Annotated in this window: 45 protein-coding genes, 11 pseudogenes and 1 riboswitch (1 of these 57 cut by a window edge); of the genes and pseudogenes, 33 read left to right on the top strand and 23 right to left on the bottom strand. The window is 72.5% G+C overall.

Annotated elements, in window-relative coordinates:
* Positions 1–443: pseudogene (locus ABZV31_RS22200) on the top strand (NAD-dependent epimerase/dehydratase family protein); it begins 566 nt to the left of the window's first position.
* Between the two features lie 51 nt (positions 444–494).
* Here ABZV31_RS22200 and ABZV31_RS22195 read toward each other — a convergent pair.
* From ABZV31_RS22195 to ABZV31_RS22155, 9 genes and pseudogenes are all read right to left on the bottom strand, one after another.
* Positions 495–2,060: an alpha/beta hydrolase gene (locus ABZV31_RS22195; RefSeq protein WP_355896579.1), complete on the bottom strand. Its 1,566-nt coding sequence runs from the start codon at positions 2,058–2,060 to the stop codon at positions 495–497.
* A gap of 161 nt (positions 2,061–2,221) precedes the next feature.
* A complete protein-coding gene (locus ABZV31_RS22190) occupies positions 2,222–2,989 on the bottom strand; it encodes an urease accessory protein UreD (protein WP_355896577.1) in 768 nt (255 codons plus the stop codon).
* Positions 2,977–3,654: an urease accessory protein UreG gene (ureG, locus tag ABZV31_RS22185; protein WP_355896448.1), complete on the bottom strand. Its 678-nt coding sequence runs from the start codon at positions 3,652–3,654 to the stop codon at positions 2,977–2,979. The genes ABZV31_RS22190 and ureG overlap by 13 nt, the downstream gene beginning before the upstream one ends.
* A gap of 169 nt (positions 3,655–3,823) precedes the next feature.
* The gene (locus tag ABZV31_RS22180; RefSeq protein ID WP_355896445.1) at positions 3,824–4,498 is read right to left on the bottom strand and encodes an urease accessory UreF family protein; all 675 of its coding nucleotides are present in this window, start codon (positions 4,496–4,498) and stop codon (positions 3,824–3,826) included.
* Positions 4,498–6,218, bottom strand: a pseudogene (locus ABZV31_RS22175) (urease subunit alpha). Before ABZV31_RS22175 ends, ABZV31_RS22180 begins: the two are co-directional and overlap by 1 nt.
* Entirely contained in the window at positions 6,211–6,522 is a 312-nt protein-coding gene (locus tag ABZV31_RS22170; RefSeq protein WP_355896442.1) for an urease subunit beta, read from the bottom strand. The pseudogene ABZV31_RS22175 and the gene ABZV31_RS22170 overlap by 8 nt, the downstream one beginning before the upstream one ends.
* A gap of 10 nt (positions 6,523–6,532) precedes the next feature.
* Positions 6,533–6,835 (bottom strand): urease subunit gamma, encoded by a 303-nt coding sequence (locus ABZV31_RS22165; RefSeq protein WP_313746622.1) that lies wholly within the window; start codon positions 6,833–6,835, stop codon positions 6,533–6,535.
* Between the two features lie 254 nt (positions 6,836–7,089).
* Positions 7,090–7,368, bottom strand: a complete 279-nt coding sequence (locus ABZV31_RS22160; protein WP_355896438.1) for a type II toxin-antitoxin system Phd/YefM family antitoxin — start codon at positions 7,366–7,368, stop codon at positions 7,090–7,092.
* Positions 7,369–7,398: 30 nt separating this feature from the next.
* Positions 7,399–7,758, bottom strand: a complete 360-nt coding sequence (locus tag ABZV31_RS22155; protein ID WP_355896435.1) for an ANTAR domain-containing protein — start codon at positions 7,756–7,758, stop codon at positions 7,399–7,401.
* A 178-nt stretch (positions 7,759–7,936) separates the two neighbouring features.
* Here ABZV31_RS22155 and ABZV31_RS22150 point away from each other — a divergent pair, with 178 nt between their 5' ends.
* From ABZV31_RS22150 to ABZV31_RS22140, 3 genes are all read left to right on the top strand, one after another.
* Entirely contained in the window at positions 7,937–8,572 is a 636-nt protein-coding gene (locus tag ABZV31_RS22150) for an ATP-dependent Clp protease proteolytic subunit (protein ID WP_355896432.1), read from the top strand.
* A 7-nt stretch (positions 8,573–8,579) separates the two neighbouring features.
* A complete protein-coding gene (locus ABZV31_RS22145; RefSeq protein WP_355896429.1) occupies positions 8,580–8,888 on the top strand; it encodes a hypothetical protein in 309 nt (102 codons plus the stop codon).
* A gap of 326 nt (positions 8,889–9,214) precedes the next feature.
* A riboswitch (cyclic di-AMP (ydaO/yuaA leader) is annotated at positions 9,215–9,429 on the top strand.
* A gap of 2 nt (positions 9,430–9,431) precedes the next feature.
* Entirely contained in the window at positions 9,432–9,905 is a 474-nt protein-coding gene (locus ABZV31_RS22140) for a C40 family peptidase (protein ID WP_355896426.1), read from the top strand.
* A 63-nt stretch (positions 9,906–9,968) separates the two neighbouring features.
* Here the strand turns inward: ABZV31_RS22140 and ABZV31_RS22135 are convergent, their stop codons facing one another.
* Positions 9,969–10,430, bottom strand: a complete 462-nt coding sequence (locus ABZV31_RS22135; RefSeq protein ID WP_355896423.1) for an ATP-binding protein — start codon at positions 10,428–10,430, stop codon at positions 9,969–9,971.
* A 214-nt stretch (positions 10,431–10,644) separates the two neighbouring features.
* Here ABZV31_RS22135 and ABZV31_RS22130 point away from each other — a divergent pair, with 214 nt between their 5' ends.
* Entirely contained in the window at positions 10,645–11,505 is an 861-nt protein-coding gene (locus ABZV31_RS22130) for a helix-turn-helix transcriptional regulator (protein WP_355896420.1), read from the top strand.
* 9 nt (positions 11,506–11,514) lie between these two features.
* Positions 11,515–11,739, top strand: a complete 225-nt coding sequence (locus ABZV31_RS22125) for a DUF397 domain-containing protein (RefSeq protein ID WP_355896418.1) — start codon at positions 11,515–11,517, stop codon at positions 11,737–11,739.
* Positions 11,740–11,809: 70 nt separating this feature from the next.
* Here ABZV31_RS22125 and ABZV31_RS22120 read toward each other — a convergent pair whose 3' ends face one another.
* Positions 11,810–12,937: an 8-amino-7-oxononanoate synthase gene (locus ABZV31_RS22120; RefSeq protein ID WP_355896416.1), complete on the bottom strand. Its 1,128-nt coding sequence runs from the start codon at positions 12,935–12,937 to the stop codon at positions 11,810–11,812.
* Positions 12,938–13,084: 147 nt separating this feature from the next.
* Between ABZV31_RS22120 and bioB the strand changes: the two genes are divergently transcribed.
* From bioB to ABZV31_RS22100, 4 genes are all read left to right on the top strand, one after another.
* Positions 13,085–14,275 carry a biotin synthase BioB gene (gene bioB, locus ABZV31_RS22115; RefSeq protein WP_355896413.1) on the top strand — a complete coding sequence of 397 codons (1,191 nt, stop codon included), beginning with the start codon at positions 13,085–13,087 and terminating at the stop codon, positions 14,273–14,275.
* Complete coding sequence (locus ABZV31_RS22110; RefSeq protein ID WP_355896411.1) at positions 14,268–15,557, top strand: adenosylmethionine--8-amino-7-oxononanoate transaminase; 1,290 nt, start codon at positions 14,268–14,270, stop codon at positions 15,555–15,557. The genes bioB and ABZV31_RS22110 overlap by 8 nt, the downstream gene beginning before the upstream one ends.
* Before the next feature lies 1 nt (position 15,558).
* Positions 15,559–16,287 carry a dethiobiotin synthase gene (bioD, locus tag ABZV31_RS22105; RefSeq protein ID WP_355896408.1) on the top strand — a complete coding sequence of 243 codons (729 nt, stop codon included), beginning with the start codon at positions 15,559–15,561 and terminating at the stop codon, positions 16,285–16,287.
* A 67-nt stretch (positions 16,288–16,354) separates the two neighbouring features.
* Positions 16,355–17,056 carry a class I SAM-dependent methyltransferase gene (locus ABZV31_RS22100; RefSeq protein ID WP_355896405.1) on the top strand — a complete coding sequence of 234 codons (702 nt, stop codon included), beginning with the start codon at positions 16,355–16,357 and terminating at the stop codon, positions 17,054–17,056.
* Here ABZV31_RS22100 and ABZV31_RS22095 read toward each other — a convergent pair whose 3' ends face one another.
* Together ABZV31_RS22095 and ABZV31_RS22090 are read right to left on the bottom strand one after the other, a co-directional pair.
* The gene (locus tag ABZV31_RS22095) at positions 17,057–17,431 is read right to left on the bottom strand and encodes a fic family toxin-antitoxin system, toxin component (RefSeq protein WP_355896402.1); all 375 of its coding nucleotides are present in this window, start codon (positions 17,429–17,431) and stop codon (positions 17,057–17,059) included.
* A 4-nt stretch (positions 17,432–17,435) separates the two neighbouring features.
* On the bottom strand, positions 17,436–17,687 hold the full coding sequence (locus tag ABZV31_RS22090; RefSeq protein WP_355896399.1) for an antitoxin: 252 nt from the start codon (positions 17,685–17,687) through the stop codon (positions 17,436–17,438).
* A 210-nt stretch (positions 17,688–17,897) separates the two neighbouring features.
* Here ABZV31_RS22090 and ABZV31_RS22085 point away from each other — a divergent pair, with 210 nt between their 5' ends.
* The 10 genes and pseudogenes from ABZV31_RS22085 to mug all read left to right on the top strand — a co-directional run bounded on the left by ABZV31_RS22085 (position 17,898) and on the right by mug (position 28,618).
* Positions 17,898–18,755 (top strand): ABC transporter ATP-binding protein, encoded by an 858-nt coding sequence (locus ABZV31_RS22085; RefSeq protein ID WP_355896396.1) that lies wholly within the window; start codon positions 17,898–17,900, stop codon positions 18,753–18,755.
* A gap of 4 nt (positions 18,756–18,759) precedes the next feature.
* The gene (locus tag ABZV31_RS22080) at positions 18,760–21,327 is read left to right on the top strand and encodes an ABC transporter permease (protein ID WP_355896393.1); all 2,568 of its coding nucleotides are present in this window, start codon (positions 18,760–18,762) and stop codon (positions 21,325–21,327) included.
* A gap of 46 nt (positions 21,328–21,373) precedes the next feature.
* On the top strand, positions 21,374–22,264 hold the full coding sequence (locus tag ABZV31_RS22075; RefSeq protein WP_355896390.1) for an LLM class F420-dependent oxidoreductase: 891 nt from the start codon (positions 21,374–21,376) through the stop codon (positions 22,262–22,264).
* A gap of 56 nt (positions 22,265–22,320) precedes the next feature.
* Positions 22,321–22,746, top strand: coding sequence for a GNAT family N-acetyltransferase (locus ABZV31_RS22070; RefSeq protein ID WP_355896387.1), 426 nt, complete (start codon positions 22,321–22,323; stop codon positions 22,744–22,746).
* Between the two features lie 151 nt (positions 22,747–22,897).
* Positions 22,898–24,328 (top strand): hemolysin family protein, encoded by a 1,431-nt coding sequence (locus ABZV31_RS22065; RefSeq protein ID WP_355896384.1) that lies wholly within the window; start codon positions 22,898–22,900, stop codon positions 24,326–24,328.
* Positions 24,325–25,338: a hemolysin family protein gene (locus ABZV31_RS22060; protein WP_355896381.1), complete on the top strand. Its 1,014-nt coding sequence runs from the start codon at positions 24,325–24,327 to the stop codon at positions 25,336–25,338. The genes ABZV31_RS22065 and ABZV31_RS22060 overlap by 4 nt, the downstream gene beginning before the upstream one ends.
* A gap of 105 nt (positions 25,339–25,443) precedes the next feature.
* Positions 25,444–26,226: pseudogene (locus ABZV31_RS22055) on the top strand (SGNH/GDSL hydrolase family protein).
* 6 nt (positions 26,227–26,232) lie between these two features.
* A complete protein-coding gene (locus tag ABZV31_RS22050; protein ID WP_355896378.1) occupies positions 26,233–26,574 on the top strand; it encodes a DUF4326 domain-containing protein in 342 nt (113 codons plus the stop codon).
* A gap of 59 nt (positions 26,575–26,633) precedes the next feature.
* Entirely contained in the window at positions 26,634–28,076 is a 1,443-nt protein-coding gene (gene purB / locus ABZV31_RS22045) for an adenylosuccinate lyase (RefSeq protein WP_355896375.1), read from the top strand.
* On the top strand, positions 28,073–28,618 hold the full coding sequence (mug, locus tag ABZV31_RS22040; RefSeq protein ID WP_355896574.1) for a G/U mismatch-specific DNA glycosylase: 546 nt from the start codon (positions 28,073–28,075) through the stop codon (positions 28,616–28,618). The genes purB and mug overlap by 4 nt, the downstream gene beginning before the upstream one ends.
* Before the next feature lie 7 nt (positions 28,619–28,625).
* On the opposite strand, the gene ABZV31_RS22035 is transcribed toward mug, so the two are convergent.
* The 3 genes and pseudogenes from ABZV31_RS22035 to ABZV31_RS22025 all read right to left on the bottom strand — a co-directional run.
* Positions 28,626–29,090, bottom strand: a complete 465-nt coding sequence (locus ABZV31_RS22035) for a hypothetical protein (protein ID WP_355896374.1) — start codon at positions 29,088–29,090, stop codon at positions 28,626–28,628.
* Positions 29,091–29,148: 58 nt separating this feature from the next.
* Positions 29,149–29,864 (bottom strand): annotated as a pseudogene (locus tag ABZV31_RS22030) (ABC transporter permease).
* A gap of 2 nt (positions 29,865–29,866) precedes the next feature.
* Positions 29,867–30,103, bottom strand: a pseudogene (locus ABZV31_RS22025) (ABC transporter ATP-binding protein); the annotation flags it as partial.
* Here ABZV31_RS22025 and ABZV31_RS22020 point away from each other — a divergent pair.
* Together ABZV31_RS22020 and ABZV31_RS22015 are read left to right on the top strand one after the other, a co-directional pair.
* Positions 30,104–30,199 (top strand): annotated as a pseudogene (locus ABZV31_RS22020) (DNA-binding response regulator); the annotation flags it as partial. It abuts the pseudogene before it with no gap.
* A gap of 122 nt (positions 30,200–30,321) precedes the next feature.
* Entirely contained in the window at positions 30,322–31,479 is a 1,158-nt protein-coding gene (locus ABZV31_RS22015; protein ID WP_355896371.1) for an ROK family transcriptional regulator, read from the top strand.
* Between the two features lie 99 nt (positions 31,480–31,578).
* Here the strand turns inward: ABZV31_RS22015 and ABZV31_RS22010 are convergent, their stop codons facing one another.
* Together ABZV31_RS22010 and sigJ are read right to left on the bottom strand one after the other, a co-directional pair.
* Positions 31,579–32,340 (bottom strand): GntR family transcriptional regulator, encoded by a 762-nt coding sequence (locus ABZV31_RS22010; protein ID WP_355896369.1) that lies wholly within the window; start codon positions 32,338–32,340, stop codon positions 31,579–31,581.
* Between the two features lie 260 nt (positions 32,341–32,600).
* Positions 32,601–33,485 (bottom strand): RNA polymerase sigma factor SigJ, encoded by an 885-nt coding sequence (sigJ, locus tag ABZV31_RS22005; RefSeq protein WP_355896366.1) that lies wholly within the window; start codon positions 33,483–33,485, stop codon positions 32,601–32,603.
* Positions 33,486–33,594: 109 nt separating this feature from the next.
* Between sigJ and ABZV31_RS22000 the strand changes: the two genes are divergently transcribed.
* Both ABZV31_RS22000 and ABZV31_RS21995 read left to right on the top strand, forming a co-directional pair.
* On the top strand, positions 33,595–34,248 hold the full coding sequence (locus tag ABZV31_RS22000) for an NAD(P)-binding domain-containing protein (RefSeq protein WP_355896571.1): 654 nt from the start codon (positions 33,595–33,597) through the stop codon (positions 34,246–34,248).
* A 121-nt stretch (positions 34,249–34,369) separates the two neighbouring features.
* Positions 34,370–35,200: an alpha/beta fold hydrolase gene (locus ABZV31_RS21995; RefSeq protein ID WP_355896364.1), complete on the top strand. Its 831-nt coding sequence runs from the start codon at positions 34,370–34,372 to the stop codon at positions 35,198–35,200.
* Positions 35,201–35,221: 21 nt separating this feature from the next.
* Here ABZV31_RS21995 and ABZV31_RS21990 read toward each other — a convergent pair.
* Positions 35,222–36,082: pseudogene (locus ABZV31_RS21990) on the bottom strand (EamA family transporter); the annotation flags it as partial.
* A 47-nt stretch (positions 36,083–36,129) separates the two neighbouring features.
* Between ABZV31_RS21990 and ABZV31_RS21985 the strand changes: the two are divergent.
* The 5 genes and pseudogenes from ABZV31_RS21985 (at position 36,130) to ABZV31_RS21965 (ending at position 45,281) form a co-directional block, all read left to right on the top strand.
* Positions 36,130–37,718, top strand: a pseudogene (locus ABZV31_RS21985) (PLP-dependent aminotransferase family protein).
* A gap of 135 nt (positions 37,719–37,853) precedes the next feature.
* Complete coding sequence (locus ABZV31_RS21980) at positions 37,854–39,437, top strand: alkaline phosphatase D family protein (protein WP_355896362.1); 1,584 nt, start codon at positions 37,854–37,856, stop codon at positions 39,435–39,437.
* Between the two features lie 179 nt (positions 39,438–39,616).
* A pseudogene (locus tag ABZV31_RS21975) lies at positions 39,617–41,019 on the top strand (SWIM zinc finger family protein).
* Positions 41,016–43,678 (top strand): annotated as a pseudogene (locus ABZV31_RS21970) (DUF6493 family protein). Before ABZV31_RS21975 ends, ABZV31_RS21970 begins: the two co-directional pseudogenes overlap by 4 nt.
* A gap of 151 nt (positions 43,679–43,829) precedes the next feature.
* The gene (locus tag ABZV31_RS21965; protein WP_355896359.1) at positions 43,830–45,281 is read left to right on the top strand and encodes a GNAT family N-acetyltransferase; all 1,452 of its coding nucleotides are present in this window, start codon (positions 43,830–43,832) and stop codon (positions 45,279–45,281) included.
* Between the two features lie 79 nt (positions 45,282–45,360).
* Here ABZV31_RS21965 and ABZV31_RS21960 read toward each other — a convergent pair whose 3' ends face one another.
* On the bottom strand, positions 45,361–46,566 hold the full coding sequence (locus ABZV31_RS21960) for a PLP-dependent transferase (RefSeq protein WP_355896356.1): 1,206 nt from the start codon (positions 46,564–46,566) through the stop codon (positions 45,361–45,363).
* Between the two features lie 59 nt (positions 46,567–46,625).
* On the opposite strand from ABZV31_RS21960, the gene ABZV31_RS21955 reads away from it, so the two are divergent.
* From ABZV31_RS21955 to ABZV31_RS21945, 3 genes and pseudogenes are all read left to right on the top strand, one after another.
* Positions 46,626–47,132 carry an Lrp/AsnC family transcriptional regulator gene (locus ABZV31_RS21955; protein WP_355896353.1) on the top strand — a complete coding sequence of 169 codons (507 nt, stop codon included), beginning with the start codon at positions 46,626–46,628 and terminating at the stop codon, positions 47,130–47,132.
* Positions 47,133–47,165: 33 nt separating this feature from the next.
* Positions 47,166–48,857 carry a DUF885 domain-containing protein gene (locus ABZV31_RS21950; protein WP_355896350.1) on the top strand — a complete coding sequence of 564 codons (1,692 nt, stop codon included), beginning with the start codon at positions 47,166–47,168 and terminating at the stop codon, positions 48,855–48,857.
* A gap of 99 nt (positions 48,858–48,956) precedes the next feature.
* Positions 48,957–49,236, top strand: a pseudogene (locus tag ABZV31_RS21945) (Lrp/AsnC ligand binding domain-containing protein); the annotation flags it as partial.
* A 2-nt stretch (positions 49,237–49,238) separates the two neighbouring features.
* Here ABZV31_RS21945 and ABZV31_RS21940 read toward each other — a convergent pair.
* The 3 genes from ABZV31_RS21940 to ABZV31_RS21930 form a co-directional block, all read right to left on the bottom strand.
* Entirely contained in the window at positions 49,239–52,232 is a 2,994-nt protein-coding gene (locus ABZV31_RS21940; RefSeq protein ID WP_355896347.1) for an SMC family ATPase, read from the bottom strand.
* A complete protein-coding gene (locus ABZV31_RS21935; protein ID WP_355896344.1) occupies positions 52,229–53,392 on the bottom strand; it encodes an exonuclease SbcCD subunit D in 1,164 nt (387 codons plus the stop codon). The genes ABZV31_RS21940 and ABZV31_RS21935 overlap by 4 nt, the downstream gene beginning before the upstream one ends.
* A 107-nt stretch (positions 53,393–53,499) precedes the next feature.
* Positions 53,500–54,126 carry a YigZ family protein gene (locus ABZV31_RS21930; RefSeq protein ID WP_355896342.1) on the bottom strand — a complete coding sequence of 209 codons (627 nt, stop codon included), beginning with the start codon at positions 54,124–54,126 and terminating at the stop codon, positions 53,500–53,502.
* A gap of 148 nt (positions 54,127–54,274) precedes the next feature.
* Between ABZV31_RS21930 and ABZV31_RS21925 the strand changes: the two genes are divergently transcribed.
* The gene (locus ABZV31_RS21925; protein ID WP_355896339.1) at positions 54,275–56,266 is read left to right on the top strand and encodes an amino acid transporter; all 1,992 of its coding nucleotides are present in this window, start codon (positions 54,275–54,277) and stop codon (positions 56,264–56,266) included.
* The last annotated feature ends 163 nt before the right edge of the window (positions 56,267–56,429 follow it).

The following is a 56,429-nucleotide window of genomic DNA, read 5'->3' as shown; positions in this document are numbered from 1 at the left end:
GCTCGCCTTCCGCGGCGAGAGCCGGTTCCACCCGGCGAGCGCCCGCACCGTCGCCGAACTGGTCCGGCTGGCCGCGGCCCGGCCGGGTTCCCGGATGCTGAACGCCTGTGATCCGCAGGCGCCGACGGTCGCCGAGATCGGTGCGGCAGTCGACAAGGTGAAGGGGGGCGAGACGGGGACCGCGTTCGTGGACGGCGCCGCGCCGAGCGGCTCCGTGGGCAGTTCTCCGTGGTCGGTGGAGCGGCCGGTCGTGTGCGACATGCCGGCTGCCGAGCGGGAGTTGGGCCACCGAGCCGTGGTCACGTATGCCGAGAGTTTGCCGGAGACGGTGGAGTGGCTGACGCACCGCTTGGCCCGGCAGGACTGGCGGGAGGCGTTTCCCCTGCTGGCCGGGGCCTGACCTGTTCGACTACGCGGCGGAGGACGCCTGGTTCGGCGCATGAGGAAGGGGCGGCCGCGGATGCCGGCCGCCCCTCATCACGTACGACTGACGTCTACGGCTTCGGCGTGGCGTGCGGGCCGCAGGTCACGTCCGCGGCGTCCACCTTGCCGGTGAGCAGGTAGGCGTCCACCCGGTCGTTGATGCACGGGTTGACCAGGCCGGTGACGCCGTGGGAGCCCGCGTCCTTCTCGGTGATCAGACGGGAGCCCTTGAAGCGCTTGTGCAGTTCGACGGCACCGTCGTACGGGGTGGCGGCGTCCCGCGTGGACTGCACGATCAGCACCGGCGGCAGGCCCTTGCCGGTCTTGACGTTCACCGGGGTCTGCTGCTTGACCGGCCAGGTGGCGCAGGGCAGGTTCATCCACGCGTTGGACCAGGTCAGGAACGGGTAGTCCTTGTTGAGCCGGGTGTTGTCCCGGTCCCACTTCGTCCAGCTGGTGGGCCACTTGGCGTCGGTGCACTCGACGGCCGTGTAGACGGCGTTGCCGTTCTCCGAGGAGATGTTGCCCGCGGTGTCCGACATGTCCGGGGCGGCCGCGTCGATGAGCGCCTGGGTGTCACCGGCGACGTACTTGCCGAACACCGTCGCCACCGGCACCCACGAGGAGTCGTAGTAGGGGGCGCTCTGGAAGAAGGAGAGGAGTTCGGCCGGGCCGACGACCCCGCCGATCGGGTTCTTCTTCGCGGTGGCGCGCAGCTCGACCCACTTCGCCTGGACGGCGGCGCGGGTGGTGCCGAGGTGGAAGGTCGCGTCGTTCTTGGCGACCCAGTCCTCCCAGTCCTTCCAGCGGCCCTCGAAGGCCACGTCCTGGTCGAGGTTGGCCTGGTACCAGATCTTCTCGCGGGACGGGTTGACGACGCTGTCGACGATCATCCGGCGGATGTGGCCCGGGAACAGCGTGCCGTAGACGGCGCCGAGGTAGGTGCCGTAGGAGACGCCGAGGTAGTTGATCTTCTTCTCGCCGAGCGCGGCGCGGATGACGTCCAGGTCGCGCGCGGTGTTCGGCGTCGTCATGTACGGCAGCATCGCGCCGCTGCGCTCGTAGCAGCCGTCGGCGTACTCACGGGCCAGCTTGCGCTGGGCGCGCTTGTCGGCCTCGGAGTCGGGCACCGGGTCCATCTTGGGCGCCTTGACGAACTCCTGCGGGTCGATGCAGGAGATGGGTGCCGAGTGGCCGACACCCCGAGGGTCGAAGCCCACGAAGTCGTACGCCTTCGCCGCGTTCGCCCAGATGGGGTTCTTGGAGGTGACCCGGGCCGGGAAGCGCAGGCCGGAGCCGCCCGGACCGCCGGGGTTGTAGATGAGCGCGCCCTGGCGCTCCTTCTTGGTGCCGGTGTTGCCGATGCGGTCGACGGCCAGCTTGATCTGCTTGCCGTAGGGCTTCGCGTAGTCGACCGGCACGCTCACCCAGCCGCACTGGATCGGCTTCGCCAGGCCCCAGTCGGCCGGGCAGTCCTGCCAGTCGATCCCGGCCTTCGCCGCGCGGGCCGCGGCGATCGCGGCGCCGCGCGCCTCGCGGTCCTGGCCGTCGCGGCTGTCCGCACTGGCCGCGGGCGCTGCGACTGCGCCGGCTATCAGAGTCGCCGTGACGAGCGCACCGGCCGAACCGAGCGCCATCACCCGGCTCTTCGGTCTGATGTCCCTCAAGTGGGACCTCCCCCTGCATCGTTGCGAATGGTACGGGGGATCCTTGCGGCTGTGAGGTCCCTGAGAACAGGGTTTGTTGACCTTCTTTGCCAATCCGATAACCGGCGCAGCGTGTCCCGCTCAGCGGAGACTCAGCCGAGGGTTGCCAGCGCCTTGTCCAGCAGGCGGCGCAGCAGCAGCGCGTCGGGCGCCACCGCGGTGACGAGCGCGGCGGGCCCGGCGAGCGGGACGAGGGCAGCCCTCTCCCCGAGCACCCGGGCCGTGACCGGCTCGCACGCAAACTCCGGTCGAACCACGACAAGTTGCCCCACGGCCCGATGTCCTGCCAGCGCGGCGGGACCGTCCCAGCCGCCCGGCGCGCCGGGACCGCAGGCCAGCTCCTGGTCCAGCACGGTCCGTCCCGCGATCCGGACGGCAAGACGGCTGGTGAGCCGACCGGGTTCCTCTCCCGCACGTCCGAGCACCTGCTCCTCGCGCAGCACGAGCCGGGCCGTCGGGGCAAGGGCGACGCGGGTGGTGACGTACAAGTCACTCCCCTTCGCGGAGATCAACTGCTCGGGCAGCCAGTGCAGTTCGCCCCCGTCGGCGACGGTGAGCCGTACATCGTACCGCGCCTCTGCCTTCGCCTGCCCCGGCAGCGCCATGGTGGCGGCGGCCGATCCGACCCGCAGCCGGGCCCCGTCCGCCACCTCCGCCTCCACGGTGAACCGGTCTCCGCCGAGCGGCCCGCTCATCGCGCCCACGAGCATGACCCGCGCCTCGGCACCGCTGCCCCGGGTGCGCCGCAGCGCGAGCGGCCCCTCACCCTCCAGCACGGGCAGGGACGTACCGCCCCGGCCGTCCCTTCGGGCGACGATCCGTGCGGTGGCCCGTACGCCGGTCGCCGTCACGCCGTCCAGGCGGCGAACTGTGCCCGCACCCAGTCGGCGACGTCCTTCACACCGGTCCCGCTCCGCAACGACTGGAGGACGACCGGCAGTTCGGCCCGGGCCGCCTTGGCGTCGGCGGCCATCCGCGCGAGGTCGGAGCCGACGTACGGGGCGAGGTCGGTCTTGTTGACGACGAGCAGGTCGGCGGTGGTCACGCCGGGGCCGCCCTTGCGCGGGATGTCGTCCCCGCCGGCGACGTCGATCACGAAGATCTGCGCATCGACGAGCCCCTTGGAGAAGGTCGCGGTGAGGTTGTCCCCGCCGGACTCGACAAGGACGATGTCCAGAGGTCCGACCGCCTCCTCCAGGTCCTCGACCGCTTCCAGGTTGGCCGAGATGTCGTCCCGGATCGCCGTGTGCGGGCAGGCCCCCGTCTCGACGGCCGTGATCCGCTCCGGCGGCAGCACGGCCTCCCGCAGCAGGAACTCGGCGTCCTCGCGCGTGTAGATGTCATTGGTGACGACGGCGAGCGACAACTCGTCGCGCAGGGCCCAGCACAGCGCGGCGACGGTGGCGGTCTTGCCGGACCCGACGGGACCGCCGAGACCGATCCGGAGGGCACGACGGGTGCCGTCGGGACGGTGGGCGTCGGCACTGACAGCGGCCGGACCGTCGTGGGATTGGTCGAGGTGCATGAGACAACGGCTCCAAATTTCGGCCCGGTCGGGCTTCTTCCAGCCCGACCGGCGTTCGAGGACGAGGCAGTTCAGGCCGATCGGAGGTCCAGGGGCAGAGCCCCCCGGCGGGGCCGAAGGGGCGGAGCCCCTGGGGAGGGGAACGGGTATCGGCGCGGCGGCAGGACTCCTACGACGCGAACAGACGCACAGGCCAAGCGGCATGCACCTCCGCACTGATCTCCAGCAACGGCGCAGAGGCCGCAGGCAGCTCGTCGGCCCCGTCCTCCAGCACGCGTCGGGCCGCCACCACCGCCTGGTCGGCCACCCGGTCCAGTTCCGGCGCCAGCCGAGCCAACACCGCCGTGGCGTCGAACGGATCGAGACTCAGCAACCGCACCGTCGCCGTGGCCGGCCCGCTCACACATTCGTACGCCGCACAGTACGCCGCGTCATCGGGCCCAAGGCCCGCCGCCCGCGCCGCGAGCCCCAGCACGACCGGCTGATGCGCCCCCTTGGGAAACTCCCGCGCCAGGGCATCCAGCTGGCCCGAAGGCCAGGTCGCACGGGCCGCCCGCATCAACTGCCGCCCCAGCTTGCGGGCGGCGATCCGCAACGCCGGTGACGGCGTCCGCGCGTCCGCCGCCGCGTCCAGTTCCCGGGGGTCGTACCCGAGCGCGGCCGCCGCGGCGAGCGAGGCCGCGACCAGCCCCGCCGTGTGCAACCGCCCCCGGCAGAAGTCCTCCAGACTCGCCGCCCCGGTGACCCGTCCGGCCTTGACGGCCGCCTCCGCCCCGCCGGAGTGGGCGTGCCCCCCGGCGGGAAAGCGGCCGTCGGCCAGGACAAGAAGTGCTGCCCGGGACATCAGAAGAGGAAGTAGCGCTGAGCCATGGGGAGTTCGGCGGCCGGTGTCGCCTCCACCAGCTCCCCGCCGATGTGGACGGCGAAGCTGTCGGGGTCGACCTGGACCCGGGGCCGCGCGTCGTTCTCCTTCATGTCCGCCTTGGTCACGCCGCGCGTCGACTCGATCGCCACGAACTTCTTCCCGAGCTGGAGCCGCTCCGGCAGCCCGTCCTCGATCGCCGGCGGCGCCACGAAGTTGACCGAGTTGGACGCGGGCGCCCGCCCGATCGCCCCGTACATCGGCCGCGGAAGGATCGGCTGCGGTGTCGGAATGGACGCGTTGGCGTCGCCCATCTGCGCGTACGCGATCTGCCCGCCCTTGATGACGAGGTGCGGCTTGACGCCGAAGAACGCGGGCTCCCACAGCACCAGGTCGGCGAGCTTGCCGGTCTCGACGGATCCGATCTCACGGGCGAGGCCCTGCGCGAGCGCCGGATTGATCGTGTACTTGGCGACATAACGACGTACACGGTGGTTGTCCGCACGCCCGTCGCCCGGCAGCGCGCCCCGGCGCCGCTTCATCACGTGCGCCGTCTGCCAGGTCCGCAGGATGACCTCGCCCACCCGTCCCATCGCCTGGGAGTCGGAGGAAATGATCGAGATCGCTCCCAGGTCGTGCAGGATGTCTTCCGCTCCGATCGTCGACGGGCGGATCCGCGACTCCGCGAACGCCAGGTCCTCCGGCACCGCCGGGTTCAGGTGGTGGCACACCATCAGCATGTCGAGGTGTTCCTCGGTGGTGTTGACGGTGAACGGCCGGGTCGGGTTCGTCGAACTCGGCAGCACGTGCGGCTCGGAGACCACGGTCATGATGTCCGGGGCGTGCCCGCCGCCCGCGCCCTCGGTGTGGTACGCGTGGATGCCGCGCCCGGCGATCGCGGCGAGCGTGTCGCCCACGAACCCGGCCTCGTTCAGCGTGTCGGTGTGGATGGCCACCTGGACGCCCGTCCGGTCGGCGACCGTCAGGGAGGCGTCGATGACGGCGGGCGTGGACCCCCAGTCCTCGTGCAGCTTCAGGCCCACTGCTCCCCCGCGGATCTGCGACAGCATCGCCTCGCGCGAGACGGTGTTGCCCTTGCCCAGCAGGCCGATGTTGAGCGGGTGGGCCTCCAGCGCCTCCAGCACCCGCGCCAGGTGCCAGGGGCCGGGGGTCACGGTGGTCGCCTTCGAGCCCTCGGCCGGTCCGGTGCCGCCGCCCACCAGGGTCGTGATGCCCGCAGCGAGCGCCTCGTCGGCGATCTGGGGACAGATGAAGTGGACGTGCGCGTCGATGGCGCCGGCGGTGAGGATCCGTCCGTTGCCGCGATGATCTCGGTCTCCGGGCCGAGGACCAGATCCGGGTGGACGCCGTCCATCGTGTCGGGGTTGCCCGCCTTGCCGATGCCGGTGATCCGCCCGTCGCGGATGCCGACGTCGGCCTTGACGATCCCCCAGTGGTCGACGACGACGACACCGGTGATCACGGTGTCGGGCGTGCCGTCTGCGCGCGTGGCGCGCGACTGGCCCATGGACTCGCGGATGACCTTGCCCCCGCCGAAGACGGCCTCGTCACCGGCGAGCCCGGATCCGCCGGAGCGGTCCTCCTCGATCTCGATCAGCAGGTCGGTGTCGGCGAGCCGGATGCGGTCACCGGTGGTGGGGCCGAACAGGTCGGCGTACGCGGCGCGCGAGATCTCAGGCATCGAGGGCACCTCCGGTCTCCCCGCGCAGCCCCGGCACGACGCGGGCCCCGGTGAGCGGGACGAGTTCGACGTCGACGGGGATCCCGGGCTCGAAGCGCACGGCGGTGCCGGCGGCGATGTTGAGCCGCTTGCCGCGCGCGGCAGCGCGGTCGAACTGCAGGCCGGGGTTGGACTCGGCGAAGTGGTAGTGGGAGCCGACCTGGACGGGCCGGTCGGCGACGTTGAGGACGGTCAGCCGGGTGATCTCGCGGCCCTCGTTGTAGACGATCGGGTCGTCGGCGAACAGGATCTCTCCGGGAATCATCGACGCCCCCTCAGACGATCGGCTCGTGGACGGTGACGAGCTTGGTGCCGTCCGGGAAGGTGGCCTCGACCTGGACGTCGTGGATCATCTCGGGGACGCCCTCCATGACGTCGTCCCGGGTGAGGAGCTTGCGGCCGGAGGACATGAGCTCGGCGACGGTGCGGCCGTCGCGGGCGCCTTCGAGGATGTGCGACGTGATGAGCGCGACCGCCTCCGGGTGGTTCAGCCTGAGCCCGCGGGCCCTGCGCTTCTCGGCCACGTCGGCCGCCACATGGATGAGCAGCCTCTCTTGTTCGTGCGGGGTCAGTTGCACGTACCCACCTCACAGTCCTCGCTCCGGACCGTGCGGGGCCCGGTTGCCGCAGCCACCGCGACGGGGACACATGCAACACACGGACGGATTGCCCGATCTTGAGCAATCCGGATGGAGAAACCCCCAGGTGGCGTGGATCGGCAGGCTAGTTCGCCGGAGTTTCAACGACGTTAACCAGACCTTGATCCACTCATGGCGCGAGCCGGTCGGCCCGGACACACGGACACGGCCCGCCGGCGCCGGACGCGACGCCGCTACCGGACCTCCGGCCCCCGGTGCTCCGCCGCGATGCCGAAGCGCTGCTGCTCGCGCGGGGCGGACGGCACGTCACGGACCCGGGAGACCGCGCTGACCACCTGCTCCTCCGCGGGCCCCTCGAGCTCCTTGAGCCGTTCGAGGTCGGCGGCGGAGACCAGGGCGACGAGCGGCTTGCCGTGCCGCGTGACCACCACGCGCTCGCCGCCGTACACCACCCGGTTGATCAGGTCGGCGAGCTCAGCCCTGGCTTGCGTCACCGGAATCTCGTAGGCCATACACCCACCTTACGGGCGTCCGCGCCGTCCTCAGGGCTCGGACCGGTCCACCGGGAAGCGCAGCGTGTACCGGTCGAGCGCCCTCCTGAGTTCGTCCAGCTCGGTGTCGGGCAGGGCGCCGCCCTGGGCAAACTTCAGGACGTGCTCGGCCACCGTGCGCACCTTGGTGTTCGTGCGCTGGGAGACCTCCCGCAGGACCCGCCAGGCGTCGTCGGGCGGGATCCGCCCGAAGGTCACCACAGCGCCGATCGCCTGGTCGATGACGGCGTGCGAGGTCAGGGCGCGCTGCAGTTGGTCGATCTCCTCGTGCAGCCGCTCGTGCTCCAGCACCAGGTCGGTGGTGGACAGCGGCTGGAGGGGGTGCCGCTTGGAAATCGCGAAGAACGCCATGGAGATCCCCTGGGTCGTCGAGCGGCCGGAGTTCCACTTCCAGCTTCCTCCAGGAGCGCGCCGAGCACGACCCGAGCTCGGCGCGCCGACCAACACCCCCCTCCCTGTTACGTACGTCCTGTACATTTTTTACGGACAGCTCTGCCGGAGACGGCCCTGCCGCGTGGAGGGGTGTGCCATGACCCGACCGTCCGCCCGCCATGTCCTGCCCGAGTTCACCGAGCGCACGAGCGCCGGTCACCGGACCCTCGATCCGTACGCGAAGCTGCTGGAGGAGCGGATCGTCTTCCTCGGCACACGGATCGACGACACCTCGGCGAACGACGTGATGGCGCAGTTCGTGCATCTGGAGTACCAGGCCCCGGACCGCGACATCTCGCTGTACATCAACTCGCCCGGCGGCTCGTTCAGTGCGATGACGGCGATCTACGACACGATGCGGTTCGTCGGCTGCGACGTGGAGACGGTCTGCCTGGGGCAGGCCGCCTCGTCCGCCGCGGTGCTGCTGGCCGCGGGCACACCGGGCAAGCGGTACGCGCTGCCGGGCGCCCGCGTGACCCTCGACCAGCCGTCGCTGCCCGAGCCGGTGGAGGGCCAGGCGTCCGACCTGGCCATCCAGGCGGACGAGCAGGCGCGCACCCGCACCCGCCTCGAGGAGATGCTCGTACGCCACACCGGACGGGCCCCGGAGCAGGTGAGTGCGGACGTCGAGCGCGAGACGATCCTGGACGCGCAGGGCGCGTTGGAGTACGGGCTGGTGGACCGGCTCGTCGCCGACCGCAAGGCCTCGCGCACCGTACCGGGCGCGAGGTGAGCCGCCGATGCTGCCACCCGAACCGCCGCCGCTGCCGGCCCTGACCCGCGCCGAGGCCGAACTGATCGACCGTTACCTCGACGTCGTCGACCTGCTGGGACGGATCAACCCGGCCCATCACGGCGACACCTACCGGGGCCTGAGGGCCGCTCAGGCACTCGTCCGCAAAGCGGCCGAACTGCGCGACGCGCTGGCGCTGATGCACCAGCGGGGCGAGACGGAACTGCACGCCGCCACCCTGGCACGGGCGTTGCGGATCCTGGACGGCGAGCGGCGCACGGCCCGCGTCACCGTGCCGCCCGACTGCGGGAGTTGACGCTCCCCACCCGGAGGTGCCGTCCGGGGCGTCCGGAGCCGAGTCGAAACGGACCAAATGAGCTACGGCCTTTCAGCGTAGGCGTGCCTGCTTGTTTCGGGGCCGTTCGAGTTGCTCAACGCGCCTGGCCGGATGGCGGAATGAAGCGTTCCGGTGCTGGTCGGGGGGGCATTGCGGGACGGCACAACCGTTCGAGCGCGAGGGTGTCCACCCGAACGGGTGGGTGGTGAGTAACAACACAAATCCCCGATTCCTTTGGGATTTTCCGACATCCGTAGGTCAAGATCCGTGTCCGACGACAAGCCCCCGCCGCAGCGGCGGGGCGGTCCGGGCGGACGCCGAGTCCTGCCGCCGCCCGGATGACCGGTCGACAGGAGTGGATCGGCAGGAGTGGAGGACCCAAGCACAACGGGTCGCCGGAACGGTCACGCCATGGCCGGGTCGAGCAGCCCTTGGGGTGAAGCCGCGGCAACGCGGCCGGGCAACTTCGCCAGCCCGAATCCGACAGGTCATCCTTCACAGGCGGCTGACGAAGGGGTGCGCATGACTGCGCTCAATCGTGTCCCGTCACTGATGGCCCGGGCCGGCACGGCCTCGGCCCTGACCATCGCCGCCGTGGGCGGCTCGATCGTGGTCCCGGGCGTCGCCTCCGACGCCGCGGCCGCCACACTGGCGACGAAGGCGCTCAAGATCGCGGCGTCCAAGGAGGGCGCCCCCTACAGGTGGGGGGCGACGGGCCCTCGGAGGTTCGACTGCTCCGGACTCACGCTCTACTCGTTCAAGAAGGCGGGCAAGAAGCTGCCCCGTACGGCGGCCCAGCAGTACAACAGGACCCGCCACATCTCAGCGAGGCACCGTCAGGCCGGGGACCTGGTGTTCTTCCACTCGGGCTCGTACGTGTACCACGTCGGCATCTATGCCGGGAAGGGCAGGATCTGGCACGCCCCGAAGACCGGAGACGTGGTGAAGCTGCAGAAGATCTGGACGAAGAGCGTCTGGTACGGCCGGGTCAGGTGACCCGCCTGGGGCGGTGACGGCGCCCTGACGGCACCGTCACCGGCCCCGGGCTGCCGCAACACCCTACGGTTCCTGCTGGCCCGTGGCCGTCACCGGGCGGGCCGGGGCCGTCCACGGAAGTTCGATGCAGACGGTCTTGCCGCCCTCGCGCGTGGGCCGCACCGTCAGCCTGCCGCCGCACTCCGCAGTGAGCCACCGGATGATCACCATGCCCCGGCCGTTGTCCTGCTGGACAGCGGCCGGCAGTCGTTTCGGGAACCGCGGGTGGCTGTCGGTGACACCGATGCGCAGATGTTCGTCACGGTCGAGCGCGAGGTCCACCGTGAAGGTGGGTGACTGGCCGAAGGTGTGCTGTACGGCATTGGTGGCGAGTTCGGAGACGATGAGCCGGATGGTGTCCGCGGTGTCGGTGTCCGACGTCGGCAGGCCCCACTCCGCCAGGGTGCCCACCACGTAGGTGCGCGCCGCGGAAACCGAAGCGGGATCGCTCGGCAGAGTGACGGATGCTTCCAGATGGTCTGCCATCGCGACGTCGTCCCTTTCCCACGGGACCGCAAGTCCGACACGGAGCGGATGGTTCGAGTACGGTCCCGGACTGGTGCCTTCGTCGTCAGACTGCCATTAGCGCGTCGCCCACGGTGGCGATCCACCAAGATGTGCATATATCTGTCGCTCGAAGCGGTGAACTCTGCGACGGCAGACCGTATTTGGGCGGCTCGGAAGGAGTAAGGAGTAGCCCATGCAGCACGGTCCCGCGGTGCGCCGCCGGAAACTGGGCGCCGAACTGCGCGCGCTGCGCACCGGTGCGGGTCTCACCAGCGGTGAGGCGGCCCGGCTGGTGGGCTGGCACCAGTCGAAGGTCAGCCGTATCGAAACCGGCGCCAGCGGGGTGAAACCGGCCGATGTGCGGTTACTCCTGGACGCCTACGCTGTCGAGGATTCCCCACTGCGCGAGCTGCTCCTGGTGTTGGCGGGCTCCGACGACGGCGACGGCCGGCACCACTGGTGGCACGCCTACCGCGGCGTACTGCCGCCGACCTACCGGGACTTCATCAGCCTGGAGTCCCAGGCGAGCGGGATGCGCACGCTGGAGACCTCGGTCGTCCCCGGACTGCTGCAGACACCCGAGTACGCCCGTGCGGTCACCCGGGCGGCCGTGGAGGGACCCGACGACGACCGGCTGGACGCACTGGTGGAGGTCCGGCTGGCCCGGCAGGACGTGCTGCGTGCGCTTCCTCCGCTGGAGCTCAGCGCGGTGCTGGACGAGGCGGTGCTGCGCCGGGAGGTCGGCGGGCCGGAGGTCATGGCGCGGCAGCTGGCGCGGCTGGTGGAGGCGGCGCGCCTGCCCCAAGTGCGGCTCCAGGTCCTGCCGTTCGCCGCGGGGGCGCACATCGGCCTCACCGGACCTTTCGTTATCTTCTCCTTTCCGAGCACTTCTGATCTGGATGTGGTTGTTCTTGACCACTTGACGAGTAGCCTCTACCTCGAACGGAAAGAAGACCTAGAGGCCTACACGGAGGCCTTCAACACCCTTCAGATCCACGCCCTTTCACCCGAGGACTCGTTGGATTTCATCGCCCGGATAAGTGACGGCGCGTAAGGAGGCACCATGTCCGTTCTGCCTCGGAACGTACCTTCCAGTATCGATCTGCACGGTGTGCGGTGGCTGCGCAGCAGCTACAGCACGGGAGCGAACAACTGCGTCGAGACGGCCTCGCCGCACTCCGGTCCCTGGGCCGGGCTGCTCGCCGTGCGCGACTCCAAGGCCCCGGCCGGACCCGCGCTGCTCTTCTCCCCCGAGAGCTGGGCGGGGTTCCTCGCCGCAGTCCGGTGACGCCCCCTCCCACACCCCGACCCGACTGATCACATCCGCATCGAGCGACACACGGCCGTGTCACGCCGACTCATGGTCGCGTTTCGCCGATCACACGTACAGCGCGTTCGATCTGCGCCACGGAGAGGTCCGCGCGGGCGGTCAGCCTGAGCCGTGAGATGCCGTCGGGCACGGAAGGAGGACGGAAACAGCCCACGGCCAGCCCCGCTGCACGGCAGTCGGCCGCCCATCGCACGGCCCCCTCCGGGGACGGCGCGCGCACGGAGACCACCGCGGCGTCCGGCCGTACCGCTTCCAGGCCCGCGGCGGTCAGGCGTGCGTACAGTTCGCCGGCCACCGTGCGCGCCCGCTCCGCCCGCTCCGGCTCGCGGCGCAGCAGCCGCAGAGCCGCCAGGGCACCGCCCGCCGCCGCAGGGGCGAGGCCGGTGTCGAAAATGAACGTTCGTGCTGCGTTGACCAGATGGTCGATCACCCGCGCGGGCCCGAGCACGGCTCCGCCCTGGCTGCCGAGCGACTTCGACAGTGTGGCCGTGACGACCACGTCGTCGCCGCCCGCGAGCCCTGCCGCGTACGGGGCGCCGCGCCCGCCGGCCCCCAGGACGCCCAGACCGTGGGCGTCGTCGACGACCAGCCCTGCCCCGTGCTCCCGGCAGACCGCCGCGAACTCCGCCAGCGGCGCCGCGTCCCCGTCGACCGAGAAGACCGTGTCGGACACGACGACCGCCCGCCCCTCGTGCGTGCCCAGCGCCTTGCCCACGGCGTCCGGGTCGGCGTGCGCGACGACCTGCGTCGTGCCGCGGGCCAGTCGGCAGCCGTCGATCAGCGAGGCGTGGTTGCCCGCGTCGGAGACGATGAGGGAGCCGTGCGGCGCGAGCGCGGTGACCGCGGCCAGGTTGGCGGCGTACCCGGAGGAGAAGACCAGCGCCGCCTCGAAGCCGCAGAAGTCGGCCAGCTCGCGTTCCAGTTCGGTGTGCAGGTCGGTGGTGCCGGTGACCAGCCGGGAGCCGGTGGCACCGCCGCCCCAGGTACGGGCGGCGGTCGCAGCCCCTTCGGTGACCTCGGGGTGGCGGGCCAGCCCCAGGTAGTCGTTGCTCGCGAGGTCGAGGAGCGGCGAGTCGGCCGGGCGGGGGCGCAGGGTCCGTACGAGTCCGGCGCGGCGACGCACTTCCGCCTGCTCGTCGATCCAGCCGAACGCCATGGGTCCTCCGGGGCTTTTGTAGGCAGTGCACAGACCATAGCCGGACGGCCGACGGCCCATGATGTGGCAATACCCACACGTCGAACCGTCTCTGTTGTGCAAACTCTCCTTGGCCCCGGGCGGCCCCGTAGGACAGGATCGGACCTCATGGACCTGCTGAACACGCTGGTGGACAAGGGGCTTCGGCGCGAGCTGCCGACCCGCGAGGAAGCTCTGGCCGTGCTGGCCACCTCCGACGACGACCTGCTCGATGTGGTGGCCGCGGCCGGAAAGGTGCGCCGGCACTGGTTCGGCCGACGGGTGAAACTCAACTATCTCGTCAACCTGAAGTCGGGCCTGTGCCCCGAGGACTGCTCCTACTGCTCCCAGCGGCTCGGCTCCAAGGCCGACATCCTGAAGTACACCTGGCTCAAGCCGGACGAGGCCTCCCAGGCCGCTGCCGCCGGGCTGGCCGGAGGTGCCAAGCGGGTCTGCCTGGTGGCGAGCGGCCGCGGTCCGACGGACCGTGACGTGGACCGGGTCTCGGAGACCATCAAGGCGATCAAGGAGCAGAACGAGGGCGTCGAGGTGTGCGCCTGCCTCGGTCTGCTCTCCGACGGCCAGGCCGAGCGGCTGCGGGAGGCCGGCGCCGACGCCTACAACCACAACCTCAACACCTCCGAGGCGACGTACGGCGACATCACGACCACCCACACCTACGCCGACCGCGTCGACACGGTGCACAAGGCGCACGCGGCCGGCCTGTCCGCCTGCTCCGGCCTGATCGCCGGCATGGGCGAGACCGACGAGGACCTGGTCGACGTGGTCTTCTCGCTGCGCGAGCTGGACCCGGACTCCGTTCCGGTGAACTTCCTGATCCCGTTCGAGGGCACCCCGCTCGCCAAAGAGTGGAACCTGACCCCGCAGCGCTGCCTGCGCATCCTGGCGATGGTCCGGTTCGTCTGCCCCGACGTCGAGGTCCGCATCGCGGGCGGCCGCGAGGTCCACCTGCGGACGATGCAACCGCTCGCCCTGCACCTGGCCAACTCGATCTTCCTCGGCGACTACCTCACCAGCGAGGGCCAGGCGGGCAAAGCCGACCTGGAGATGATCGCGGACGCCGGGTTCGAGGTGGAGGGCGCCGACCAGGTGACGCTGCCGGAGCACCGGGCGGCGGGCGGCGGCGGTTGCGGGGCGCACGAGAGCGCGGGCTGCAGATCGCACGAGAGCGCCGGGTGCGGGTCCCACGAGGGCGGGGTCTGCGGACCGGCGCCGGCGCCGGCCGCCGGCGAACCGCGCACGGACCTGGTCGCCGTCCGCCGTCGGGGCGCCGGAACGGATCTCGCGCCCAATGCCTGACCTGCCCGGCCTGAGCGTGCCCGAGCTGCTGGACCTCGACCGGCGGCACGTGTGGCACCCGTACGGTCCCATGCCCGGTCGGCAGGAACCGCTCGTCGTTCAGGCGGCGAGCGGGGTCCGGCTGAAGCTCGCGGACGGCTCGGGCGAGCTGGTCGACGGCATGTCGTCGTGGTGGTCGGCGATCCACGGCTACAACCACCCGGTGCTCAACGAGGCGGCGCGCGAGCAACTGGCGCGGATGAGCCACGTGATGTTCGGCGGGCTCACGCACGAGCCCGCCGTACGGCTCGCGAAGCTGCTTGTCGACATGTCGCCCGACGGGCTGGAGCACGTGTTCCTCGCCGACTCCGGCTCGGTGTCGGTCGAGGTCGCGGTCAAGATGTGCCTGCAGTACTGGCGCTCGCTCGGCCGCCCGGGCAAACAGCGACTGCTGACCTGGCGCGGCGGCTACCACGGCGACACCTGGCAGCCGATGTCCGTGTGCGACCCCGAGGGCGGGATGCACGAACTGTGGACCGGGGTGCTGCCCCGTCAGGTCTTCGCGGACGCGCCGCCGGCGGAGTACGAGGAGTCGTACGCCCACCATCTGCGCGACCTGATCGAACGGCACGCCGACGAACTGGCAGCGGTCGTCGTCGAGCCGGTGGTGCAGGGCGCGGGCGGGATGCGGTTCCACTCCCCCGCGTATCTGCGGGTGCTGCGCGAGGCCTGCGACGCGCACGACGTCCTGCTGGTGTTCGACGAGATCGCGACCGGGTTCGGCCGCACGGGCGCGCTGTTCGCGGCGGAGCACGCGGCGGTCGCACCGGACGTCATGTGCGTGGGCAAGGCGCTGACCGGCGGCTACCTGACGATGGCGGCGACGCTGTGCACCGCGCGGGTGGCGGACGGGATCTCGCGCGGCGAGGTGCCGGTGCTCGCGCACGGCCCGACCTTCATGGGTAATCCGCTGGCGGCGGCGGTGGCGTGCGCCTCGATCGAGCTGCTGCTGGGCCAGGACTGGCTCGGGGAGGTCAAGCGGATCGAGGCGGGACTGCGGGACGGGCTGGCTCCCGCGGCGGGACTCGAAGGGGTCAAGGACGTGCGGGTCCTCGGTGCCATCGGGGTCGTCCAGCTCGACCACGCGGTGGACATGGCGGCGGCGACACGGGCCGCCGTACGCGAGGGTGTGTGGCTGCGGCCGTTCCGGGACCTGGTGTACACGATGCCGCCGTACGTCACCGGTGACGCGGACGTGGCGCGGATCGCCCGCGCGGTGTGCGCGGCGGCGCAGGAGGGATGAGATGCCGGTACTGGTGATCACGGGCACGGGCACGGAGGTCGGCAAGACCGTCACGACGGCCGCCGTCGCCGCGGCGGCGGTCGCGGCGGGCCGGTCGGTGGCCGTGCTGAAGGCAGCACAGACGGGCGTACGACCGGACGAGCGCGGCGACGCCGACGAGGTAGCGCGGCTCGCCGGCCCGGTCACCGCGCGCGAACTGGCCCGGTACCCCGAGCCGTTGGCGCCCGCCACCGCAGCGCGGCGGGCCGGGCAGGCGCCGGTGCATCCGCACGAGGTGGCCGAGGCGGCCGCCAAACTGGCCACCGAACACGACCTGGTGCTGGTTGAGGGGGCGGGGGGACTGCTCGTACGGTTCGACGCGGCGGGCGGAACGCTCGCGGACGCGGCCCGGCTGCTGCGGGCACCGGTCCTCGTCGTCGCCTCCGCAGGGCTGGGGACGCTGAACACGACGGAGCTGACGGCGCGTGAACTGCGCTCCCGCGAGCTTGAGCTGCTCGGGATCGTGATCGGCAGCTGGCCCACGGAGCCCGATCTCGCCTCGCGCTGCAACGTCGCGGACCTGCCGCACGTGACCGGGGCACCGCTGCTCGGCGCGCTGCCCGCCGGCGCCGGGACCCTCGCCCCCGCCGATTTCCGCGCGGCGGCGCCGGACTGGCTGGCGCCGCGCCTGAACGGCAGGTGGGACGCGGAGGCCTTCACGGTGCGGGAGACGCCTGCGCCGTCCGCGTAGGCGGGGCGTGCGGCGGTCCCTTACGGGGGACAATCACCGTAGGCCCCGTCCTGTCCGGGAGGTCCCCATGCCGCTACGGTCCACCGGCTCCGGCAAGGTGGCGCGGGATCCCGTCCACCATCCGCTGTTCGCCCGCTACTACGCCCGGATCAGCGTCGCCGCGGAGACCAGGATGGGCATGGCCCGGGTGCGCGAGAAGCTCCTCGCCGGGCTGTCCGGGCGGGTGATCGAGATCGGCGCGGGCAACGGGCTGAACTTCGGGCACTATCCGGGCACGGTCTCGGAGGTCGTCGCGATCGAGCCGGAGCGCCTGCTGCGGCACCGGGCCGTGGAGGCCGCCCTGCGCGCCGAGGTCCCGGTCGACGTGGTGCCGGGCGCCGCGGAGGCGCTGCCGGTCAAGAGCGAGGCCTTCGACGCGGTGGTGCTCGCGCTCGTACTGTGCAGCGTGCGCGACGTGCCGCGCGCCCTGGGCGAGGTGCGGCGGGTGCTGCGGCCGGGCGGCGAGGTGCGGTTCTTCGAGCACGGCAGGGGCGGCGGCCGCGCGATGACCCTCGCCCAGCGCGCCCTGGACCGCACGGTGTGGCCGCCGCTGAACGGCGGCTGCCATCTGGCCCGCGAGCCGGTCGCCGCCCTACGGGATGCAGGGTTCCAGCTCGGCCCCTACCGGCGGGTGCTGATGCCGGAGAAGGGTCCGACGCTGCCCACCTCGTACTGCGTCCTGGGCACCGCCTGGCGGCCCGGGAGCGACGCCCCGGTCACCGGGGACTGATCACAGGCTCCACTGCCGCAGCTCCCGCGCGATGTCGTGCACGGACGCCTCGCCGCTCTTGACCAGCCGGGCCAGGTCGCGCACCTGCTCGGGCGAGGTGACGACCTTCAGCCCGCTGGCGACCAGGTAGGCGTAGGCGACGGCGGAGGCGAACAGGGCGTTGGAGCGCTCCAGCGCGGGGACGTGGATGAGAAGTTGCAGCAGCGCGGCGGCCCGCGCGTGCGGGGTGTCGTAGACGGGCACGTCGAATATCTCGGCCTGGTGCCGCGCCACCGCGGCGACCAGGGCGCCCCAGTCGGTGACCTGGGGATCCCCCGGCGTCATCCGTTCGGCGAGCATGAGCAGCCAGGCGAGGTCGATTCGGAGGTTGCTCAAGGGATCAGCGACGACCTTCGCTCCGGCTCCCCGTGCCGCCCTCGCGGTCCGCTCCGAACTCCTCGGCGAAGACGGCCTCGTACTGCTTCATGAAGTCGGCGGCGGCCTCCACGAACGTATGGCCCGCTTCTCCGGTGTCCTGTCGGACCAGCTCCTCGATGTAGCGATTGACGCTCATCCCGCGGGCCAGGGCGCGTTCACGGGCGGCGCGGGCGGTGCCCTCGTCCACCCGTACGTTCAGCTGGGTCTTCGCCATACCTCGACGCTAGCGCCGGATTGCTAGCACCGGCAAGAGGCCGACCCACGGGTGGAGGATGCCCCTTACACCGGTGTACGGGCCTCGACCTGGGGTGGAGACCACCTCGACCCAACGGGGGATACCGGGTGTGCGCCCGGTCACACTAGGCTCGGCCGGGGACAAAAGGAGTCGGACGTTCAGGGACCAAGCACCACCTAGGAGGCCGTCTTGTCCACACCTGCAGCAGCGCCGGACCGGGCGTCGGCCGACGGGATCGCGGCCCGCGCCCGCGGCCTGACCAAGGCGTACGGCTCGGGCGAGACCACGGTGCTCGCGCTGGACTCGGTGGACGTGGACATCGAGCGCGGCCGTTTCACCGCGGTCATGGGTCCCTCCGGCTCCGGCAAGTCCACCCTGATGCACTGCCTGGCGGGACTCGACACCGTCTCGGCCGGACAGGTGTGGCTCGGCGACACCGAGATCACGGGCCTGAAGGAGCGCGAGCTGACCCGGCTGCGCCGCGACCGGATCGGCTTCATGTTCCAGTCGTTCAACCTCATCCCGACGCTCAACGCACTCGAGAACATCACCCTGCCGATGGACATCGCGGGCAAGAAGCCCGACGAGAAGTGGCTGGACCAGGTCATCGACACGCTGGGCCTCAGGGACCGGCTCAAACACCGGCCCTCCCAGCTCTCCGGAGGCCAGCAGCAGCGCGTCGCCTGCGCGCGGGCGCTCGCCTCCCGCCCCAAGCTGATCTTCGCCGACGAGCCGACCGGCAACCTCGACTCGCGCGCCGGCCTCGAGGTGCTCGGCTTCCTGCGCGACGCCGTCGACGCGCTCGGGCAGACGGTCGTCATGGTGACCCACGACCCGGGCGCCGCCGCGCACTCCGACCTGGTGCTCTTCCTGGCGGACGGGCGGATCGTGGACGAGCTGGAGCGGCCGACGGCGGAGGCGGTGCTGGAGCGCATGAAGCGGTTCGACGTGATCCGCAGCCAGTTCGACGGGGACAGCGTCTCCGCCTTCGACGGGGACAGCGTCTCCGCCTTTGAGGGGGGCGGCGCCTCCCTCGAGGGGGCCTGACCCCGTGCTCAAGGCGACACTCAGAAGCTTCCTCGCCCACAAGGGGCGGCTGCTGCTCTCGGCCCTGGCCGTCATCCTGTCCGTGGCCTTCGTCGCGGGCAGCCTGATCTTCTCCGACACCGTCAGCCGCACCTTCGACCGTCTCTTCGCCTCGACCGCCGCCGACGTGACGGTGGAACCGAAGCAGGACCTGAAGTCCTCCGTGCCAACCGGCGCGGTGCAGACCGTCCCGGCCTCGCTCGCCCAGCGCGTGGCGCAGGTCGACGGGGTCGCGGCGACCCACGTGGACGCGGCCGTCCAGAACGTCGTGGTCGTCGACAGCAGGAACGAATCCGTGGGCCCGACCACGGGCGCCCCCACCATTGCCCGCGACTGGGAGGTCACCGACCGCAGCCCGGTGCGGCTGACCTCCGGTCACGCCCCGCACGGCGACGGTGAGGCCCTCCTGGACGCCGACACGGCCCGGCACCAGCACGTGGAGATCGGCGACGTGCTGACGGTGCAGGCGCAGCCGGGCGCGTTCCGGGTGCGGGTCGTCGGCATCGCCACGTTCACCACCACCAACCCGGGTGCGGCCCTGCTCTTCCTCGACACGCCGACCGCGCAGGCGAAGCTGCTCGGCTCCACGGCCCGGGCCACGAGCATCTCGGTCGACGCGGCCAAGGGGGTCACCGACGCCGAGCTCAAACGCCGTGTCGGCGCGGCGATCGGCACCGGCACCTACGACCTGAAGACCGCCGGCGAGCAGGCCAAGTCGGCCGCAGCCAACCTCGGCGGGTTCCTCGACGTCATCAAGTACGTGATGCTCGGCTTCGCCGGGATCGCGGTCCTCGTCGGCATCTTCCTGATCGTCAACACCTTCTCGATGCTGATCGCCCAGCGCACCCGCGAGCTGGGCCTGCTGCGCGCCCTGGGCGCCGACCGGCGCCAGGTGCGGCGGTCCGTACTGACCGAGGCGGTGCTGCTCGGCCTCGTCGGCTCAACGCTGGGTCTGGCGGCCGGGATCGGGCTCGCGGCCGGGCTGATCAGGCTCATGGGCGCGTTCGGCATGAACCTGAAGACCACCGAGATGGTCATCGGGTGGGCGACTCCCGTCGCCGCGTACGCCGTCGGCGTCGGCGTCACGTTCGTGGCGGCCTATCTCCCGGCGCGCCGTGCCGCGACCGTGTCCCCGATGGCGGCGCTTGCGGACGCCGAGGTCGCCGGTGTGGGGCGGCCGCTCCGGGCGCGCGCGGTGGTGGGCTCGGTCGTCGGGGCGGCCGGGGTGGCCGCGCTCGCGGGCTGCGCCCTCGCGACCAGGACCGCTTCCGCCGCGTCCCTGCTCGGGCTCGGCATCGTCCTCACCCTCGTCGCGACCGTGGTGGCGGGGCCTCTCCTGGTGCGCCCGCTGATCCGGGTGCTGGGCGGGGCTTTCCCTGCGCTCTTCGGCTCGATCGGCCGTATGAGCCAGCGCAACGCCCTGCGCAACCCGCGCCGCACGGGCGCCACCGCGGCCGCGCTCATGGTGGGCCTGGCCCTGGTCGGCGGGATGTCGGTGGCCAGCGCATCCATGACCCGGTCCTTCGACCACCAGATCGAGAAGACGCTCGGCGCCGACTTCATCGTGCAGAACCGCCGCTTCCTGCCCTTCTCGCAGGAGGTCACGGACAAGGTGCGCGGCACGCAGGGCGCGGGCCTCGTCGTACGGCAGCGGTTCGCGGCGGTCGCGGTACGGCTGCCGGACGGCAAGCGCGTCGAGACGACCGCCGCCGGGTACGACCGGCAGGTGGATGCCGTCGCCCACATCAAGTACGCGGCCGGCGACACCGCGGCCGCGCTGGCCGACGGGCACATCGCCATGGACGTCGGCTTCGCCAGGAAGCACCACGTACGGCTGGGCAGCGTGCTCCCCGTCGAGTTCCAGGACCGGCGGCACACCGAGCTGACGGTGGGCGCCCTGACCGAGCAGGACGCCGCCGAGGGGTTCGGCATGCAGGGCGGGCTGTACTTCGGCATCGGCACCGTCGAGAAGTACGTGCCCGGCACGCAGGACGCCGCGCTGTACGTGAACGCGGCCCCCGGCACGAGCGCCGACCGGCTGCGCTCCGGGCTGGAGAAGACACTCGCCGCGTATCCACAGGTGCAGGTGCGCGACCAGGCCGACTACAAGAAGCTGGTCCACGACCAGATCGCGGTGCTGCTCTACCTCGTGTACGCACTGCTCGGGCTCGCGATCGTCATCGCGGTGCTCGGCGTGGTGAACACGCTCGCGCTGTCGGTGGTGGAGCGGACCCGGGAGATCGGACTGCTGCGGGCCATCGGGCTCACCCGGCGGCAACTGCGCCGGATGATCCGGCTGGAGTCGGTGGTGATCGCGGTGTTCGGCGCGGTTCTGGGGCTGGCGCTGGGACTGCTGTGGGGCGTGTGCACCCAGCAGGTGCTGGCGCTGCAGGGCATGACGGCGCTCGCGATCCCCTGGGGCACGATCGTCGCGGTCGTGATCGGCTCGGCGGTCGTGGGCATCGTGGCGGCCCTGCTGCCCGCGTTGCGTGCATCGCGCATGAATGTGCTGGCGGCGATCGCGCACGAGTGATGGAATCACGGCAGATACTCAAGTCGCTTGTCAGTGAGGACAGTTCATGCCGCGCCCGTTCCGCTTCGGAGTCAACCTCCTCGACCCCGCGCCCGCCGAGGAGTGGCGCGCCAAGTGCCGCCGGGCCGAGGAGCTCGGCTACGACGTGATCCTCGTCCCCGACCACCTCGGGATGGTGGCGCCGTTCCCGGCGCTGGTGGCGGCCGCCGAGGCGACCGAGCGGCCGCGGCTGGGCACGTTCGTGCTCAACGCGGGCTTCTGGAACCCGGCGCTGCTGGCCCGCGAGGTGGCCACGACGGACGCGCTGACGGGCGGCCGCCTCGAACTCGGGCTCGGCACCGGGTACGTACGGGCGGAGCACGAAACGGCCGGGCTGCCCTGGGGCTCCCCGCGCGAACGCGTCGACCATCTGCGGCGCACGGTGGAGGAGCTGGACCGGCTGCTCGGCTCCGCGGAGCACCGGCCGCAGCCGGTGCAGCAGCCGCGGGTTCCGCTGCTGATCGGCGCCAACGGCGACCGGATGCTGCGCCTGACCGCCGAGCACGCGGACATCGCGGCGTTCACGGGCGCGCGGCCGGTGCCCGGGAGCACGACGGGGCAGATCATGCCGATCACGGCCGAGGAGCTCGACGAGCGGGTGACGCTGTACCGGGAGCTCGCGGCGGGGCGCAGGGAGCCCGCGGAGCTGAACCTGCTCATCCAGATCGTGGCCGTCACCGAGGACCGCGCGGGCGCGCTCAGGCCCTTGTTGGACCGTCAGCCGCAGCTGACCCTGGATCAGGCGCTGGCGCTGCCCATCGTGCTGGTCGGCACCCTGGAGCAGATCGTCGAACAGGTGCGTGCGCAGCGTGAGCGGTTCGGCTTCTCGTACCTGACCGTCCTGGAACCGCACATGGAGGCGTTCGCGCCGGTGATCGAGGCGCTGCGCGGCGAGTAGCCGTCCGGATGCTGGAATTCCGCGGCGCGGCAGGTCGCGCGTGATGTGATCGTCACATGAGTGATCTGCGGATACGGGCCGCCGCGCCCGACGACCTCGACACCGTGCTGGGCTTCTGGAAGGCGGCCGCGGAGGGCACGAGCATCAGCGACGACCGGGGCGGCGTGGAGCGGCTGGTCGCCCGCGACCCCGAGGCGCTGCTCCTGGCCGAGCAGGACGGCGAACTGGTCGGCACGGTGATCGCGGGCTTCGACGGATGGCGGTGCCACCTGTACCGGCTGGCGGTGCATCCCGAGCGGCGGCGGCAGGGCATCGGCTCGGCGCTGCTGGCCGCCGCGGAGGAGCGGTTCGTCCGGCTCGGGGGGCGGCGCGGGGACGCGATGGTGCTGACCCACAACGAGACCGCGCACCACGCCTGGCGCGCGGCGGGCTACGCACCCGAGGAGCACTGGCGGCGCTGGGTGAAGCCCCTCACGGACTGACCTCCAGGGTTTCTTTGCCCATCCTTTACTATTGGAGGATCGCTCGGTCCTCCATGAGAGGTTGTGAGCGTCCGCCCATGGGCGAGCCTCCCCGTGCACGACATCGCGCGATCCACCCAGCGTCGGCCGACCATGGAACGGGGGTGACACGATGACCGAAGTGCTCTTGTTGCTGGTGGTGGTCCTGCTGTCCCTCACCTGCGGCGCCTTCGTCGCGGCCGAGTTCTCGCTGACCACCGTCGAGCGCGGCGCACTGGAGCGGGCGGCCGAGCGCGGCGAGCGCGGCGCCTCGGGTGCCCTCAAGGCCGTACGGAACCTGACCTTCCAGCTGTCCGGGGCACAGCTCGGCATCACCGTCACCAACCTGGTGGTCGGCATGCTCGCCGAGCCGTCCGTCGCCAAGCTGATCGCGGGCCCGCTCCAGGCGCTCGGCATGTCGCGCTCCGCCGCGACCTCGGTGGCCCTGGTTCTGGGCACGGCCCTGTCGACGGTGTTCCTGATGGTCGTCGGCGAGCTGGTGCCCAAGAACTGGGCGATCTCCTCGCCCCTGGCGGTGGCCAAGCGGGTGGGCAACGCGCAACGCTGGTTCAGCGCCGCCTTCCGTCCTTTCATCACCCACCTCAACAACACGGCGAACCGCCTGGTGCGCCGGCTCGGCGTGGAGCCCGCCGAGGAGCTCGCCTCCGCGCGCGGCCCCCAGGAGCTGGCGGCCCTGGCACGGCACTCCGCCAAGGAGGGCGCCCTGGAGGCGGACACCGCCGAGCTGTTCGTCCGGACGCTCAACCTCGCCGACCTGACGGCGGAGAACGTGATGACGCCCCGCGTCCAGGTCGTCGCCCTGGAGGCCCAGGCGACCTGCGAGGACGTGGCGAACGCGACCCGGGCGACCGGGCTGTCCCGCTTCCCCGTCTACCGCGGCAGCCTCGACTCGGTGGTCGGGATCGCCCACATCAAGGACGTGCTGGCGGTGCCCGCGGAGCGCCGCATGCGCGTGCCCGTCTCCGAGATCACGCGTGAGCCCCTGCTCGTCCCCGAGTCGCTCACCGTCGACCGGCTGCTGGACCGCTTGTCCGGCAAGCGCACGATGGCGGTCGTCATCGACGAGTACGGCGGCACCGCGGGCGTTGCGACGCTGGAGGACATCGTCGAGGAGGTCGTCGGCGAGGTACGGGACGAGCACGACCCGCACGAGACGCCCGACCTCGCCCCGGCCGGGGCCGACGAGGAGGGCCGCGCCCTGTACTCGGCCGACGGCTCCGCGCGCGTGGACCAGCTCGCGCGCGTCGGGCTGCGGGTGCCGGAGGGCCCGTACGAGACGCTCGCCGGGCTCGTTGCCACCGAGCTCGGCCGGATCCCCGAGGCCGGCGACACCCTGCAGGTCGCCGACTGGCGGCTGGACGTGGTGGACGCGACCGGACGCCGGGCCGCGCGCGTGCTGCTGCACGCGCCGCTCGACGACGAGCAGCATGAGCAGCACGAGAAGCCCGTGAGACACGAGAGGCACGAGAGGCGCCAGAAGCCCGCCGAGAGGCGCCAGAAGCCCGAGTGGCGCGAGAAGGACGGGAAGAGGGCCGACCGGTGACCGCCGTACAGATCCTCATCGGTCTGGCGACCCTGGTCGTCAACGCCTTTTTCGTGGGCGCCGAGTTCGCGGTGATCTCGGTGCGCCGCAGCCAGGTCGAGCCGTACGCCGAGCAGGGCGACCGGCGCGCGAGGAGCGTGCTGTGGGGCCTGGAACACGTGTCGGCGCTGCTGGCGGCCGCGCAGCTCGGCATCACCCTGTGCACGCTGGTCCTCGGTGTGGTCGCCGAGCCCGCGATCGCGCATCTGCTGGAGCCGGTGTTCCACGCGGTGGGGGTGCCGACCAGTGCGGGTCATGCGGTGTCGTTCGTGATCGCGCTGACGCTGGCGACGTATCTGCACATGCTGCTCGGCGAGATGGTGCCGAAGAACATCGCGCTCGCGGAGCCGGTGCGCAGCGCGCTACTGCTCGGTCCGCCGCTGGTCGCGCTGTCGCGGACACTGCGCCCGGTGATCTTCACGGTGAACGCCTTCGCGAACGCCCTGCTCAAGCTGTTGCGGGTCGAGGCGAAGGACGAGGTCTCGGCGACCTTCACGGACGCGGAGCTGGCCGAGATCGTCAAGGACGCCAGTGAGGCCGGCCTCATCGACGACCGCGCCCAGGAGCGGCTGCACGACGCGCTGGAGCTCGGCAGCCGGCCCGTCCGCGACGTGGTGCTCCCTCTGGAGCGCGTCGTCTACGCGCGCCTGGGCGTCACCCCGGAGCAGCTGGAGCGGCTGTCGGCCGAGTCCGGCTTCTCCCGCTTCCCCGTGGTCGACGAGGGGCGCCGGATCATCGGCTACCTGCACGTGAAGGACGCGCTGGACGCCTCGCCGCGCACCATGCCGTTCCGGCTGCGGGACATGCGGCCCATCGCGCGGGTCCGGGAGAGCACGCCGCTGGACGACGTCCTCACGGCCATGCGGCGCAGCCGCACGCACCTCGCGGCCGTACTGGGGGCGGACGGGCGGCTGGCAGGCCTGGTGACGATGGAGGACGTGCTGCGGGAGTTGTTCGGGCAGCAGGTGTGAGGAAGGTGCTCCTCGCTGGGGAACCCCGGGTCGTCCCCGGGGCGCGGGCAAGCAGACCGACCGCTTGGTATGTCCGGGGAATGCCGGGATACCATCGCTCACGCCATGCAGACGAATCCCACTTACACCAGCCTCGTCGCGGTCGGCGACTCCTTCACCGAGGGCATGTCGGACCTGCTGCCGGACGGCTCCTACCGGGGCTGGGCCGACCTCCTCGCGGTGCGGACGGCCGCCCGCACCCCCGGGGCTCCGGTACGCGAACCTCGCCGTCCGCGGCAAGCTCATCGGGCAGATCGTCGACGAGCAGGTGGACGTGGCGGCGGCCATGCAGGCCGACGTGGTGACGCTGGTGGGCGGGCTCAACGACACGTTGCGGCCCAAGTGCGACATGGGCCCGGTACGGGCTCTGCTGACGGAGGCCGTGGAGAAGCTGGCCCCGTCGTGCAAGCAACTCGTGCTGATGCACAGCCCCGGCCGCCAGGGCCCCCGTCCTGGAGCGGTTCCGGCCGCGCATGGAGGAGCTCTTCGCCTGCGTCGACGAGCTCGCCGAGCGGCACGGCGCTCTCGTCGTCGACCTCTACGGGGCGCCCTCACTGGGTGACCCGCGCCTGTGGGACGTGGACCGGCTGCACCTGACGGCCGAGGGCCACCGCCGCGTCGCGGAGGCGGTCTGAGACACTCGGCCACGAGCCCGAGGACACGGAGTGGCACATACCGATGCCGCCGACCGTGCCGCCGGGCTGGGTCGCCTGCCGGGTCGCCGACGTCCGCTTAGCCCGGCAGCACCTGCTGCCGTGGGTAGGCCGGCGCCTGACGGGCCGCTCCTCCGGCGACGGCCGCCCGCCGAAGCGACCCGAGCTGTTGCCCTACGAGGGCCCGGTGGCGTAACCCTCCATGGTCACGCGGGTGATCAACCTCAGGGGCCGCATCCACGACTTCGGCCCCCGGCTGGAACGCGCCCCCGAGGAGGTCGTCTACGTCGGCCGCCGCTGGACCCTGGGCGGCTGGGACCTGCCACGTCACCCGCTGTACAACCCGTTCGCCTACGACACCGCGACGAGGATGCGGGACGGCACGCGTGCCGAGGTGATGGCGATGTACCGGGCATATCTGCTGGAGCGGCCCGAGCTGTTGGAGCAGGTGCCCGCGCTGCGGGGGCGGACGCTGGCCTGCTGGTGCGCTCCCGAGCTCTGCCACGCCGGCGTACTGGCCCAGCTCGCCGAGACGCTCTCGTAGCTTCCGACGAACACCCCCGTGGCGCTGGCCTGCACGAATCGCCAGTAGAATCCATACACGTGACTTCTGCTCCCGCCAAGCCCCGCATCCCGAACGTCCTCGCCGGACGCTACGCCTCGGCCGAGCTCGCCACGCTCTGGTCCCCCGAGCAGAAGGTGAGGCTGGAGCGGCAGCTCTGGCTCGCCGTGCTGCGGGCCCAGAAGGACCTCGGGATCGAGGTGCCGGACGAGGCGATCGCCGACTACGAGCGCGTCCTGGACCAGGTCGACCTGGCCTCGATCGCGGAGCGCGAGAAGGTCACGCGGCACGACGTGAAGGCGCGGATCGAGGAGTTCAACGACCTCGCCGGGCACGAGCACGTGCACAAGGGCATGACCTCGCGTGACCTGACGGAGAACGTCGAGCAGCTGCAGATCCGGCTCTCGCTGGAGCTGATGCGCGACCGCACGGTGGCCGTTCTGGCCCGCCTGGGCAAGCTGGCCGCCGAGTACGGCGAGCTGGTCATGGCCGGTCGCTCCCACAACGTGGCCGCGCAGGCCACCACCCTCGGCAAGCGCTTCGCGACGGCGGCGGACGAACTGCTCGTCGCGTACGGCCGGGTCGAGGAGCTGCTGGGCCGCTACCCGCTGCGCGGCATCAAGGGCCCGGTCGGTACGGCCCAGGACATGCTGGACCTGCTCGGGGGCGACGCTGCGAAGCTCGCGGAGCTGGAGCGGCGGATCGCCGGGCACCTGGGCTTCTCGCAGACCTTCACCTCGGTCGGTCAGGTCTACCCGCGCTCCCTGGACTACGAGGTCGTCACCGCGCTGGTGCAGCTGGCGGCCGCACCGTCGTCGCTGGCCAAGACGATCCGGCTGATGGCCGGGCACGAGCTGGTCACCGAGGGCTTCAAGCCGGGCCAGGTCGGCTCCTCCGCGATGCCGCACAAGATGAACACCCGCTCCTGCGAGCGCGTCAACGGCCTCATGGTCATCCTGCGCGGCTATGCCTCGATGACCGGCGAGCTGGCGGGTGACCAGTGGAACGAGGGCGACGTGTCCTGCTCGGTGGTGCGCCGGGTCGCGCTGCCGGACGCGTTCTTCGCGCTGGACGGTCTGCTCGAGACGTTCCTGACGGTGCTCGACGAGTTCGGGGCCTTCCCCGCGGTGATCGCTCGTGAGCTGGACCGCTACCTGCCGTTCCTGGCGACGACCAAGGTGCTGATGGGTGCCGTGCGGGCCGGTGTGGGCCGGGAGGTCGCCCACGAGGCGATCAAGGAGAACGCCGTCGCCACCGCGCTCGCGATGCGCGAGCAGGGCGCCGAGCGCAACGACCTGCTCGACAAGCTCGCCGCCGACGAGCGCCTCCCGCTCGACCGCGCCCAGCTGGAGTCGTTGATGGCGGACAAGCTGTCCTTCACCGGCGCGGCGGCCGACCAGGTCGGTACCGTCGTGGGCCGCATCGAGGAGATCGTGAAGCAGCACCCGGAGGCCGCGGGCTACACCCCGGGGGCGATCCTCTGACCCGCTTCACCCCGGCGGAACTCGAGGCCGCCCGCGGCCGTTTCGTACCGGACGTGGTCGCGGACGGCCTCAAGGTGCTGTTCAGCGGCATCAATCCGGGTCTGATGACGGCGGCGACGGGCCACCACTTCGCCCGCCCCGGCAACCGGTTCTGGCCGGTGCTGCACCTGTCCGGGTTCACCCCGAGGCTCATGAAGCCGTCGGAGCAGCGGGAGTTGCTGTCGTACGGGCTCGGCATCACGAACGTCGTGGCGCGGCCCACGGCACGGGCCGACGAGGTGACGGCGGAGGAGTACCGCGAGGGCGGGCGGCTGCTGGCGCTGAAGGTGGCACGGCTGCGGCCGAGGTGGCTGGCCGTGGTCGGCGTCACCGCGTACCGGGCCGCCTTCGGCGACCGCAAGGCCCAGGTCGGGCCACAGGAACGGACGATCGATGAGACGCGCGTGTGGGTGTTGCCCAACCCGAGCGGGCTGAACGCGCACTGGACGGCTGAGACGATGGCGGAGGAGTTCGCGCGGCTGCGGGTGGCGGCGGAGGGCTGACAGCCGCTCAGGGCGGGTCCGTGTCCGTGACGATGGCAAGGAGTCGGACGTCGTCCGTGGTCTCCCGGTCGGCGACCGCCACGACGACCCAGCGGCCGGTACCGCTCGCCTTCCAGGACCGGAGCTCGTCCGCCAGTACGCCGAGCGTCGCCCAGGGCTCGGGTATGTCCTCACCCCGTACGACACGCTCCTGAAGCGTCACAGTGCCCCACGGCAGCTGCTCCCCCCACCGAACATTCAGCTGGTGCGCGACGGCCCTCTCGAGGGCGTAGAGGTCCTCAGCCGTCTGCTGCCGCTCCGAGCGGTCGCCCGCCCGTGGCCAGGCGCTCGCTCCTAACTCCACTATGAAGTAACCCGGTCCGGCCAGGTGGTGGCCGGGTATGCCCAGGCCGGCGTCCGTCCCGCCGTGCCCCTGGGGAAACGCCCGGGAGCACAGCGCGTCGATCACGGCGAGCATCTTCACGATGTCCATGTGATCCAGTAAACCGGCCACCACTGACAATTGGCGGGCCGTCAAGCGGCACGCGGCGTCAGGCATCCCGGCGCCGCAGGCTCCACGCTCCCACCAGCAGTGCGGCCCCCGTCCACAGCGCGGTCACCGCGAGCCCGGTCCACGGCCCGAAGCTGCCGTCCCAGCTGGCGTGGAGTGCGATCTGCCCGGCACGTCCGGCAGGAGGTCCGCGACACCGCCCGACAGATCGCCGATCACGAAGGACACGATCAACAGGAACGGGATGAGGATGCTCAGCGTCGCCACTCCGCTGCGCAGCACGGCGGTGAGCCCCGCCGCGAACAGCGCCATCAACGTGAGGTAGACCCCGCAACCCTCCGCGCCCCGCAGCCCCGCGGTCCCGGTCGGCCCGTCCGCCCCCATGACCGCCTTGCCCACCACCAGGCTCACCAGTCCGGTGACCAGGCCCACGGTGAGCACGGGCAGTGAGATCGCCGTCGCCTTGGCCGCGAACCACCGTCCCCGGTGCGGCACCGCCGCCAGCGACACCCGCAGGGCACCGCCGTGGAACTCGGCCGAGACCGCCGTCGTACCGAAGGCGATCGCCGCGATCTGCCCGAAGGAGACACCGAAGAAGGCCGAGAACAGCGGGTCGGCGTCCGCCCCGCCGGTGTCGAGGGCACCGAGCCCGGTGAAGGCGGCGGTGAGGAGAAGGACCCAGCACAGGGCTCCGATCAGCGACCGCAGGGTACGGATCTTGATCCACTCGGAGTGGAGCACGGGCGCGAACGACATGGTCAGACCTCCTGGGGCTGGGCGGCGAACTCGGCTTCGGCGGCGGTCAGATCGAGGTAAACCTGTTCCAAGGTGCCCTCCTCGGGAGCCAGTTCGAGGACCGGCCCCCCCTCGGAGACCAGGCGACCGACGTCCTCCACGCGCGCGTGCGCCACGGTCCAGTGCCCGTCCTAGTGCCGCACGGCGTCGAAACCGTGCCGCGCGAGCGCGCTTCCAAGTGCGTCGGCGTCCGTCGTACGGCCCACGTGAGAGCCGTCCTGGCCAAGCTGGGGGCGCGGGACCGCACGCAGGCCGTGATCGCCGCGTACGAGTCGGGGTTCGTGGCGCCGGGCTGATCGGGCCTGCCCCAACGCCGGGCCGGACCGGCCGGTAGGTCGGGGGTGTCCCCGGCTCTCGCTGCCCCGGCCCGTGCCGAGTACGATCCGCCCCACACGCGCACGAGCTGGGAGGACGGACGGTGGGGCGGCTGACCGGCGGGGATCCCTCGCTGCTGCGAAGGATCAATTCCGCGGTGGTGCTGCACGCGCTGCGTGCCACGGACTGCGCGACGCTGACGGAGATCACGCGGGTGACGGGACTGTCCCGCCCGACCGTCGAGGGCGTCGTCGAGGGGCTCATCGAGGCCGGTCTCGTCGTCGAGAAGGCGGCCGAGGAGGGCGCCGCCCGGCGTCAGGGGCGCCCCGCGCGGCGGTTCCGCTTCCGGGCCGAGGCCGGGCACCTGCTCGGTCTGGAGATCGGCGCGCACCGCGTCGCCGCACTGCTGGCCGACCTGGACGGCCGGGTGCTCGGCGCCCAGGCCAAGGAGGTCGACGAGACGGCCGAGGCCGACGAGCGCCTGGAACGGCTGCGTGCCGCGGTCTCCGAGCTGCTGCGCCGGGCCGGTGTCGCGCGCAGCTCCCTGCGGGCCGTGGGGGTCGCCACGCCGGGAATCGTCGAGGCGGGCGGCACGGTACGACTGGGTACCGCGCTGCCCGGGTGGACGGGCCTGCACCTGGGCGAGCGGCTGAGCCGCTCCTTCAAGTGCCCGGTCCTGGTCGAGAACGATGCCAACGCAGCGGCGGTCGCCGAGCACTGGCAGGGTGCCGCCACCGAGTCCAACGACGTGGTCTTCGTGCTGGCCGGACTGAGCCCGGGCGCCGGTTCGCTGATCGGCGGGCGGCTGCACCGCGGGTACGGCGGGGCGGCCGGCGAGATCGGCGCGCTGCATCTGCTGGGCCGGGAGGCGACGCCGGAGGCGCTGCTGTCGACCACGGACCAGCCACTGCACCCGCTGGACGAGCAGGCGGTGGCCGCGGTCTTCGCGCTGGCCCGCGAGGGCGACCGGCGGGCCCGTGCGGCCGTGGACCGGTTCATCCAGCGGCTCGTCCACGACGTGGCGGCGCTCGTCCTCGCCCTCGACCCGGAACTGGTCGTCATCGGCGGCTGGGCGGCCGGTCTGGACGGCGTCCTGGAGCCGCTGCGGCGCAAGCTGGCCCGCTACTGCCTGCGGCCGCCCAAGGTGACTCTTTCCCTGCTCGGCGAGGCGGCCGTGGCGACCGGCGCGCTGCGGCTGGCCCTCGACCACGTCGAGGGACAGCTGTTCGCGGTGGAGGGCACGGTCACGGCGCGGCATTGAGGGGCGAAGCCCGGGCAACGACCAGGTGACACGGGGTGCGCCCCGGAGGGCTCCGGGGCGCACCCCGGCTCTCGGCAGGACGGCGGTCGTCCCCGGAGCCTACGAGGCCTGGCGCTCGGGTCCGTGGTGGATCTCCACGCCGCCGGAGTCGCCGAAGGTCAGCCGGCAGGTGTCGGCACGGTAGGTGGCGACGGAGAGCGCGGCCGTGCGGCCCACGGCGAAGAAGCGGGTCGTGACGACGAGGACGGGCGCGCCGGGCAGACGGTCGAGCTGCTTGGCGTCGTCCGCGCGGGCCGAACCGAGCTCGACGGCGCGATCCTGGCCCTCCAGCTCCAGGCGCTGCAGCTCGCGCAGCACGGCACGCGCGCGTGCTGGTCCGGAGGGCGCGTCGATCGCGGTCAGGTCGGGCACCGACGACGCCGGGATGTAGAGCAGCTCCGCCCCGATCGGCTGGCCGTGCGTCATGCGGGACCGGCGCACCGTGTGCACCGGCTCCTCGCGGTCGGTCTCCAAAGCGTCGGCCACGGCCGCGGGCGGAACCTCCTGCGTGCAGTCCACTGGCTGCCAGGCGTCACCGGCCGCTCCCGGCCAGGCGTGCTGCTCGGTGCCGACGGCCACGCCCACGCGGGGCGGGGCGACGGTCGTACCGACGCCGCGGCGGCGCTGCAGCCTGCCCTCCAGCTCGAGCTGCTCCAGGGCCTGGCGGAGCGTGGCGCGGGCGACCCCGAAGCGAGCGGCGAGTTCCCGTTCGTTGGGCAGGATCTCGCCGACCGAGAACTCGGAGTCCAGTGCCTCACTGAGCACGGTCTTGAGGTGCCAGTACTTCGGCTCCGGCACCGTTTCCAGCTGCGTGGTCCCCACCCTGTCCTCCGCAATCGCCGTGATCCGGCGGCGTTTTAGCGCCCTTGTTTATTAAAGGTTGTTGTACTTATCTCCGACCATAGGACGGCCCCCACCCTTGGTCAAGACCAATCCTCAATCCCATGGTCAGGGCGCCGGTGCGTTGCTGCAGAGCGTTCACGAGGCGTTCGTACTACAGCGTGTGCGTGACATCACGGCAAAGCCCCCGTCGTGCGGACGGGGGCTTCGGGGAGCGGCGCGGACGGACCCGCCTCCGGCACTCAGAGGCCGGCCAGGGACTCCAGTTTGTCGGGGTTGCGGATGATGTAGACGGCCTGGATGCGCCCGTCGCAGACGTCGAGCTGGAAGACGCTGTCGGGCGTGTCCCCCGACAGGGCCAGCACCGCGGGGCCTCCGTTGAACTCCAGGAAGCGGAAGGACATGTCCGGGATGCCCTTGCCGGCCGCGCCGACCAGGAAGCGGCCCACCTTGTCGGCGGTCTCCAGGATCCGCCGCGGCGCCTTCGACTTGCCGCCGCTGTCGCCCACCAGGCGGACGTCCGGCGCGAGCAGCGACATGAGCCCCTCGAGGTCGCCGTCCGCCGCGGCCGCCAGGAACCGCTCGGTGAGGTCGCGCCGCTGCGCCGGGTCGACCTCGTAGCGCGGTCGTCGCCCGTCGACGTGCCTGCGGGCCCGCCCGAACAGCTGACGCACCGCCGGCTCGGCCCGGTCGAGCATGGCGGCGATCTCCGCGTAGGGGTGGCCGAAGGCCTCCCTGAGGACGAACACGGCTCGCTCGAGTGGCGACAGCGACTCCAGGACGACCAGCACGGCGAGCGACACCGAGTCCGCGAGCACGGTCCGCTCCGCGGTGTCCGCAACAATGTCGGCGAAGTCGGTGACGAACGGCTCGGGCAACCACGGGCCGACGTACGCCTCGCCCCGCGCCTTGATCTGGCGGAGCCGGTCGATGGCGAGGCGTGAAGTGATGCGGACCAGGTAGCCGCGCGGGTCGCGCACCTCGCTCCGGTCGGCGCCGGACCAGCGCAGCCAGGCCTCCTGCACACCGTCCTCGGCGTCCGCCACCCGCCCGAGCATCGGGTAGGCGACTCCCATGAGTACGGGCCGGTGCGCTTCGAAGATGTCGGTCCCGGTTTCGGTCGTCACAGCTCCATCCCGGCCGACACCTCCGGCCGTGTCCAGGCGGAATTGCCGCGTCGGGAGCACAATGGCCCGCGGACCGCCGCCGGCCGGCGGTGCGGGCACGGAAGTGGCGATGCGGTACGCGGTGGTGGGCACGGGCGAGGTGGGCCGCACTCTGGGCGGCACACTGGTGGAGCTGGGGCACGAGGTGCGGCTCGGCTCCCGTACGCAGGGCAATCCGGCCGGCATGAAGTGGGCCGAGAGCGGGGGCGCGGCGGCGAGCACCGGCACGTTCGCGGACGCCGCCGCGTTCGGTGAGGTGGTCGTGAACGCGGTGGGTGGCCGGGTGGCACTCGCCGCGCTGGAAGCGGCCGGAGCGGACAACCTCGACGGCAAGGTCCTGATCGACGTCTCCAACCCCATGGCCTTTGAGGACGGGCAGCTGCGGCTGTCCCCCGTCGAATCGGTCAGCGTGGGCGAGCAGATCCAGCGGGCCTTTCCGCACGCGCGCGTGGTGAAGACCCTGGACACCGTCAACTGTCAGGTGATGGTGAACCCCGGGCTGGTGCCGGACGGGCACCAGGTGTTCGTCTGCGGGGAGGACGTGGGCGCCAAGGAGCAGGTGAGGGCTCTGCTCGGGGAGTTCGGCCGGCCGGCCGACCGGGTCATCGACCTGGGCGGCATCCGCGCGGCACGCGCCGTGGAGATGCTGCTGCCGCTGTGGCTCAGCCTCTACCAGCATATCGGGCACGCGGAGTTCAACCTCGAGGTGCGCAGGGCCCGTTGAGGGCCGTATGGCCGAAAGGCCGACGGCGAGATCCGCCGCAACCGGGGGCTACCCGTCGGTAGCAATTGCTGACAAGCTGTCTACACACGGCGTTGGTCAGCGATTCCGACGAGGAGCACCCATGTCCGCCACCGTCTCCTTCAAGGTCCCCACTCCGCACGGCCCGCGGACCGTGACCCTCTCCTACGCGCGCGTGGGCAGCGGCGAGCCGCTGCTCCTGCTGCACGGCATCGGTCACCACCGGCAGGCCTGGGACCCGGTGGTCCACCTTCTCGCTGCCGAGCGCGACGTGATCGCCGTGGACCTGCCCGGCTTCGGTGCGTCCCCCGCGCTGCCGGACGGGCTCCGGCACGATCTGCCCACGATGAACGCCGCACTCGGCGCCCTGTGCGAGGAGCTGGAGATCGAACGCCCGCATGTGGCGGGCAACTCCCTGGGCGGCCTGCTGGCCCTGGAGCTGGGCCGGGAGAAGCTCGTACGGTCCGTCACAGCCCTGTCCCCGGCCGGGTTCTGGACCCAGGCCGAGCGGCGCTACGCCTTCGGTGTGCTGCTGGCGATGCGCCGGATCGCACGGCGCCTGCCGCTGCCGTTGGTCGAGCAGCTGTCGCGCACGGCGGCCGGCCGCACGGTCCTGACGAGCACCATCTACGCCCGCCCCGCCCGCCGCTCACCCGAGGCCGTGGTCGCCGAGACGCTCGCGCTGGCACAGGCCACCGGATTCGAAGACACTCTCCGGGCCGGTGTCAGCGTCCAGTTCACCGACGACATCTCCGGCATCCCCGTCACCGTGGCCTGGGGGACGAAGGACCGTCTGCTGGTGCGCCGGCAGGGGATCCGGGCCAAGCAGATCATTCCCCGGGCCCGGCTGGTCCGGCTGCCCGGCTGCGGACACGTCCCGATGAACGATGACCCGGCGCTGGTCGCGCGCGTGATCCTCGACGGCAGCCGCTGACGGGCGCCTGGTCCGCGTCAACGCCCCCGATCCCAGAGCCACTCCGGCGCCAACCAGGGCGCTGCCCGCGGCTTGGGCGGCACCGTAGGTACCCGTGCCGACGAGGGGCGCGGTGCAGGCGGCTGCGACGGGGATGAGGCCGGAGAAGAGCGTGGCGCGCTCCGCGCCGATGCGCTGCATGCCCATGTACCAGCACACGAAGCCGACGACGGTCACGACCGACGCCTGCCACAGCAGCGCGGCGGCCTCGCCCGCGTCCGGGCGCCTGAGCCAGGCGGCGCCGTCGAGGACGGCTCCCACGACCGCCGCCTCCACGGCCGCGAGGCCGCACACGACGGCGGACAGCAACCGGGGCCCGAGCGGGCGCAGGAGGGGCACCGCCAGGACGGCGAAACCCACCTCACCGGCCAACGCTCAGCAGGAGAAGGCGATTCCGGCGCCGTCGGTACGGCCCCAGCCCTGGACGGTGAAGGCCCCGGCAGCGACCAGCGACGCCCCGTTCAGGACGACCCGCTGGGGCCGGCGTCCCTCCAGGAGCGGGACGACGACCGCCACGACCACGGGGGCGCAGCCCACGAAGACGCCCGGCACCGCCGGTTCGGCGGTGCGTTCCGCGGCGAGGGCCGCGAGGTTGAAGCCGACCATGCCGACCGCCGCGAGCAGCGCGAGCCGGACCCAGTGGCGCGGCGCGAGCCCGCGCAGCCGTGCCGTCGCGCCCCGGCCGGCCAGGGGCAGGAGCAGCAGGCAGGCCAGGCCGTAGCGCAGGAACTGGCCGCCCGCGTACGGATAGTGCCCAAGGACGCTGTTGGCCGTGAAGGACCCTCCGACCAGGACGCAGGCGAGCGCGGCGAGGAGCGCGCCGCGCGAAGTGGTGGCGTTCATGGCAGCGACGCTAGGAAAGGCGGCGGTCCGGTTTAAGGTCCACTTTCATGACGTCATCGGAGACCAATCCGGACGGGCCGGCTGGCTCCGCCGCATGGGAACTGCTGTTGCCGGCCGCATCGGCACCGGCACGCGCGCGTGGCCGCTCCCTGCAGGCCGCGCTGCGCGAGGCCGTCCGCTCGGGACGGCTCGCCCCGGGCACGCGGCTGCCCTCCAGCCGGGACCTCGCCGCCGATCTCGGCGTGTCGCGCGGGCTGGTCACGGAGGCGTACGAGCAGTTGACGGCGGAGGGCTATCTGCGCAGCGGCCGGGGCGCCGGGACCTGGGTGGGCGGTGCCGCGCGGGCCGCGCACCCCCGCGCGTGACCTCGCTCCCCGCTCCCCGGGCGCCAAGGCGGACTTTGTGCCCGGGACGCCCGACCTGTCGCTGTTCCCGCGCGCCGCCTGGACGACCGCGCACCGCGCCGTGCTGGCGGACCTCCCGCACCACGACCTCGGCTACCCCGACCCGCGCGGGCTGCCCCGGCTGCGCACGGCGCTGGCCGAACTGCTCACGCGGCGCCGGGCGTCGTCGCGGATCCCGAGCGGATCGTGGTCGTCTCGGGCGTCGCGCAGGCGACCTCCCTGCTCGGTTCCGTGCTGCACGCGCGCGGGATGCGCACGGTCGGCGTCGAGGACCCCGGCAGCCCGAACACAGCGCCCTGTACGCCTCGGCCGGGGTCGGCACCGTACCGCTGCCCCTGGACGACGAGGGCCTGGCCGTCGGCCCGCTGCGCCGGTCGGGGGTACGGGCCGTGGTGACGACCCCGGCCCACCAGTTCCCCACCGGCATCGCCTGCTCCGCGCGGCGGCGGGCCGAACTGCTCTACTGGGCACGGTCCGTGAACGGCATCCTCTTCGAGGACGACTACGACGGCGACTTCCGCTACGACCGCGCCCCCGTGGGCGCGCTCCAGGGGCTCGACCCGGAACACGTCGCCTACGCGGGGTCGGTGAGCAAGTCCCTCGCTCCGGGGCTGCGGCTGGGCTGGCTGCTCGTGCCCGGCTCGCTGGCCGACGAGGTCGTCGAGCGCAAGCGGACCATGGACCTCGGTCATCCGACCGTCGACCAGGCGGTGTTCGCCCGGCTCGTGGAGCGGGGCGACTACGACCGGCAGCTGCGCCGCTGCCAGCGCGCCTACCGCGAACGCCGCTACACCCTCCTGGCCGCCCTGGAGGAGCACTTTCCCGGCACGCGGCTGTCCGGCATCGCCGCGGGCCTGCACGTCATGGCCGCGCTGCCCGGCCGGCACGGCCCCGAGGAACGGTTCCTCGCGCGCGCGGCCGAGGCCGGTGTCGCGGTGCGCACGCTGGCGGCCTACACGCACGCGCGTGCCGGTGACACCGCGGGCCATGAAGACGACGGTGCGGACGGCGGGAACGACGGCGGGGACGGCGGGGACGGCGGCCCCGGCGGCCCCGGCGGCCCCGGCGGCAGGAACGGCAGCCCCGGCGGCAGGGACAGCAGCCCCGGCGGCGGGGACAGCAGCCCCGGCGGCGGGAACGACGATGTGCGGCTGGTCCTGGGATACGCGCACCTGTCGCCGTCGCGGATCCGGGCGGGCGTCCGGTTGCTGGCGGAGGCGGTGGGGACGTGACCGCGTCGCGGGAACCGCACGCCGGTTCCCGCGCCTCCACGGTGAGTTGTTCACCTGGGGTTTCCGTGTGCGCTGCGCCGCACCAGTAGGTGTGGCACTGCACACTGGCCGGATCCCGTCCCTGGAGGCGCATCCATGTCACACCGTCCGTTCCCCAGCCGCCGCAGTGTCCTGCGCGGCTCGCTGGCCGCGTCGGCGGCCCTGACCCTGCCCGGAGCACTCGGCGCGGCGCCGGCACTCGCCCTGTCCGGGCGTCCCCGGGCGGGCTGGGGTGTGCAGACGGGAGACGTGACCTCCGACTCCGGTCTCGTGTGGGTGCGCTCCGACCGGCCGGCCCGGATGATCGTCGAGACGTCGGCAACGGAGTCGTTCCACAACCCGCGCAGATGGCACGGCCCGCTGCTCGGCGCGGACACCGACTTCACGGGCACGACCCGGCTGCGCGGACTGCCGGCGGGCGAGCAGATCCACTACCGCGTGCTCCTCGCCGACCCGGACGACCCCCGCCGCACCGGCGAGCCGGTGACCGGTACGTTCCGCACGGCGCCGGCGCGGAGGCGCCAGGGCGTGCGCTTCGTGTGGTCCGGCGACCTGGCCGGACAGGGCTGGGGCATCAACGAGTCGATCGGCGGCTACCGGATCTTCGACGCCATGGCGAAGCTGGATCCGGACTTCTTCCTGTGCAGCGGCGACAACATCTACGCCGACGGCCCGATCCCGGCCACCGCCACGCTGCCGGACGGCAGCGTGTACCGGAACGTCACCACCGAGGAGAAGTCGCACGTCGCGGTCACCCTGGCCGACTTCCGGGGCAACTTCCGCTACAACCTGCTGGACGCGGCGCTGCGCCGGTTCAACGCCCAGGTGCCGAACATCATCCAGTGGGACGACCACGAGGTCCGCAACAACTGGTACCCGGGCGAGGTCATCGGCACCGGCACCCCCTACCCGGCCGGCACCAGGCTCGACGACCTGGCGCTCCGCTCCCGGCGGGCCTTCTCCGAGTACTTCCCCATCTCCACCATCAGCGGGCGCCCGGACGGCCGGATCTACCGGGTCGTCCACCACGGTCCGCTCCTGGACGTGTTCGTGCTCGACATGCGGACCTACCGCAACGCCAACTCGCCCGACAACCAGACGGTGGACCCGCAGGGCATCCTCGGCCGCGAGCAGCTCGAGTGGCTGAAGCGGGAGCTCGCCCGGTCGCGTGCGGTGTGGAAGGTCATCGCCGCGGACATGCCGCTCGGCCTGGTCGTGCCCGACCCGGTCGAGGGCAGGCCGAACTTCGAGGCCGTCGCCCAGGGCGACCCGGGCGCGCCGCTCGGCCGCGAGCTGCAGATCGCCGAGCTGCTGCGGTTCATCAAGCACCGGCGGATCACCGGCACGCTGTGGCTGACGGCCGACGTGCACCACACCTCGGCCCAGCACTACGACCCCGCGCGCGCCGTGTTCAAGGACTTCGAGCCGTTCTGGGAGTTCGTCTCCGGTCCCCTCAACGCCGGTGCCTTCCCGGCCAGCGCGCTCGACGGCACGTTCGGCCCCAACCGGGTGTTCGTCAAGGCGCCGAGCGCCTCGAACGTCTCCCCGGCCGAGGGCTACCAGTTCTTCGGCGAGGTCGACATCGACGGCGACAGCGGGGAGCTGACGGTCCGGCTGCGCGAGCAGGACGGCACCGTGCTGTTCACGCAGGTGCTCCAGCCGGGCCGGGTCGGCCAGTAACTTCCGTACCCTCTCTCCTTGTGCCGCGCACCGGCGTCATCCCCCGGTGCGCGGCGCCGTTCGCGGCGCCGAAGGACCGGCCGGTGGCGAAGGCGGCGCGCCAGGTGCCCAACTCGCCCCGTCGGCACCCGTTTTCGCAGGTCGGAGCGATTGTCAGTGGTCGCCTCTACGGTTTTTCCATGACGCGATCTTTGCAGGCCGTGGCCTATTGCCGACCCTCCGTGCTGGAGTCCGCCGCAGGCGGACGGCGCCTGGGACTCGAGACCTCCCGGGGTACGACGCCCTCGGGTGTCGAGGACCACCCGCGGTTCTTCTCGGGATTTTGGACGTCCCCTCAGGTGGCCTCCGCCGCGTTGCTGGCGGTGGCGGACGTGGCGGCCGGCTACTACCAGCCGCAGCTGCGCGCCTCCCTCGACCCGGTGGTGACGGGCAACGGCGACCGGCTGCGCTTCGAGTCCTTCTCCGGCTGCGGCGGGGTGTACGCGCGCCTCGACGTCCTGCGGTCCGGCCTCGACGGCGGCGAGGTGGGACACGGCACGACGAACGTCGACGTCAACAATCCGTTGCGGGAGGCCCTGTCCCGGATCGGCTCGGACGATCCCCTCCATCTGCGGGTCGGCCCCGAGGAGCTGGCCGTGACCACGCTGGACGGGCCGGTGGTGGAGAAGAAGGTGCCGCTCCCGGACCGGTGGCTGCGCGGGTTCGCGGAGGCCCAGGTGACAGCGGCCGGCTTCGGTCTGCGGACCGAGCTGCCGGCGGCGGAGGCCGTGCGGTTCCTGCGGTCGCTGCCCCGGAGCGGACCGCGAGGTACCGCGAGCGGCCCGCGGTGGGTGGTGCCGGCGGGGCGCGGGCTGCGGCCGACGACCCGTCCTGTGCCCGGCGCGGTGTGCCTGCCGGGTCCGGAGCGGCTGATCGCGCTCCAGCGGTGCTGCGGCACGCGACGGCCCTGCGGGTGTACGGCCCCGCGGTCACCGGCGCCACCGCCACGGCCGGCGCCTGGGAGGCGGTCATGCCGGGCATGCGGCTCACGCTCACGCTGTCGCCCGACGCCTCGCGCGGATTCTCCGGGGAGGGCGGGGTCCTGGACGCGCTCGCCACCGATGAGACCGCCGAGGACGCGGAGCTGATCGCGGTGCTGCTGGCGTGGGAGCCCCGCATCGACGTCGCCGACCTCGCCGCCGCCTCGGGGCTCACCCCGGAGCGGGTCCGGGCGGCGCTGGTCCGGCTCGGCACCTCGGGCCGCGTCGGGTACGACGCGGCGGAGGCGGCCTACTTCCACCGGGAGCTGCCGTACGACGCCGAGCGCGCGGAGCGGCACAACCCGCGGCTGCGGGCGGCCCGCGCACTGGTCGCCGCGGGTGCGGTCACCCTGGACGGCGCCGTGGCGACGGTGACCGCCGAGGACGGGCATGTGCACCGGGTGCGCGAGGAGGCGGGCGTGCTCAGCTGCAGCTGTCTGTGGTGGGCCCGGTACCGGGGCGGGCGCGGGCCGTGCAAGCACGCACTGGCGGTGCGGATGGTGCGGCGGGGCGCCGGCGCGGCGGAGCAGCAGGGGGTACGGGTCGACGGGGGTGTGCGATGAGTGAGCTGATGGACGCGGTACGGGCCGGGCGTACGGCCGAGGTCGTGAGCCTGCTCGACGGGATGACCGACGCCGAAAGGCGGGCGTTCTTCCCCGAGTTGAAGGCGCTGCGCAAGGAGCTCAGAGCGGCGCCCTGGGATGCGGCGTCCCGCTGCGCGTATCCGGCGTTGCACGCGGCCGGGGCGGCGTGCCAGACCGGCGCGGCGGGCGTGGCGAGCTGGATCGCGGCCGCCGACATGCGCTGGTCGGGGGTCTCGCCGGGGGTGCTGCTCCACATCCTGGGCGACCGTGAGTCCGACTGGCTCGCCGATGTGGCGCACCGGCTCGCCGAGCGGCCGGTCACCGCGCGGGTCCCGTACGAGCTGATGGCCGGGCTGGTGCGGCTCGCCGGCTGCTCGGCACCGAGGACCGACGCCTACGTACAGGGTTGGGTGGAGCACATCGGGGCCGTGTGGCAGCGCGGCGACACCGTGCTCGACAGGCTGCGCAAGGATCCGCACCTCGCGGACCTCGTGGGCGCGCTCTTCGAGACGAACGACATCGGCAGCCGACTTGAGTGGACGGCGACCCAAGGGCCCAACAGCTGGAACGACGCCCTCGCACAGCTCACCCTCGAGGGCACGCTCGACCGGAGGGCGACGGTCGACGCATGCGTGGCCCGCCTGCTGCGGGGCGGCACAGCCGCCGATCACCGGGTGTTCCTGCGTGTGCTGAAGTCCCTGGCGCTCACCCGCGAGGAGGAGCGCGAGCGGGTGGCCGACTGGCTGGCGCTGGCGGCCGACGCCGTGTCCGTGGTCGCCTCGCATGCCCAGTCGGTGCTGATCTCTCTGGCCCTGGACGGCGAGCTGGCACACCGCCAACTGGCCGAGCTGTCGGGCGCGGTGCTGTTCCGGACGGAGAAGAAGCTGGTGCGGGCGCAGCTCGTGCTGCTGGGAAAGGTGCTCGCCCGGGACGCCTTGGCCGCGGACGAGCTGCTGCCCGCCGTCGCGCAGGCTTTCGGGCACGAGGACGCGTACATGCAGGAGCGGGCGCTGAAGCTCGTGGAGCGGCACCTGAAAAAGGCCGCCTCCGCCGCGGTGCGGGAGGAAGTGGCGGGCGCGGCCGAGCAGTTGGTCCCCGTCCTACGCGCACGGGCGGTCGGGACGCTCGGCGCGCTGCCGGTGGATCGGGAGCCTGTGGTGTACGAGGAGGTGCTCCGCCGGTTCCGCGGCCGACGCGCCTCGCACCTGCGCCGCTCTCGGCTGCCGAGCTCGCCGAGGAGGTGGGAGCGGCACTGGCCGCCGAGGCCGGCGTGGCCGGTTTTGAACGCGCGCTGGACGGACTGGTGCGTCACGCGTACCGGAACCGGGACGCTCTGCTGGACGCCCTGGAGCCGGTCGTCACCCGCCGCTGGTGGGACGGTGTCGATCCCCGGTACGTCCTGCAGGCCGACGACCACTTCAGCCACGGCCACCGCGGTGTCCTCGACCCAGCGGACGGCCTCGACCTCTTTCTCGCAACGCTGCGCGGCCGGGTGCGCACCGCCACGCTGCACGCGGCGGTCCAGCACGGGACATCGGCCCGCAACTGCCTGCACAGCGCCCTTTCCCAGGCTTTCGACGCCCGTCTGTGGGAGGTGGCGTACCGCGTCCGCACGGAGCCACTGCCGTTGCTGCTCTCGACGCCCACCTGGAGTACGGGTCTGCTGGAACCGGACGAGCTGGTGGATCGCCTCGACACGTACCGGCGCCTGGGTGCGCGGGTCTCGGCGGCCGACTTCGCGCAGGCGCTGCTGCGGGTGCGACGTGCAGACCGTTCGGCGGCCGTGGCGGCGGCCGCACGCGCAGCCGCCCTGGGTACCGCGGAAGGCGCACGGCTCACCCACTGGCTGACCGCGGAGGGGCTGATGCAGCCGGCGCTCCAACGGCGTGTCTCGGGGCCTCGCATCCTGGTCGAGTCCGGTGAGCTCCTGGAACTGCAACAGGATTTCCCCGCCGAGTTCCGGAGCCTGGGCCGGCCGACGAGCGTCTTCGGGGAACGCCGGTACTGCTACCACTGGAGTGAGGCCATACGGGGGCACTGGCTGGCCATGTTCCCCGAGCGGCGTGAGCTGGTCGCCCTGCGCCTGCTGCGGGATCTGTCCGCCGTGGCCGTGGACGACAGCCGGGGCGCCGCCTCCGTCCTCCCCCTGCTCGCCGAGTCCGGCGGCGAAGCAGGTGAGGCGACGCACCTCTGCGTGGCCTACGGGCTCGGCGCCCGGCATCCGGAGGACCGGCTCGCCGCCGTGGACGCACTGCTGGTCCTCGCGGCGCGCGGGCAGCTGGACGCTCCCCGCCTGGGCGCGGACCTCGGCCAGCTGGTGCGGCGCGGTGCGGTGAAGCCGCTGCGGCTCGCGGAGTCGCTGCGCACGGCCGCGGCCACCGGGGCGAACGCCACCATCTGCGGCCTGCTCAACCACACGCTGCCGCTCCTGCTGGCGGATCTCGCGACCGACGGCCCGGCCGGGCCGGTGCGCGGGCTCGGGGATCTGCTGGCCGTGGCCGCCGAGTGTGCCGAGCGGTCGGGGGCGCGGGGCGATCTGCCACACCTGGCGCAGACGGCGTCCCGGCGCGGCTCGTCCCGGCTGGTAGCACAGGCCCGCCGACTGCGCAGCGCGCTGACGCCGGAGGTGGCCGCATGACGTTGTGACGCGCCGCGAGCAGGCAGTCACCACCCTCTGACTCGTCACAAAAGACCCGTTGAAAGAACAACAAAAGAGGGCAGATCCACACTTTACCGCTCAGTCACAAAGCGTTCGTGATCACGCAACACCGTTCCTTCACAGTGGCTGCATGACTCGAGAAATATCTGATGTGACGCGTGCGAGGCACGGTCGCCCGGTGCACCACTGGCGGCGGGACGTGGTCGAACTCGCCGCCCTCTTCACGGCTGTCGCGGTGGCGGACGGCGTGGCGAACCTCATCGGCCACGGACCCGACGGCCCGGCCCTGCTGGTGATCTCCGCGACGGCGCTGATCGCCACGGCGGGGTTCCACACCTGGTGGGCACGGCACCACGGTCACGCACCGCCGACGGTCGATACCGGTGCCCGGCCGCTCGCCGAGGAGCGGCAGCAGGCCGGGCCGTCCGTCACCTCCCCGGCGACACCCGAAGAGGTGACGGGAGCGAGTGCGCTGTGGCGGATGCGGACGACGGTGAAGGACGAGCCGGGATCGCTGGCCGCGCTGTGCACGGCGCTGGCCGCGCGGCAGGTCGACATCCTGAGCCTGCAGACGCATCCGCTGGCCGAGGGCACGGTGGACGAGTTCCTGCTGCGCGCTCCCGGTGGGACCGAAGCGTCCGAGATCACCCGGGCGGTGTCGCTGGCCGGCGGTGCCGGCACGTGGATCGAGCGGGCCGACGCGCACGACCTGATGGACGCGCCCACGCGGGTACTGGGTCTGGCCGCGCGCACGGCGCTGGACGCGGCGGAACTGCCGCTTGCGCTGCGGCAGTTGCTGGGGCGGTGCACCATCCGTTCGCTGCCCGGCAGTCCGGTGGGCGGCGGCCGTGGCCCCGAGGAGGTGCCGGTCGAGGGGGTGCTCGAGGACACGGTGATGCGGCTGCGGGCTCCGGAAGGCGGAGTGATCACCGTGGAACGGCCGTATCTGCCCTTCACTCCCACCGAGTTCGCGCGGGCGCGGGCGCTCGTGGAACTGGACGCCCGGCTCGGGCCGCGCATCCCGCGCAGCCAGGACGTGCTGACGCTGCCCGAGGGCGAGGCGATCACCGTGCGCCGGGCCGACACCGGCGACGTCGCGGCGGCCAGGGCGATGCACGAGCGGTGCTCGGCGCGCACGCTCGGCATGCGCTACCACGGGCCGGTCGGCGACGCGGACCGCTATCTGAACCACCTGCTCAGCCCGCGCTTCGGGCGGACGCTCGCCGTGCAGACCGCCTCGGGGCGGATCGTCGGCCTGGGCCACCTGCTGTGGGACGGCGACGAGACGGAGGTCGCGCTGCTCGTCGAGGACGCGTGGCAGCGGCGCGGCATCGGCGGCAAACTGCTGGGCCGACTGGTGGCCATGGCCGTCGAGGCGGGCTGCGAGAGCGTGTACGCCGTGACGCAGGCGTCGAACACCGGCATGGTCGCCGCCATGCGCGGCCTCGGCCTCCCGCTCGACTACCAGATCGAGGAGGGCATCCTGGTCATCACGGCCCGCCTGGACGCGACGCCGGTGACCTCGCGGCTGCCGTACGACCCCAGGCAGGAGGAATTCGACGGGCCCGGCGTGCGGGACTGACCCGGGACGGGGTCTCCCCCACGGACTCGGTGACGGCCCGGCGGACTGCGCCGGGCCGTTCGTCGTCCGGGGCCCGGCTTCAGCTCATCGCCTCGTGCAGTCCCCTCGATGTCCGCGGTTCCGAGGCCTCCCCCAGTGCTCCGTCCAGGTCCGCCCACAGATCCTCGACGTCCTCCAGGCCCACCGACAGCCGCAGCAGTTTGTCGCTCACTCCGGCGCCCCGCCGGTCCTCGGCGTCCACGATGCGGTGGCTGATGGAGGCCGGGTGCTGGATGAGTGTGTCGACGCTGCCGAGGCTGACGGCCGGGGTGACCAGGCGGACGCCGGCGATGACGGCGTGCGGATCGCCGTGGACCTCGAAGGCGATCATCGCGCCGCCGATGCGCGGGTAGTGGACGCGGGCGACGCGCGGGTCGGCGGCCAGGCGGCGGGCCAGTTCCGCGGCGGTGGCGGAGGCGGCCCGGACCCGCACCGGCAGGGTGGACAGGCCACGCAGCAGCAGATAGCCGGCGAGCGGGTGCAGGACGCCGCCGGTGGCGAACCGCACCTGCCGCAGCCGCCCGGCGAACTCCTCGTCACAGGCCACCACGCCCGCCATCACGTCACCGTGCCCGCCCAGGTACTTGGTCGCGCTGTGCAGCACCAGCCGCGCACCCTGCTCGGCCGGGCGCTGCAGCACGGGTGTGGCAAAGGTGTTGTCGACGAGGAGCGGGATGGAGCCGCAGGCGTGGGCGACGGCCCGCAGGTCGACCTCGGCCAGCGTCGGATTGGCCGGGGACTCGACCATCACCAGCCCGGTGTCCGGGCGCAGCGCGTCCGCGACTCCGGCCGGGTCGGTCCAGGTCACCTCCGTGCCGAGCAGCCCGGCGGTCAGCAGATGGTCGCTGCAGCCGTACAGGGGCCGTACGGCCACGACGTGCCGCAGGCCCATGGAGGCCCGTACGAGAAGGACCGCGCTGAGTGCGGCCATGCCGCTGGCGAACGCGACCGCGGCCCCGGTGCCCTCGAGCCGGGCCAGGGCGGTCTCGAAGCGGGCCACGGTCGGGTTGCCGAGCCGCCCGTAGACCGGCGGGCCTTCCAGTTCGGCGCCGTCGGCGGCGAAGGCGTCGATGCGGGCGGCCTCGCCGCGGCTGTCGTAGGAGGGGTAGGTGGTGGACAGGTCGATCGGCGGGGCGTGCAGTCCCTGCCGGGCGAGGTCGTCACGGCCGGCGTGCACGGCCTCGGTGGCCAGTGCTCTGGGTGCGGGGCGTACGTCGTCGTACGCCTGCGTGCTCGCTGAGTCCATAACGGAAGGGTGAACACCGACCGGGTATCCGGGGACCAAGTCCGTGCTACGTTCGGTCCATGGCCGAATCTGTCGTACTGGATCCGGTGGATCTCCATCTGCTGCGGCTGCTGCAGAACGACGCCCGGACGACCTACCGCGACCTCGCCGCGCAGGTGGGGGTCGCGCCGTCCACGTGTCTGGACCGCGTGACCCGGCTGCGCCGCTCGGGCGTCATCCTCGGCCACCAGCTGCGACTCGATCCGGCGAAGCTGGGCCGGGGCCTTCAGGCGCTGCTGTCGGTACAGGTCAGGCCGCACCGGCGGGAGCTGGTGGGGCCGTTCGTGGAGCGGATCCGGGCGCTGCCGGAGTCGCGGACCGTCTTCCATCTGACCGGTCCGGACGACTATCTGGTCCACGTCGCGGTCGCGGACATGGCGGATCTGCAGCGGCTGGTCCTGGACGAGTTCACGGCGCGGCGCGAAGTGGCGCGCGTGGAGACCCGGTTGATCTTCCAGCAGTGGGACTGCGGACCGCTGCTGCCGCCGGGCGCTCAGGCGGGAACGCCCACAGCTGAATCGGGGTGACGCGGACATAGTCTCCGTATGAGGATGGTCCGCATGTCAGAGACCAAGAGCCCGCTGCCCCGTCAGGTCGCCGACGCCTATGTCGACGAGCTCATCGCCCTCGACCCGGTCACCGGTACGTATCTCGGCGTGAAGGAGAGTTCGAGCAGGCTGCCCGACACCTCGCCCGCGGGCCAGGAGGCGCTCGCGGAACTGGCGCGCACCACGCTCGCCCGGCTCGACGAGGCCGAGCGCCGGCCCGGTGCGGACAGCGACATCGAGCGCCGGTGCGCACGCCTGCTGCGCGAGCGGCTCACCGCGGAGCTCGCCGTGCACGAGGCCGACGAGGGCCTGCGCGCGGTCGGCAACATGGCCACACCCGTGCACCACGTGCGTGAGGTGTTCACCGTGACGCCGGCCCAGACGGAGGAGGACTGGGCGGCGATCGCCGAGCGGCTGCGTGCGGTGCCGACGGCGCTGGCGGGCTACCGCGAGTCGCTGACGCTCGGCCTGGAACGCAAGCTGTACGCGGGCCCGCGCCCGACGGCCACCTTCGTCGAGCAGCTCACCGAATGGTCGGACACCGACAGCAAGGGCCGCGGCTGGTTCGAGGACTTCGTCTCCGCGGGCCCCGAATCCCTGCGCACCGAGCTGGAGGAGGCCGCGCGTGCCGCGACCGCGGCGGTGGTGGAGCTGCGGGACTGGATGCGTGACGTGTACGCGTCGGCGATCGAGGGCGCACCGAACACGGTGGGCCGCGATCGGTACGCCCGCTTCTCCCGCTACTTCAACGGCACGGACCTGGACCTGGACGAGGCGTACGCCTACGGCTGGTCGGAGTTCCACCGCATCCTCGGCGAGATGAAGCAGGAGGCGGAGAAGATCCTGCCCGGCGCCGAGACGCCGTGGGTGGCGCTCGCGCACCTCGACGAGCACGGCACGCACATCGAGGGCGTCGACGAGGTCCGTCAGTGGCTGCAGGACCTGATGGACCGGGCCATCGAGGAGCTGGACGGCACGCACTTCGAACTCGCCGAGCGGGTGCGGAAGGTGGAGTCGTGCATCGCGCCGCCCGGCAGCGCGGCGGCACCGTACTACACGCCCCCGTCGGAGGACTTCTCGCGCCCCGGCCGCACCTGGCTGCCGACAATGGGCCAGACCCGCTTCCCGGTCTACGACCTGGTCTCCACCTGGTACCACGAGGGCGTGCCCGGCCATCACCTCCAGCTCGCGCAGTGGACGCACGTGGCCAAGGACCTCTCCCGCTACCAGGCCGCCGTCGGCGGGGTCAGCGCCAACGCGGAGGGCTGGGCGCTGTACGCGGAGCGCCTGATGGACGAACTGGGCTTCCTCACCGACCCCGAGCAGCGGCTCGGCTACCTCGACGCGCAGATGATGCGGGCCGCCCGCGTCATCGTCGACATCGGCATGCACCTGGAGCTTCGGATCCCGGCGGACTCGCCCTTCCACCCGGGCGAGCGCTGGACTCCGGAACTGGCCCAGGAGTTCTTCGGGGCACACAGCAGCCGCCCGGCGGACTTCGTGGAGAGCGAGCTGACCCGCTACCTGACGATTCCGGGCCAGGCGATCGGCTACAAGCTCGGTGAGCGGGCCTGGCTGCTGGGCCGCGAAAGGGCGAAGAAGCGCCACGGCGACGCCTTCGACCTCAAGTCCTGGCACATGGCGGCCCTCTCCCAGGGCTCCCTGGGCCTGGACGACCTGGTGGACGAACTGTCGCAGCTGTGAATCCCGGAGGGTGGCCGGAAACCCCTGGCCGCCCTTTCCCCCTTCCCGAGGAGTCGTGCCCGCGCTCTCCGAGCGCGGCACGTGTCGGCCACCGGTACGGCCGTGGTGGACCCGGAGCGGCTGGGGCTGCCGATCCTCGCGTTCGTGCGCCTGCGCTACCCGAACGGGCAGCTACAAGCCCTTCCACGACCTGGTGGCCGCCACCCCGGAGATCCTGGAGGCGCACCACGTGACGGGCGACGACTGCTTCGTCCTCAAGGTCGCCGCCCGCTCGATGCGCCATCTGGAAGAGGTGTCGGGGAAGATCGGCACCCTGGGTTCGGTGACCACGAACGTCGTGTACTCGTCGCCCCTGCCCCGGCGGCGGCTCGGCCGCTGAGCTCAGCCGACGCCCCGTTGCCGCACGGTCGACCCCGATCTGCCCTTGACGACCTCCAGTTGCGCGTGGATCCGGCGCCGCAGGTCGGCGACGTGGCTGACGATGCCGACGCTGCGGTCGCGCTCGCGCAGGGAGTCGAGGACGTCGAGGACCTCGTCGAGGGTCTCGTCGTCGAGGCTGCCGAAGCCCTCGTCGATGAAGAGCGTGTCGAGGCGGACCCCGCCGGCCTCGTCGGTGACGACGTCGGCGAGGCCGAGGGCGAGCGCGAGGGAGGCGAAGAACGTCTCGCCGCCCGACAGGGTCGCCGTGTCCCGCTCCCGGCCGGTCCAGGCGTCGACGACGTGCAGTCCGAGACCGCTGCGGCCGCGTCCGGCCCGGTCGTCGGAGTGGACCAGGGTGTAGCGGCCGGAGGACATGCGCTGCAGCCGTACGGTCGCGGCGGCGGCCACCTGTTCCAGGCGGGCCGCGAGGACATACGACTCCAGGCGCATCTTGCGTTCGTTGTCGGCCGAGGTGCCGGCGGTGAGGGAGGCCAGGCGGGCCACGCGGTCGTACTCCTCGCGCAGCGGCGCCAGCCGCCGTGTCCCGGCGGCCGCCCGGGCGGACAGCCGGTCGAGTTCGGCGCAGCGCCGGGCGGCGGCATCCCGCGCGGAGGCGGCGTCGCGCAGCCGCTGGGCCGCGGCGGCCGCGGCACGTTCCGCCGCGGTGAGGTCGGCGGGCGGCTGCTGGGCGGCGGCCGCGGTGTCGGCCTCGGCGAGCACGGCGCGCACGGCGGCCTCCTCCGACTGCCAGGCGTCCAGGCGCCGTTGGAGCTCGCGGTGGGCGGCGTCGTCGAGGAGGGCGGCGGCCGCCGCCTGGGGGGTGTCGAACCCGGCGCGGAAGGCGGCCTCGGCGAGCCGTCCGTCGGCGTCCTTGAGCCGCTCGGCGCTCTCCTCGGCGGCGCGGGCGGCGTCGGCGGCGTCGGTGAGCAGCGCCGCCTGCCGCTCCAGTTGCGCGGCCCGCGCCGCCACACTGTCGGCGGCGCCCCTTGCCTGCGCCAACTCCGCCTCCAGCGTGGCCTTCTCGCGGTCGAGGGTTTCCCTGCGGGTCAGGCGCGACGCGGCGCGGACCTCGGCCTGCTGCCGGTCGGCCAGCCGCCGCTCGCGCTCCTGCTCGGCGCGGCGCAGTTCCTCGTGCGCCGCGTGCAGCGCGGAGGCCTCCCGGCGCGCCTGCGCGAGCTGCCGCTCCAACTCCTCGACCTCCTCGGCGAGTTGCGCGGTCGGCGTGTCACCCGCCTCGGCGATGGCGGCGGCCAGTGCCTCACGTACGACGCCGAGGCGCCGCTCGTCCTCGGCGCGCTGCTCGTCAGCGTCCTGATAGGCGGCCAGGGCGCGCTCCTCCGCCTCGCGCCCGACGTGCCCGGCGACCTTCCGCGCGGGTGCGGGGTGTTCGGTGGCGCCGCAGACGGCGCAGGGCTCGCCGGGGCTGAGGTTCGCGGCCAGTTCGGCGGCGATGCCGTTCAGGCGCTGTTCCTTGAGGTCGAGCCAGTGGGCCTTGGCCTGCACCGCGCGCTTCTCCGAGTCGAGTGCCCGCCTCCGCGCCTCCTCGGTGTCCCCGGCCAACTGGTCGCGCAGCCGGGCGGCCCTGAGCCGCTTCAGCGCGGGTTCGCGCCGGATGCCGAGTTGTTCGGCCCGGGTTGCCGCCTCCTGCGCAGACTCGACGCGGGCCTGAAGCGCTGCCCGGGTCGTCTCCCACTCGGCGAGCCAGGCACCGGCCTCCTGCAGGACGTCCTCGTCGGCGCGCTCCTGCCGGTCAAGGTCGGCCCGCTCGGCGACGAGGCCGGCCAGGCGCTGTTCGGCGCGGCGGGCCGACTCCAGGCCGCCCAGCTCCTCGGCGGCCCGGCGTGCGGCGGCGGCGAGGCCGGCCGCGCCGGCGTCGGCGAAGCTCTCCGGCAGCAGGGCACGCGCGCGTGCCTCGGCGGCGGCCGCCCGACGGTGTTCGGCGTCGGCGGCCTCCCGCAGTTCCAGCGCCGGCGCCACCGTCTCCGCCTTGCGCGCCCGTTCCATCCGCGCCTGCGCCTCCTGGTGGGCGCCGGCCCGCTCCTGCAGGCGCGCGGCACGCTCCTGCGCCTGAGCGAACCGCCGCTGCAGTCGCGCCACTTCGCGGACGCGGTCCAGGGCGTGCTGGGCGGCGGCCTGCGCGGACTCGGCAACCGTGAGACGGCAGTGGGCGATGGTCAGCTGTTCCCGTGCGGTGCTGCGGGCGACGGCGGCCGCGGTCAGGACCGCCTCCGCCAGGCCGGGCTCGCCCGGCGCGAGCTCCGGCAGCTCCATGGCGTCGCCCGCCGCCTGCTGCATGCGGTGCGCGTCGGCCAGCAGCGCGGCGTCGCCCTCGCGTACCTGGGCCTCGGTGGTGCGCCTGCGTTCGGCGAGGCGCTTTTCGACCTCGGCGAAGCGGTGGGTGTCGAACAGGCGCCCCAGCAGCTTGCCGCGCGCCTCGGCGTCGGCGCGCAGGAAGCGTGCGAAGTCGCCCTGCGGCAGCAGCACGACCTGGCAGAACTGCTCGCGGCTCATCCCGAGCAGCTGGGTGATCTCCTCGCCGATCTCCTGGTGGGAACGGCTGAGGTCCTTCCACGCGCGGGCCACCGGGTCGTACTCGCGCAACCAGCTCTGGGCCTTGTCCAGCGTCGTGCCCGAGCCGCGCCTCTTGGGGCGCTCCCACGGCGGTTGGCGGGTGACCTCCAACCTGCGCCCGGCCACCGTGAGTTCGAGAGTGACCTGGGTGCGCGTGCCCGAAGCGGCGTGGTCACTGCGGAGGGAGAGGCCCTGCCCGCTCTGCCGGGCGCCCGGCACCGCTCCGTACAGCGCGTAGCAGACGGCGTCGAGGACGGAGGTCTTGCCCGCGCCCGTCGGACCGTGCAGCAGGAACAGCCCGGCGGCGGACAGCGCGTCGAAGTCGACGGTCTGGGAGCCCCCGAAGGGGCCGAACGCGGTGATCTCCAGCCGGTGCAGCCTCACCGCGCCACCTCCCGGACCGCCTCGTCCGCACGCACCGCGTCGAACGCCTCGCGCAGTACCGCCTGTTCGAGCTCGTCGGGCGCCGCGCCGCGCACATGGGCCACGAAGTCCTCCGCGATCTGCTGGTCGCTGCGGCCCGCGAGGCGGCGGGCGTACGACACGTCGGGGTCGTCCGGGGCGCGCTCGGGGTCGAAGACGAGGCTGAGGGTGTGCGGGAAGCGCTCGGTGAGGCGGGCCATGGGGTCGGCCGGGCGGACCGGGTCGGTGAGCGTCGCCTCGACCCACGCGTCCTGGTGGCGGGCGAGGTCCGGGTCGGCGAGCAGGTCCTCCAGCGTCCCGCGGATCCGGGCCAGGGCGCGCGGGACCGGGCAGTCGATCCGCTCGGCGAAGACGGAGCCGTCGGCGTCCAGGTCGACGAGCCACATGCTCTTGCGGTGGTCGGCCTCCGAGAAGGAGTACGGCAGCGGGGAGCCGGAGTAGCGCACGCGCTCGGTGATGGTCTGGCAGCCGTGCAGATGGCCCAGGGCGGCGTAGTCGACACCGTCGAAGACGCCGGCGGGCACGGCGGCCACCCCTCCGACGGTGATGTCCCGTTCGCTGTCGCTGACCTGGCCGCCGGTGACGAAGGCGTGCGCGAGGACGACGGAACGTGTGCCCCGCGCGCGCGTGGCGAGGTCGGCGCGTACGCGGTCCATGGCGGCGGCGAGCACCGCCTCGTGGCCTGCCTTCTCGACGCCGAACTCGTCCTTGACGAGGGCCGGTTCGAGATACGGCAGGCCGTAGAACGCCACCTCCCCGAACTCGTCCTCCAGCACCACCGGCGTCCCGCACGCCGACGGCTCGGTCCGCAGATGGATGCCCGCGCGCCCGATCAGCCCGGCGCCGACGCCGAGGCGGCGCGCCGAGTCGTGGTTCCCGGAGATCATCACCATCGGCACGCCGAGGTCGGCGAGCCGGTGCAGGGCGTTGTCGAACAGCTCGACCGCGGCCAGCGGGGGCACCGCGCGGTCGTACACGTCTCCCGACACGACCACCGCGTCGACATCGCGCTCGCGCACGGTCGTGACGAGGTGGCCGATGAACTCGGCCTGGGCATCCAGCATGTTCACCCGGTGGAACGCCCGGCCCAGATGCCAGTCGGAAGTGTGCAGCAGCCTCATGATCCCCGAAGACTAACGGCCGGGTCCGACATCACGGGCGGTTACTCCCGTATCGGCCCGTCATGAGCGCTCCTGCACCCGCTGTTATGCCCAACTTGCCCGATGTGTCACGCGTCGCTGTAGGCCTCGCCGCCCAGTTCGAACCCGGCTGTCCCGGCGGTGACGTCGGCGAGCCACGCCCTGAAGGCGTCCACGTCGGCGTCCGGGAGGCCGATCTCGATGGTGACCGCCTCGCCGTAGCGCACGTCCCGCACCTCCCGACCGGTCGCCCGCAGGTCGTTCTGCACCTTGCCGGCCCGCTGGTGGTCGACGGTCACCGTGGCGAGGCGGAAGCGGCGGCGGGTGAGAGTGCCGAGCGCGTCCAGGGCCTCGCCGACCGCTCCGCCGTAGGCCCGGATGAGTCCGCCCGCGCCGAGCTTGATGCCGCCGTAGTAGCGGGTGACGACGGCGACGACGTACCGCATGTCGCGGCGCAGCAGCATCTGGAGCATGGGGACGCCGGCGGTGCCGCCGGGCTCGCCGTCGTCGCTCGCCTTCTGGATCGCGGCGTCGGCGCCGATGACGTACGCCCAGCAGTTGTGCGTGGCGTCCGCGTGCTCCTTGCGGACCGCCGCGATGAAGTCCTGGGCCTCCTGCTCGGTGGCCGCCGGGGCGAGGGCGCACAGGAAGCGGGAGCGGTTGACCTCGGTCTCGTGCACGCCCGCGCGGGCGACGGTGCGGTACTCGTCCTGCATCCGGCCAGCCTATGCGCAGTTCCGGGGACCCCCGCCCCAAGTTCGGACGACGGGGTGGTGGATACTCGCTCCTCGCGCCCGCGGATCCGCCGGCACCCGAGTGGTCCACGGGCCGGACGAACCCCCACCGAGCGCAGGAGAGGACCGAATGACCGGCACCGAGGTGGAGAGCAGGGACGCCGAGGAAGCCGGCGGGCCCCACCACTCCGCCCCGACGGCCCGCTGGCGGGCCTGGCTGCTGGAGGGCCTGAGCGAACAGACGGCCCGCCACCCCGGCCCGCACCGCACTCCGCAGGCCGAGCACGAGGGCCACCGGTGGTGGCGGGTGATGTGCCTGACCGGTGTGGACTACTTCTCCACCCTCGGCTACCAGCCCGGCATCGCCGCCCTCGCGGCCGGTCTGCTCTCCCCGCTCGCCACGCTCGTGCTGATCGCGCTGACCCTCTTCGGCGCGCTGCCGGTCTACCGGCGGGTCGCGCACGAGAGCCCGCACGGCGAGGGGTCGATCGCCATGCTGGAGCGGCTGCTGCCGTGGTGGCCAGGGAAGATCTTCGTGCTCGTGCTGCTCGGCTTCGCGGCCACCGACTTCATGATCACGATCACTCTGTCGTCCGCGGACGCCGCCGCGCACGTCGTGGAGAACCCCTTCGCCCCGCACTGGATGCACGGCGAGAACCAGTGGATCACCTTGTTCCTGATCGCCGCGCTCGGCGGGATCTTCCTCAAGGGCTTCCGGGAGGCCATCGGCATCGCGATGGCGCTGGTGGGGACGTATCTCACCCTCAACGTCGTGGTGATCGCCGTCTCCGCGTGGGAGGTGTTCAGCCACCCGGTGCGGATCGGCGACTGGACCGACGCGATAACGGCGGAGCACTCCTCACCACTGGCGATGATCGGCGTGGCGCTGCTGGTCTTCCCGAAACTGGCGCTCGGCATGTCCGGCTTCGAGACGGGCGTGGCGGTGATGCCGCAGGTCAAGGGTGACCCGACGGACACGTACGAGAAGCCGACGGGCCGCATCCGCGAGACCCGCAAGCTGCTCACCACGGCCGCCGTGATCATGAGCTGCCTGTTGCTGCTGTCCAGCCTGGCGACGACGATCCTCATCCCGCAGGCCGACTTCAAGAGCGGCGGACCGGCCAACGGCCGTGCCCTCGCGTATCTGGCGCACCAGCACCTGGGCGAGGCCTTCGGCACGGTGTACGACGTCTCGACCATCGCGATCCTGTGGTTCGCGGGCGCCTCGGCGCTCGCCGGGCTGCTGAACCTCGTACCGCGGTATCTGCCGCGCTACGGCATGGCTCCGGAGTGGACCCGGGCCGTGCGCCCGCTGGTGCTGGTGTTCATGGCGGCGGCCGTCCTCATCACCGTCTGGTTCCACGCGAACGTCGACGCGCAGAGCGGCGCGTACGCGACCGGGGTGCTGGTGCTGATGCTGTCCGCGTCGTTCGCCTCCACGGTCGCCGTGCGCCGAAGGGGCCACCGGTGGGCGACGATCGGCTTCGGCGTGATCACCGCCGTGTTCGGCTACACCCTGATCGCCAATGTCATCGAGCGGCCCGACGGCATCAAGATCGCGCTGATCTTCATCGTGGCGATCCTGGTCACGTCGTTCGGCTCGCGGGCGCACCGGGCCTTCGAGCTGCGCGCCGCGGAGGTCGTCTTCGACGAGACGGCCGAGCGGATCATCGACGAGGCCGCCCACAGCGGGCCGTTGCAGCTGATCGCGAACGAGCCCCAGGAGCACAGCACCCAGGAGTACCGCGCCAAGGAGTACGACCAGCGCGCGCACACCCACATCCCGGAGGGCGGGCCGGTGCTGTTCCTGGAGGTGTTCGTGCGGGACTCCTCCGACTTCACGGCGGACATCACCGTGCACGGCGACACGAAGCACGGGGTGCGACGGCTGCGGGCGCAGGGCCCGACGGTGCCCAACACCATCGCGGCGGTCCTGCTGGCGCTGCGCGAGCGCACCGGCCAGGTCCCGCACGTCTACTTCAGCTGGACCGAGGGCGGCCCCGTCAGCCATCTGATCCGCTTCCTGGTCTTCGGCGACGGCGAGGTCGCGCCGGTCACTCGCGAGGTGCTGCGCCGTGCCGAGCCGGACCCGGACCGACGGCCGCGGGTGCACGTGGGCTGAGCCCGACGACTACCCCGTGGGCTGAGCCGACCACTACCGCGTGGGCCGAGCCCGACCACCACCCCGCGGGCCGAGCCCGACCACCACCCCGCGGGCCGAGCCCGACCACCACCCCGCGGGCCGAGCCCGACCACCACCCCGCGGGCCGAGCCCGACCACCACC

The organism is Streptomyces sp. NPDC005202, from assembly GCF_040608235.1.
Taxonomy (GTDB): domain Bacteria; phylum Actinomycetota; class Actinomycetes; order Streptomycetales; family Streptomycetaceae; genus Streptomyces.
Note: the sequence above shows the minus strand (reverse complement) of the source record. Positions and strands in the feature narration are given on the sequence as shown.

What these genes read in the sequence shown, in the direction of transcription:
- ABZV31_RS22070 (WP_355896387.1), top strand. Translation starts at nt 22,321, where the DNA reads ATGAGTGATCTGCGGATACGGGCCGCCGCGCCCGACGACCTCGACACC.
- ABZV31_RS22160 (WP_355896438.1), bottom strand. Translation starts at nt 7,368, where the DNA reads ATGGCCTACGAGATTCCGGTGACGCAAGCCAGGGCTGAGCTCGCCGAC.
- ABZV31_RS22065 (WP_355896384.1), top strand. Translation starts at nt 22,898, where the DNA reads ATGACCGAAGTGCTCTTGTTGCTGGTGGTGGTCCTGCTGTCCCTCACC.
- bioB (WP_355896413.1), top strand. Translation starts at nt 13,085, where the DNA reads ATGGACCTGCTGAACACGCTGGTGGACAAGGGGCTTCGGCGCGAGCTG.
- ABZV31_RS22150 (WP_355896432.1), top strand. Translation starts at nt 7,937, where the DNA reads ATGACCCGACCGTCCGCCCGCCATGTCCTGCCCGAGTTCACCGAGCGC.
- ABZV31_RS22130 (WP_355896420.1), top strand. Translation starts at nt 10,645, where the DNA reads ATGCAGCACGGTCCCGCGGTGCGCCGCCGGAAACTGGGCGCCGAACTG.
- ABZV31_RS22120 (WP_355896416.1), bottom strand. Translation starts at nt 12,937, where the DNA reads ATGGCGTTCGGCTGGATCGACGAGCAGGCGGAAGTGCGTCGCCGCGCC.
- ABZV31_RS21995 (WP_355896364.1), top strand. Translation starts at nt 34,370, where the DNA reads ATGTCCGCCACCGTCTCCTTCAAGGTCCCCACTCCGCACGGCCCGCGG.
- ABZV31_RS22140 (WP_355896426.1), top strand. Translation starts at nt 9,432, where the DNA reads ATGACTGCGCTCAATCGTGTCCCGTCACTGATGGCCCGGGCCGGCACG.
- ABZV31_RS21935 (WP_355896344.1), bottom strand. Translation starts at nt 53,392, where the DNA reads ATGAGGCTGCTGCACACTTCCGACTGGCATCTGGGCCGGGCGTTCCAC.
- ABZV31_RS22000 (WP_355896571.1), top strand. Translation starts at nt 33,595, where the DNA reads ATGCGGTACGCGGTGGTGGGCACGGGCGAGGTGGGCCGCACTCTGGGC.
- ABZV31_RS22135 (WP_355896423.1), bottom strand. Translation starts at nt 10,430, where the DNA reads ATGGCAGACCATCTGGAAGCATCCGTCACTCTGCCGAGCGATCCCGCT.
- ABZV31_RS22110 (WP_355896411.1), top strand. Translation starts at nt 14,268, where the DNA reads ATGCCTGACCTGCCCGGCCTGAGCGTGCCCGAGCTGCTGGACCTCGAC.
- ABZV31_RS21930 (WP_355896342.1), bottom strand. Translation starts at nt 54,126, where the DNA reads ATGCAGGACGAGTACCGCACCGTCGCCCGCGCGGGCGTGCACGAGACC.
- ABZV31_RS21950 (WP_355896350.1), top strand. Translation starts at nt 47,166, where the DNA reads ATGTCAGAGACCAAGAGCCCGCTGCCCCGTCAGGTCGCCGACGCCTAT.
- ABZV31_RS22035 (WP_355896374.1), bottom strand. Translation starts at nt 29,090, where the DNA reads ATGGACATCGTGAAGATGCTCGCCGTGATCGACGCGCTGTGCTCCCGG.
- bioD (WP_355896408.1), top strand. Translation starts at nt 15,559, where the DNA reads ATGCCGGTACTGGTGATCACGGGCACGGGCACGGAGGTCGGCAAGACC.
- ABZV31_RS21960 (WP_355896356.1), bottom strand. Translation starts at nt 46,566, where the DNA reads ATGGACTCAGCGAGCACGCAGGCGTACGACGACGTACGCCCCGCACCC.
- ureG (WP_355896448.1), bottom strand. Translation starts at nt 3,654, where the DNA reads ATGCACCTCGACCAATCCCACGACGGTCCGGCCGCTGTCAGTGCCGAC.
- ABZV31_RS21965 (WP_355896359.1), top strand. Translation starts at nt 43,830, where the DNA reads ATGACTCGAGAAATATCTGATGTGACGCGTGCGAGGCACGGTCGCCCG.
- ABZV31_RS22075 (WP_355896390.1), top strand. Translation starts at nt 21,374, where the DNA reads ATGCCGCGCCCGTTCCGCTTCGGAGTCAACCTCCTCGACCCCGCGCCC.
- ABZV31_RS22125 (WP_355896418.1), top strand. Translation starts at nt 11,515, where the DNA reads ATGTCCGTTCTGCCTCGGAACGTACCTTCCAGTATCGATCTGCACGGT.
- ABZV31_RS21955 (WP_355896353.1), top strand. Translation starts at nt 46,626, where the DNA reads ATGGCCGAATCTGTCGTACTGGATCCGGTGGATCTCCATCTGCTGCGG.
- ABZV31_RS22195 (WP_355896579.1), bottom strand. Translation starts at nt 2,060, where the DNA reads ATGGCGCTCGGTTCGGCCGGTGCGCTCGTCACGGCGACTCTGATAGCC.
- ABZV31_RS22155 (WP_355896435.1), bottom strand. Translation starts at nt 7,758, where the DNA reads ATGGCGTTCTTCGCGATTTCCAAGCGGCACCCCCTCCAGCCGCTGTCC.
- ABZV31_RS22170 (WP_355896442.1), bottom strand. Translation starts at nt 6,522, where the DNA reads ATGATTCCCGGAGAGATCCTGTTCGCCGACGACCCGATCGTCTACAAC.
- ABZV31_RS21925 (WP_355896339.1), top strand. Translation starts at nt 54,275, where the DNA reads ATGACCGGCACCGAGGTGGAGAGCAGGGACGCCGAGGAAGCCGGCGGG.
- ABZV31_RS22050 (WP_355896378.1), top strand. Translation starts at nt 26,233, where the DNA reads ATGGTCACGCGGGTGATCAACCTCAGGGGCCGCATCCACGACTTCGGC.
- ABZV31_RS22145 (WP_355896429.1), top strand. Translation starts at nt 8,580, where the DNA reads ATGCTGCCACCCGAACCGCCGCCGCTGCCGGCCCTGACCCGCGCCGAG.
- ABZV31_RS21980 (WP_355896362.1), top strand. Translation starts at nt 37,854, where the DNA reads ATGTCACACCGTCCGTTCCCCAGCCGCCGCAGTGTCCTGCGCGGCTCG.
- ABZV31_RS22100 (WP_355896405.1), top strand. Translation starts at nt 16,355, where the DNA reads ATGCCGCTACGGTCCACCGGCTCCGGCAAGGTGGCGCGGGATCCCGTC.
- ABZV31_RS22090 (WP_355896399.1), bottom strand. Translation starts at nt 17,687, where the DNA reads ATGGCGAAGACCCAGCTGAACGTACGGGTGGACGAGGGCACCGCCCGC.
- ABZV31_RS22180 (WP_355896445.1), bottom strand. Translation starts at nt 4,498, where the DNA reads ATGTCCCGGGCAGCACTTCTTGTCCTGGCCGACGGCCGCTTTCCCGCC.